Origin of the sequence: Pseudomonas sp. NFPP04 (assembly GCF_900113815.1) — a bacterium.
Classification (GTDB): Bacteria; Pseudomonadota; Gammaproteobacteria; order Pseudomonadales; family Pseudomonadaceae; genus Aquipseudomonas; species Aquipseudomonas extremorientalis.
Genome location: NZ_FOQS01000004.1, coordinates 173,015 through 227,665, shown reverse-complemented (window position 1 = coordinate 227,665; position 54,651 = coordinate 173,015). Strand labels below are relative to the sequence as shown.

59 protein-coding genes, 1 tRNA gene and 4 pseudogenes (2 of these 64 only partly in view) are annotated in these 54,651 nt (G+C 60.0%); 27 read left to right on the top strand and 37 right to left on the bottom strand.

Going from position 1 to position 54,651, the window contains the following annotated elements; genetic code table 11:
• The 5 genes and pseudogenes from BM017_RS10820 to BM017_RS10800 form a co-directional block, all read right to left on the bottom strand.
• On the bottom strand, positions 1-1,212 hold the 5' portion of the coding sequence (locus BM017_RS10820; protein ID WP_071488198.1) for an NAD(P)/FAD-dependent oxidoreductase. 27 nt of this gene lie to the left of the window's left edge; only the first 1,212 of its 1,239 coding nucleotides appear in the window; its start codon is at positions 1,210-1,212; its stop codon lies beyond the left edge, outside the window.
• Positions 1,213-1,215: 3 nt separating this feature from the next.
• Positions 1,216-2,787 (bottom strand): aldehyde dehydrogenase (NADP(+)), encoded by a 1,572-nt coding sequence (locus BM017_RS10815; protein WP_092243816.1) that lies wholly within the window; start codon positions 2,785-2,787, stop codon positions 1,216-1,218.
• Positions 2,788-2,847: 60 nt separating this feature from the next.
• A complete protein-coding gene (locus BM017_RS10810) occupies positions 2,848-3,795 on the bottom strand; it encodes a dihydrodipicolinate synthase family protein (RefSeq protein WP_092243813.1) in 948 nt (315 codons plus the stop codon).
• A 33-nt stretch (positions 3,796-3,828) separates the two neighbouring features.
• Positions 3,829-4,755 carry a 4-hydroxyproline epimerase gene (locus BM017_RS10805; protein ID WP_092243810.1) on the bottom strand — a complete coding sequence of 309 codons (927 nt, stop codon included), beginning with the start codon at positions 4,753-4,755 and terminating at the stop codon, positions 3,829-3,831.
• A 14-nt stretch (positions 4,756-4,769) separates the two neighbouring features.
• Positions 4,770-6,378, bottom strand: a pseudogene (locus tag BM017_RS10800) (APC family permease).
• 186 nt (positions 6,379-6,564) lie between these two features.
• Between BM017_RS10800 and BM017_RS10795 the strand changes: the two are divergent.
• The 3 genes from BM017_RS10795 (at position 6,565) to treS (ending at position 12,565) form a co-directional block, all read left to right on the top strand.
• Complete coding sequence (locus tag BM017_RS10795) at positions 6,565-7,356, top strand: AraC family transcriptional regulator (protein ID WP_092243806.1); 792 nt, start codon at positions 6,565-6,567, stop codon at positions 7,354-7,356.
• Between the two features lie 72 nt (positions 7,357-7,428).
• Positions 7,429-10,458, top strand: coding sequence for a YobI family P-loop NTPase (locus BM017_RS10790; RefSeq protein ID WP_092243803.1), 3,030 nt, complete (start codon positions 7,429-7,431; stop codon positions 10,456-10,458).
• A gap of 43 nt (positions 10,459-10,501) precedes the next feature.
• Positions 10,502-12,565 carry a maltose alpha-D-glucosyltransferase gene (treS, locus tag BM017_RS10785; RefSeq protein ID WP_092243799.1) on the top strand — a complete coding sequence of 688 codons (2,064 nt, stop codon included), beginning with the start codon at positions 10,502-10,504 and terminating at the stop codon, positions 12,563-12,565.
• Positions 12,566-12,608: 43 nt separating this feature from the next.
• Here the strand turns inward: treS and BM017_RS28815 are convergent.
• Positions 12,609-12,686 (bottom strand): annotated as a pseudogene (locus tag BM017_RS28815) (hypothetical protein); the annotation flags it as partial.
• 186 nt (positions 12,687-12,872) lie between these two features.
• Here BM017_RS28815 and pstS point away from each other — a divergent pair.
• The 6 genes from pstS (at position 12,873) to BM017_RS10750 (ending at position 17,990) form a co-directional block, all read left to right on the top strand.
• On the top strand, positions 12,873-13,901 hold the full coding sequence (pstS, locus tag BM017_RS10775) for a phosphate ABC transporter substrate-binding protein PstS (protein ID WP_092243793.1): 1,029 nt from the start codon (positions 12,873-12,875) through the stop codon (positions 13,899-13,901).
• 74 nt (positions 13,902-13,975) lie between these two features.
• Positions 13,976-14,941 (top strand): phosphate ABC transporter permease subunit PstC, encoded by a 966-nt coding sequence (pstC, locus tag BM017_RS10770; RefSeq protein WP_092243790.1) that lies wholly within the window; start codon positions 13,976-13,978, stop codon positions 14,939-14,941.
• Entirely contained in the window at positions 14,941-15,834 is an 894-nt protein-coding gene (pstA, locus tag BM017_RS10765) for a phosphate ABC transporter permease PstA (protein ID WP_058427836.1), read from the top strand. The genes pstC and pstA overlap by 1 nt, the downstream gene beginning before the upstream one ends.
• Positions 15,835-15,910: 76 nt before the next feature.
• Entirely contained in the window at positions 15,911-16,672 is a 762-nt protein-coding gene (pstB, locus tag BM017_RS10760; RefSeq protein WP_217649954.1) for a phosphate ABC transporter ATP-binding protein PstB, read from the top strand.
• A 29-nt stretch (positions 16,673-16,701) separates the two neighbouring features.
• Positions 16,702-17,400, top strand: a complete 699-nt coding sequence (locus tag BM017_RS10755) for a hypothetical protein (protein WP_092243787.1) — start codon at positions 16,702-16,704, stop codon at positions 17,398-17,400.
• On the top strand, positions 17,400-17,990 hold the full coding sequence (locus BM017_RS10750; protein WP_092243784.1) for a hypothetical protein: 591 nt from the start codon (positions 17,400-17,402) through the stop codon (positions 17,988-17,990). The genes BM017_RS10755 and BM017_RS10750 overlap by 1 nt, the downstream gene beginning before the upstream one ends.
• A 57-nt stretch (positions 17,991-18,047) precedes the next feature.
• On the opposite strand, the gene BM017_RS10745 is transcribed toward BM017_RS10750, so the two are convergent.
• The gene (locus BM017_RS10745; RefSeq protein WP_092243780.1) at positions 18,048-18,653 is read right to left on the bottom strand and encodes a cysteine hydrolase family protein; all 606 of its coding nucleotides are present in this window, start codon (positions 18,651-18,653) and stop codon (positions 18,048-18,050) included.
• A 197-nt stretch (positions 18,654-18,850) separates the two neighbouring features.
• Between BM017_RS10745 and BM017_RS10740 the strand changes: the two genes are divergently transcribed.
• The 3 genes and pseudogenes from BM017_RS10740 (at position 18,851) to BM017_RS10730 (ending at position 19,706) form a co-directional block, all read left to right on the top strand.
• A complete protein-coding gene (locus BM017_RS10740; RefSeq protein WP_071488211.1) occupies positions 18,851-19,048 on the top strand; it encodes a hypothetical protein in 198 nt (65 codons plus the stop codon).
• Positions 19,049-19,191: 143 nt separating this feature from the next.
• Positions 19,192-19,386 (top strand): annotated as a pseudogene (locus BM017_RS10735) (MFS transporter); the annotation flags it as partial.
• A complete protein-coding gene (locus BM017_RS10730; RefSeq protein ID WP_092243778.1) occupies positions 19,383-19,706 on the top strand; it encodes a hypothetical protein in 324 nt (107 codons plus the stop codon). The pseudogene BM017_RS10735 and the gene BM017_RS10730, both read left to right, overlap by 4 nt.
• Positions 19,707-19,756: 50 nt before the next feature.
• Here the strand turns inward: BM017_RS10730 and BM017_RS10725 are convergent, their stop codons facing one another.
• Positions 19,757-20,632 carry a hypothetical protein gene (locus BM017_RS10725; RefSeq protein WP_139212858.1) on the bottom strand — a complete coding sequence of 292 codons (876 nt, stop codon included), beginning with the start codon at positions 20,630-20,632 and terminating at the stop codon, positions 19,757-19,759.
• A gap of 82 nt (positions 20,633-20,714) precedes the next feature.
• Here BM017_RS10725 and BM017_RS10720 point away from each other — a divergent pair, with 82 nt between their 5' ends.
• Entirely contained in the window at positions 20,715-20,906 is a 192-nt protein-coding gene (locus tag BM017_RS10720) for a hypothetical protein (protein ID WP_092243772.1), read from the top strand.
• Between the two features lie 45 nt (positions 20,907-20,951).
• On the opposite strand, the gene BM017_RS10715 is transcribed toward BM017_RS10720, so the two are convergent.
• The 3 genes and pseudogenes from BM017_RS10715 to BM017_RS10705 all read right to left on the bottom strand — a co-directional run bounded on the left by BM017_RS10715 (position 20,952) and on the right by BM017_RS10705 (position 22,377).
• A complete protein-coding gene (locus BM017_RS10715; RefSeq protein ID WP_139212857.1) occupies positions 20,952-21,515 on the bottom strand; it encodes a hypothetical protein in 564 nt (187 codons plus the stop codon).
• A gap of 412 nt (positions 21,516-21,927) precedes the next feature.
• Positions 21,928-22,155, bottom strand: a pseudogene (locus tag BM017_RS10710) (transposase); the annotation flags it as partial.
• Between the two features lie 135 nt (positions 22,156-22,290).
• Positions 22,291-22,377, bottom strand: a tRNA-Leu gene (locus BM017_RS10705).
• Between the two features lie 271 nt (positions 22,378-22,648).
• On the opposite strand from BM017_RS10705, the gene BM017_RS10700 reads away from it, so the two are divergent.
• Complete coding sequence (locus BM017_RS10700) at positions 22,649-22,834, top strand: DUF2188 domain-containing protein (RefSeq protein WP_092243766.1); 186 nt, start codon at positions 22,649-22,651, stop codon at positions 22,832-22,834.
• Positions 22,835-22,854: 20 nt separating this feature from the next.
• On the opposite strand, the gene BM017_RS10695 is transcribed toward BM017_RS10700, so the two are convergent.
• Positions 22,855-23,382: a DinB family protein gene (locus tag BM017_RS10695; RefSeq protein WP_092243763.1), complete on the bottom strand. Its 528-nt coding sequence runs from the start codon at positions 23,380-23,382 to the stop codon at positions 22,855-22,857.
• A gap of 125 nt (positions 23,383-23,507) precedes the next feature.
• Between BM017_RS10695 and BM017_RS10690 the strand changes: the two genes are divergently transcribed.
• Positions 23,508-24,197, top strand: a complete 690-nt coding sequence (locus tag BM017_RS10690) for a tellurite resistance TerB family protein (protein WP_092243760.1) — start codon at positions 23,508-23,510, stop codon at positions 24,195-24,197.
• Here the strand turns inward: BM017_RS10690 and BM017_RS10685 are convergent.
• The 10 genes from BM017_RS10685 to BM017_RS10640 form a co-directional block, all read right to left on the bottom strand.
• Complete coding sequence (locus tag BM017_RS10685; protein ID WP_092243757.1) at positions 24,194-25,015, bottom strand: hypothetical protein; 822 nt, start codon at positions 25,013-25,015, stop codon at positions 24,194-24,196. The two genes, BM017_RS10690 and BM017_RS10685, sit on opposite strands and share 4 nt — an antisense overlap.
• Before the next feature lie 18 nt (positions 25,016-25,033).
• Positions 25,034-25,381 (bottom strand): DUF2493 domain-containing protein, encoded by a 348-nt coding sequence (locus tag BM017_RS10680; RefSeq protein WP_025999705.1) that lies wholly within the window; start codon positions 25,379-25,381, stop codon positions 25,034-25,036.
• A gap of 65 nt (positions 25,382-25,446) precedes the next feature.
• On the bottom strand, positions 25,447-28,161 hold the full coding sequence (mgtA, locus tag BM017_RS10675; RefSeq protein WP_092243754.1) for a magnesium-translocating P-type ATPase: 2,715 nt from the start codon (positions 28,159-28,161) through the stop codon (positions 25,447-25,449).
• A gap of 237 nt (positions 28,162-28,398) precedes the next feature.
• Positions 28,399-28,692, bottom strand: a complete 294-nt coding sequence (locus BM017_RS10670) for a hypothetical protein (RefSeq protein ID WP_071488216.1) — start codon at positions 28,690-28,692, stop codon at positions 28,399-28,401.
• Positions 28,693-29,207: 515 nt separating this feature from the next.
• Positions 29,208-29,819 carry a LysE family transporter gene (locus BM017_RS10665; RefSeq protein ID WP_071488219.1) on the bottom strand — a complete coding sequence of 204 codons (612 nt, stop codon included), beginning with the start codon at positions 29,817-29,819 and terminating at the stop codon, positions 29,208-29,210.
• A 75-nt stretch (positions 29,820-29,894) separates the two neighbouring features.
• Positions 29,895-30,686: a helix-turn-helix transcriptional regulator gene (locus BM017_RS10660; RefSeq protein WP_092243751.1), complete on the bottom strand. Its 792-nt coding sequence runs from the start codon at positions 30,684-30,686 to the stop codon at positions 29,895-29,897.
• Positions 30,687-30,735: 49 nt separating this feature from the next.
• Positions 30,736-31,422, bottom strand: a complete 687-nt coding sequence (arsH, locus tag BM017_RS10655; protein ID WP_092243748.1) for an arsenical resistance protein ArsH — start codon at positions 31,420-31,422, stop codon at positions 30,736-30,738.
• Between the two features lie 11 nt (positions 31,423-31,433).
• Positions 31,434-31,904: an arsenate reductase ArsC gene (locus BM017_RS10650; protein WP_071488222.1), complete on the bottom strand. Its 471-nt coding sequence runs from the start codon at positions 31,902-31,904 to the stop codon at positions 31,434-31,436.
• Between the two features lie 13 nt (positions 31,905-31,917).
• Complete coding sequence (locus BM017_RS10645; RefSeq protein ID WP_092243745.1) at positions 31,918-33,201, bottom strand: arsenic transporter; 1,284 nt, start codon at positions 33,199-33,201, stop codon at positions 31,918-31,920.
• A gap of 19 nt (positions 33,202-33,220) precedes the next feature.
• Positions 33,221-33,577 (bottom strand): metalloregulator ArsR/SmtB family transcription factor, encoded by a 357-nt coding sequence (locus BM017_RS10640; RefSeq protein ID WP_071488224.1) that lies wholly within the window; start codon positions 33,575-33,577, stop codon positions 33,221-33,223.
• 177 nt (positions 33,578-33,754) lie between these two features.
• On the opposite strand from BM017_RS10640, the gene BM017_RS10635 reads away from it, so the two are divergent.
• From BM017_RS10635 to BM017_RS10620, 4 genes are all read left to right on the top strand, one after another.
• Positions 33,755-33,970 (top strand): hypothetical protein, encoded by a 216-nt coding sequence (locus tag BM017_RS10635; protein WP_025856028.1) that lies wholly within the window; start codon positions 33,755-33,757, stop codon positions 33,968-33,970.
• Between the two features lie 71 nt (positions 33,971-34,041).
• Entirely contained in the window at positions 34,042-34,737 is a 696-nt protein-coding gene (locus BM017_RS10630) for an AzlC family ABC transporter permease (RefSeq protein ID WP_071488225.1), read from the top strand.
• Positions 34,734-35,045 carry an AzlD domain-containing protein gene (locus BM017_RS10625; protein ID WP_071488226.1) on the top strand — a complete coding sequence of 104 codons (312 nt, stop codon included), beginning with the start codon at positions 34,734-34,736 and terminating at the stop codon, positions 35,043-35,045. The genes BM017_RS10630 and BM017_RS10625 overlap by 4 nt, the downstream gene beginning before the upstream one ends.
• A gap of 176 nt (positions 35,046-35,221) precedes the next feature.
• Complete coding sequence (locus BM017_RS10620) at positions 35,222-35,575, top strand: hypothetical protein (RefSeq protein ID WP_058427861.1); 354 nt, start codon at positions 35,222-35,224, stop codon at positions 35,573-35,575.
• A gap of 144 nt (positions 35,576-35,719) precedes the next feature.
• Here BM017_RS10620 and BM017_RS10615 read toward each other — a convergent pair whose 3' ends face one another.
• The 8 genes from BM017_RS10615 to BM017_RS10580 all read right to left on the bottom strand — a co-directional run bounded on the left by BM017_RS10615 (position 35,720) and on the right by BM017_RS10580 (position 44,047).
• Positions 35,720-36,424 carry a YoaK family protein gene (locus BM017_RS10615; protein WP_092243742.1) on the bottom strand — a complete coding sequence of 235 codons (705 nt, stop codon included), beginning with the start codon at positions 36,422-36,424 and terminating at the stop codon, positions 35,720-35,722.
• Between the two features lie 69 nt (positions 36,425-36,493).
• Complete coding sequence (locus BM017_RS10610) at positions 36,494-38,116, bottom strand: ABC-F family ATP-binding cassette domain-containing protein (protein ID WP_092243740.1); 1,623 nt, start codon at positions 38,114-38,116, stop codon at positions 36,494-36,496.
• A 124-nt stretch (positions 38,117-38,240) separates the two neighbouring features.
• Entirely contained in the window at positions 38,241-39,278 is a 1,038-nt protein-coding gene (locus tag BM017_RS10605; protein WP_092243737.1) for a DNA topoisomerase IB, read from the bottom strand.
• A 78-nt stretch (positions 39,279-39,356) separates the two neighbouring features.
• Positions 39,357-40,436 carry a molybdenum ABC transporter ATP-binding protein gene (modC, locus tag BM017_RS10600; RefSeq protein ID WP_092244416.1) on the bottom strand — a complete coding sequence of 360 codons (1,080 nt, stop codon included), beginning with the start codon at positions 40,434-40,436 and terminating at the stop codon, positions 39,357-39,359.
• A gap of 5 nt (positions 40,437-40,441) precedes the next feature.
• Positions 40,442-41,122 (bottom strand): molybdate ABC transporter permease subunit, encoded by a 681-nt coding sequence (gene modB / locus BM017_RS10595; protein ID WP_092243734.1) that lies wholly within the window; start codon positions 41,120-41,122, stop codon positions 40,442-40,444.
• Positions 41,123-41,881 carry a molybdate ABC transporter substrate-binding protein gene (gene modA / locus BM017_RS10590; protein ID WP_092243731.1) on the bottom strand — a complete coding sequence of 253 codons (759 nt, stop codon included), beginning with the start codon at positions 41,879-41,881 and terminating at the stop codon, positions 41,123-41,125.
• A gap of 119 nt (positions 41,882-42,000) precedes the next feature.
• Positions 42,001-43,059, bottom strand: coding sequence for an NAD(P)H-dependent flavin oxidoreductase (locus BM017_RS10585; RefSeq protein ID WP_092243728.1), 1,059 nt, complete (start codon positions 43,057-43,059; stop codon positions 42,001-42,003).
• A gap of 109 nt (positions 43,060-43,168) precedes the next feature.
• Complete coding sequence (locus tag BM017_RS10580) at positions 43,169-44,047, bottom strand: alpha/beta fold hydrolase (RefSeq protein ID WP_092243725.1); 879 nt, start codon at positions 44,045-44,047, stop codon at positions 43,169-43,171.
• A gap of 174 nt (positions 44,048-44,221) precedes the next feature.
• Here BM017_RS10580 and BM017_RS10575 point away from each other — a divergent pair, with 174 nt between their 5' ends.
• On the top strand, positions 44,222-44,815 hold the full coding sequence (locus BM017_RS10575) for a CGNR zinc finger domain-containing protein (RefSeq protein ID WP_092243721.1): 594 nt from the start codon (positions 44,222-44,224) through the stop codon (positions 44,813-44,815).
• Positions 44,816-44,871: 56 nt separating this feature from the next.
• On the opposite strand, the gene ada is transcribed toward BM017_RS10575, so the two are convergent.
• From ada to BM017_RS10555, 4 genes are all read right to left on the bottom strand, one after another.
• Positions 44,872-45,924, bottom strand: a complete 1,053-nt coding sequence (gene ada, locus BM017_RS10570) for a bifunctional DNA-binding transcriptional regulator/O6-methylguanine-DNA methyltransferase Ada (protein ID WP_092243718.1) — start codon at positions 45,922-45,924, stop codon at positions 44,872-44,874.
• A gap of 75 nt (positions 45,925-45,999) precedes the next feature.
• Positions 46,000-46,665: a DNA oxidative demethylase AlkB gene (gene alkB / locus BM017_RS10565; protein WP_092243715.1), complete on the bottom strand. Its 666-nt coding sequence runs from the start codon at positions 46,663-46,665 to the stop codon at positions 46,000-46,002.
• Between the two features lie 4 nt (positions 46,666-46,669).
• Positions 46,670-46,837: a hypothetical protein gene (locus BM017_RS29090; RefSeq protein WP_012724160.1), complete on the bottom strand. Its 168-nt coding sequence runs from the start codon at positions 46,835-46,837 to the stop codon at positions 46,670-46,672.
• A gap of 35 nt (positions 46,838-46,872) precedes the next feature.
• On the bottom strand, positions 46,873-47,175 hold the full coding sequence (locus BM017_RS10555; protein WP_003191319.1) for a DUF1883 domain-containing protein: 303 nt from the start codon (positions 47,173-47,175) through the stop codon (positions 46,873-46,875).
• Positions 47,176-47,387: 212 nt separating this feature from the next.
• Between BM017_RS10555 and BM017_RS10550 the strand changes: the two genes are divergently transcribed.
• Both BM017_RS10550 and BM017_RS10545 read left to right on the top strand, forming a co-directional pair.
• A complete protein-coding gene (locus BM017_RS10550) occupies positions 47,388-47,741 on the top strand; it encodes a hypothetical protein (RefSeq protein WP_071488238.1) in 354 nt (117 codons plus the stop codon).
• A 115-nt stretch (positions 47,742-47,856) separates the two neighbouring features.
• Complete coding sequence (locus BM017_RS10545) at positions 47,857-48,087, top strand: hypothetical protein (protein ID WP_071488239.1); 231 nt, start codon at positions 47,857-47,859, stop codon at positions 48,085-48,087.
• A gap of 9 nt (positions 48,088-48,096) precedes the next feature.
• On the opposite strand, the gene BM017_RS10540 is transcribed toward BM017_RS10545, so the two are convergent.
• Positions 48,097-48,378: a hypothetical protein gene (locus tag BM017_RS10540; protein WP_071488240.1), complete on the bottom strand. Its 282-nt coding sequence runs from the start codon at positions 48,376-48,378 to the stop codon at positions 48,097-48,099.
• Positions 48,379-48,521: 143 nt separating this feature from the next.
• A complete protein-coding gene (locus tag BM017_RS10535; protein ID WP_012724166.1) occupies positions 48,522-48,707 on the bottom strand; it encodes a hypothetical protein in 186 nt (61 codons plus the stop codon).
• 309 nt (positions 48,708-49,016) lie between these two features.
• Between BM017_RS10535 and galU the strand changes: the two genes are divergently transcribed.
• Together galU and gorA are read left to right on the top strand one after the other, a co-directional pair.
• On the top strand, positions 49,017-49,856 hold the full coding sequence (galU, locus tag BM017_RS10530) for a UTP--glucose-1-phosphate uridylyltransferase GalU (protein WP_003173830.1): 840 nt from the start codon (positions 49,017-49,019) through the stop codon (positions 49,854-49,856).
• 105 nt (positions 49,857-49,961) lie between these two features.
• Positions 49,962-51,320 (top strand): glutathione-disulfide reductase, encoded by a 1,359-nt coding sequence (gene gorA / locus BM017_RS10525; RefSeq protein WP_092243712.1) that lies wholly within the window; start codon positions 49,962-49,964, stop codon positions 51,318-51,320.
• Between the two features lie 6 nt (positions 51,321-51,326).
• Here gorA and BM017_RS10520 read toward each other — a convergent pair whose 3' ends face one another.
• On the bottom strand, positions 51,327-52,328 hold the full coding sequence (locus tag BM017_RS10520) for a DNA-binding protein (protein WP_092243709.1): 1,002 nt from the start codon (positions 52,326-52,328) through the stop codon (positions 51,327-51,329).
• Positions 52,329-52,498: 170 nt separating this feature from the next.
• Here BM017_RS10520 and BM017_RS10515 point away from each other — a divergent pair, with 170 nt between their 5' ends.
• The 3 genes from BM017_RS10515 to ahpF form a co-directional block, all read left to right on the top strand.
• Complete coding sequence (locus tag BM017_RS10515) at positions 52,499-53,431, top strand: site-specific integrase (RefSeq protein ID WP_092243707.1); 933 nt, start codon at positions 52,499-52,501, stop codon at positions 53,429-53,431.
• Positions 53,432-53,575: 144 nt separating this feature from the next.
• Positions 53,576-54,139, top strand: coding sequence for an alkyl hydroperoxide reductase subunit C (gene ahpC, locus BM017_RS10510; protein WP_010210361.1), 564 nt, complete (start codon positions 53,576-53,578; stop codon positions 54,137-54,139).
• A 127-nt stretch (positions 54,140-54,266) separates the two neighbouring features.
• Positions 54,267-54,651, top strand: the 5' end (the start) of a protein-coding gene (gene ahpF, locus BM017_RS10505) for an alkyl hydroperoxide reductase subunit F (RefSeq protein WP_071488244.1). 1,181 nt of this gene lie beyond the right edge of the window; 385 of the gene's 1,566 nt are visible here — the first part of the coding sequence; its start codon is at positions 54,267-54,269; the stop codon falls past the right edge of the window.

Genomic DNA, 54,651 nt, shown 5'->3' with positions numbered 1-54,651 from the left:
GAATAACGGAGTTTGACCCTTGCTCGCCAACTCCCCAATCATCTCCGCCGTCACCGCCGCCTGCGTCAACCCCAGATGCTGGTGCCCGAACGCAAGCAGCACCTTCCCGTCACACACCCGGTCAATCACCGGCAACGAGTCCGGCAGCGACGGCCGAAACCCCATCCACGGTGTCGCACCCTCTGCGCTGAGGTCATCGTGAAACAACCCCTTGCTCAACCGATGCAACTGCCAGGCACGCTGCATATTCGCCGGGCGGTCAAGGCCGGCGAACTCCACTGTACCGGCCAGGCGCAGGCCGTCGGTCATGGGGGTCATGATGAATTTTCGTTCCAGGGAAGTGACGGCAAACGGCAGGCGATGAGGCTCGTGGGGCAGCATCAGGTGATAGCCGCGTTCCGTGTCCAGCGGGACTTTTTTGCCGGTCAGGGCAGCGGTCAATCTGGCTGAGTGGGCGCCGCAGGCAATCAGCACCTGGCGTGCGCTCAGGGGGCCCTGAGCGGTGGTGAGGGAGACGCCGTGTTGGTCAAGCCGCCCATCCAGTACCTGGCGCTTGAGGAACTGCACGCCACTGGCCTTGGCGGCGTCGACCAGTTCGCACACCACCTGGAACGGGTCGAGGAAGTGACCGGTGCCCGGAAAAAACAACCCGCCCTGGATGTGCTCGCTCAACTGCGGCGCAGCCTGGCGTATGGCATCGGCGGTCCAGAACGTCACGGGCACCTGCTGCGCTTGCATGCGCTGCTGCAAGGCCCGGAGGGCGTCGCGTGAGTCCGCTCGTTCGTACACCAACAATGACCCGTCTTCACGCAGCAGGTGCGCGCGTCCGATGCTGGTCAGCAGGCGCTGCCAGGCGCCCAGGCTGCCTTCGTTAAGCGCACGAATACCCGCGACGGTACGCTGATAGCGCGCCGGACGCAGGTTCAACAGCAGCCGCGCAAACCAGGGCAGGGCGCGCGGCAGGTATTTCCAATCCAGGCGCAGCGGGCCCATGGGGTCCAGCAGCATGCCGGGCAAGCGCTTGAGGATCGACACGTCGGCAATCGGGAACACCTGTTCGGTCGCCAGGTGCCCGGCGTTGCCATAGGACGCGCCCATGCCGGGTTCCTGTTGATCGACCACCACCACGTGCCGGCCCTGACGCGCCAGTTGCAGGGCGCAGGCGACGCCGATAATGCCGGCGCCGACTACGACGATATCGGGATCGGACATGGCCTATGCCTCTCTCTGGCCGTCAAGCAAACGCCGCAGCCGCAACGGATTGCCCTGTTGGAGCGCATCCGGCAACAACGCGTCGGGGAAGTCGTGATAGCACACGGGGCGCAAGAACCGCTGGATGGCCGCCGTGCCCACCGAAGTGCTGCGCGAATCCGAGGTGGCGGGGAAGGGGCCGCCGTGGACCATGGCGTCACACACCTCAACGCCAGTCGGCCAGCCATTGACCAGCAGGCGGCCAGCCTTGCGCTCCAGCACCGGCAGCAGGGCCCTGGCGCTTGGCACATCGTCGTCATCCATGTGCAGCGTGGCGGTGAGTTGGCCTTCCAGGTGTTCGGATACCCGGCGCACTTCTTCGTTATTCGCGCACACCACAACCAATGAAGCCGCACCGAAGACTTCGGCTTGCAGGTGTTCGTTGCTCAAGAACGCAGTTGCCTGGGTCACGAACAGGTGGGCCTGGCCCTGGTTGGGACCTTCAGTCGCCGAACCCTGTGCGACGACCTCGGCGTGTCCCGTCAGTGTGTCTATGCCTGACATGTAGGCACTGGCGATGCCGGGTGTCAGCATTGTTTGAGCCGCACAGTTCGGCAGTAACCCACTGGCGGTACTGATGAAGCGATCCAGGGCAGGCCCTTGTACTGCAATCACTAACCCTGGATTGGTGCAGAACTGCCCCGCGCCCTGGGTCAACGACGCCACAAAACCCTGGGCCAGTGCTTCAGCCCTGGCTGCCAACGCTGCCGGAAACAGGTACACCGGGTTGATCGAACTCATCTCCGCGTAGACCGGAATCGGCTCCGGCCGTGCCTGCGCTGCCTGGATCAACGCAAGGCCACCGCTGCGCGAGCCGGTAAATCCGACGGCCTTGATGCGCGGATCGGTCACCAACGCAATGCCCACCTCACGGCCCGAACCGTACAACAGTGAAAACACACCTTCCGGCAGACCGCACGCCTTGACCGCCTGCGCCACCGCACGCCCCACCAGTTCACTGGTGCCCGGGTGCGCGCCGTGGGCCTTGACGACGACCGGGCAACCGGCAGCCAGCGCAGAGGCGGTGTCCCCGCCGGCCACGGAAAATGCCAGTGGAAAGTTGCTGGCGCCAAACACCGCGACCGGGCCCACCGCGATATGGCGTTGGCGCAGGTCTGGGCGAGGCAGGGGTTGGCGTTGCGGTTGTGCGTGATCGACCCGCACATCCAGCCATTCCCCGGCACGCACGGTGCGGGCGAAGGTGCGCAGTTGCCCGCAGGTGCGCCCTCGTTCGCCCTGGATGCGTGGGCGAGGCAGGCCGGTTTCGGCGACGGCGCGGTCGATCAACTCATCGCCCAGGGCCTCGATGTGCGCGGCGATGGTCTCAAGGAACGTGGCGCGCACTTCCAAAGAGGTTTCGCGATAGACATCGAATGCCGCCCACGCCAAGGCGCAGGCCTGCGCGACATGCTCACCGTTGCCGCCGAGGTAGGCCGGTTCCAAGGTGGTATCGGTGGCGGGGTTGATCGCCTGGATTGCTTCGCGATTGCCGGCAGTGGCGTGCTGACCGATCAGCATCTTGCCCGTCAGAGTCATGGGGATTTCCTGGATAAAAGAAGGTTGGCCGCTGCGAGCGTCGCAGCGGCGCGCGAAGGGTCAGGCGACGTTCTGTTCCGCCGACCAGTTGGCGTACCACTGGTGGAACAGGGCGTACTGGTGCTCTGCGTAACGACGCTGGGCATCGCTGAGGGCGTCGGTTTCGTTGAAGTGCAGGGCGTAGCCTTGGTCACCGTTCAACACCATCAAGTGCTTGTAATACAGCACCAGGTCGCAGCCCTCGTCGAAGGACGACAGCACCGCCAGCGCGGCCTCCAGCTCACGCGCCTGGCGACGGGCCTTGGCATCGCCCTTGGCAGCTTTTTTACTCAGGGCCACCAGTTGCAGCACTTCCCGAGGCAGCGCGTTGCCGATGCCGGTGATGGCGCCGGTGGCATTGCAGTTGACGAAACCGTGCACCACCTGGGTGTCGACACCCACCATGAGGGTCACGTTGTCGTCCTGGGAGGTGATGTGTTCGGCGGCGTAGCGCAGGTCGGCACCGCCGCCGAATTCCTTGAAACCGATCAGGTTCGGGTGCTCGCGGCGCAGTTCGAAGAACAGCTCGGCGCGGGTCGCGAAGCCGTAGTAGGGGCTGTTGTAGATCACCGCGGGCAGGTTGGGCGCGGCCTTGAGGATCGCCGAGAAGTGCGCCTTTTGTGCAGTGGCGGAGGCACCCCGGGACAGCACACGCGGAATCACCATCAAGCCATGGGCACCGACCTTGGCGGCGTGGGCCGCATGGGCCACGGCTTCACGGCTGTTCACCGCGCCGGTGCCGACGATGGTCGGCACACCGGCCGCCACCAGCCGTGCCACGCCTTCCTGGCGTTCGGCTTCGGTGAGCAACGGCCAGTCACCCATGGAGCCGCAGTACACCACGGCGCTCATGCCGATATCGATCAGCTCGCGGCCCTTGGTGACCAGGGCGTCGAAGTCCGGCTTGCGTTCGGCGGTGCACGGGGTCATCAGGGCAGGGATGCAGCCGGTGAAGATGTTGTCACTCATTTTTATCACTCCAGTTTCCAGTCGGGGGAGGGCTCAGATGCCCCAGGCAAAAGGGTCTTGCGGGTCGATCAGCAAGGTGCTGTCGGCGGTCATGTGGGCACGGCCGGTGATGAAGGGGCGCACGCGTTCGCCGTCCCATTCGTAGCGACCTTCGAATTGGCTGCCGGTAATGCTGGCTTGCACCCAGGTTTCGCCGGGCGCGAGTTTTCCATCGGCGGCCAGGCAGGCCAGCTTGGCGCTGGTGCCGGTGCCGCAGGGCGAGCGGTCGTAGGCTTTGCCGGGGCACATCACGAAATTGCGGCTGTCGGCGTGGTCGTCGTCGGCGAACAGTTCGACGTGGTCGATCAGTGCACCGTCGGCGCCGTGGATGCCCTGGTCTTCAAGGGCCTTGAGCATTGCCCAGGTGTAGTCGGTGAGGGCGTCGACGTTGTCCATCTGCAGGCGCTGGCCATGCTCCGACACCAGGAAAAACCAGTTGCCGCCCCAGGCGATATCGCCATGGACTATGCCGTGACCGGGCACGAGCACTGCGATCTGCTCGCGATAGCGGTAGGCAGGAACATTGCGCAAGGTCACCGCGCCGTCTTCATGCAGGGTAGCCGCGACCGGCCCGACGGGGGTATCGATCGTGTGCACGCCTGGCGCGATGCGACCCAAGTGATGCAGGGACGCGACCAGGCCAATGGTGCCGTGACCACACATGCCCAGGTAGCCAGCGTTGTTGAAGAAGATCACTCCGCAGATGGCGCCCGGCGTGACCGGCGCGCAGTACAGCGCACCGACCAGCACATCATTGCCACGTGGCTCCAGGATGCAGGCGCGGCGCCATTGGTCGTGCTCGGTGCGCAGGTGGTGCAGCTGATCGGCAATCGTGACGCCCTCCAGCGCCGGAAAACCGCTCATGACCAGCCGCGTCGGTTCGCCGCCGGTGTGGGAGTCGATCACATGCAGTCGCTTCATAAAACGCTCCTGAATCAGTAGGTCGCGGGCATCAGCGGGGCGCGAGGCTCGTCAACCGCTTCGCTTTCATCGGCTTCGTGTTCCAGCCGAACCAAGTGAGCTGGCACGCCAGTGGCGGCGCCCCAGTAGTAAATGCCGAGTGCGCAAGCCGCGACCACAATGGTGTCGAGCGGATGGCCGATCGCACCGATGCCACCAAAACTGCCGAGCTTGGACAGCAGGATGGTCACTGCGTAGAAGCCGATCAGCCAGGCAGACGAGCGCACCTGTTGCTTGAGGTTGAGGTGCGCGGTCGGTACCCAGCGCGCGCACAGCAGGTACACCACGAACATCAGGATTTGCAGGCCGAGCAGCCAGGACACCGTGCCCCAGCCGGACCAGTACACGATCAGCGCAGCGATGATGAACGACAGCGGACCGAGCACGGCCATGCCCTTGACCCGGAACGGCCGCGCCACCTGCGGTGCGTTACGGCGCAGTGCGGCGACGGTCACCGGGGCCACCGCGTAGCTGAGGATCAACGCGGCGGACACCACATTGATCAACGCTTCCCAGGACGGGAATGGCAGGGTCCAGAACACCGACAAGCCAAACGTCAGCCACAGCGCCGGACGCGGAATACCGGACTTCTCGTCGATACGCGTGAAGATCTTGAAGAACGTGCCGGTCTGCGCCCAGCCATACACCACCCGCGGCGTGGCGTTCATGTAGATGTTGCCGCAGCCTCACCGCATCCGCCACCACCAGGTAGGCCAGCCAGCCCACGCCCAGTGCCAGGGCGATATCCCGGTAAGGCAGCGCCAGTTCCTTGCTGATCCCGGCCCAGCCGTTGGCGAGCATCTGCGTGGGTACGCCACCGAGGAATGCGGTTTGCAGCAACACGTAGATGGCAGTCGACAGCAACACCGAAAGAATCAACGCAATCGGAATCGTGCGCTGCGGGTTTTTTACTTCACTGGCCACCGAGATGATCGGAGTCAGCCCCAGGTAGGCAAAAATCACCCCGCCGGCCGACACCGCCATCTCGATCCCGGACAGGCCGAACGGCGCGAAGCCCTGCACCTGAAAGTTCGCCGGTTTGAAGAAGGTGAACAGCACACCGATCACCAGCAACGGCACGATGAACTTGAACACGCTGACCAGGTTATTGGCGATGGCGAAGGTTTTCACACTGCGGTAATTGAGCACGAAAAAAACACAGAGCAGGGCGAACTGCACCAGCCAACCGAGGGTGGTCGGGTCGCTGGAACCGACCTTGGTCAGCTCGGGAAACCAGGCCGCCGCGTATTGGCGCGAGGCGACCACTTCGATGGCGACCAGGCTGGAAAACGCGATGAGCGTGATAAAGCCCATCAGGTAGCCCAGCAACGGGCCATGGGAGTAGACCGGATAGCGCACCACGCCACCGGCGCGGGGGAGTGCGGCGCCCAACTCGCAGTACACAATGCCCAGCAGCAACACCGCGAACCCGCCAATGAGCCAGGAGATGATCCCTGCCGGGCCGGCAATGGCCGACACATGACTGGCTGCGAACAACCAACCCGAACCGAAGATGGCCCCCAGCCCGATAAAAGTGAGGTCCATCAATGAAAGTTGTTTCTTGAACTTGCCTTGACCTGACATAGCGTCGCCTTCTTGTGAGTTATTGGATAGGCATGCAGTGGCCATACAGTGAACTCACAGGCGGCGGCGCGATTGATGTTTTTTGCCGACATCGATGACGAAATCGGCACAGTTTTCGTGGCTCGACAGGGCGCCGGGCATCGGGCAATCTGCGTGCGTCGAGGCACTCAACGGGGATCGAAAGTCATGTTGCAGACTGCGTTTGCGGCCCTGTGCCAAGGGAATGAGGCGAATCGGCCCCACAGCATCGAGCAGCTCCTGGCCGGCGTGGTGCAGCTCTTGCCGATGCTGGATGTGATCCCCAATGCGGCGATTTTCATCAAGGACACCCAGGCCCGCTACGTCCTCGCCAACCGCACCCTGGTGCACCGCTGCGGCCTCAAGCAGCTGCAACCGCTGCTGGGCAAGACCAGCGCACAAGTGTTCCCCGCACAACTGGGGCCGGGTTACACCGAGCAGGACCGGCGCGTGCTGGAACAGGGCTTTGTGCTGGAAGACCAGCTCGAACTGCACCTGTATGGCACCCGGGAACCCGGCTGGTGCCTGACCCACAAGTGGCCGCTGTACAACCACATGGGCGCGATCATCGGCCTGGCCGGCATCTCGGTCGACCTGCAAACCGCCAGCGAAAGCCACCCCGCCTACCAACGCCTGGCCGCCGTGGACGCGCATATCCGCACGCACTTCAACCGCCGCGTCACCCTCGGTGAGTTGACGCGCATCGCCGGGATTTCCGTGGCGCAGCTGGAGCGTTACTGCAAGCGCGTGTTCCACCTCACCCCCCGGCAGATGATCCAGAAAGTGCGGCTGGAACACGCCCATCGGTTATTGCACAGCGACCTGCCGATCACCGAGGTCGCGCTGCAGTGCGGGTACACCGACCACAGCGCGTTCACTCGGCAGTTCAAGGCCTCGACGGGGTTTACGCCGAGGCAGTATCGGCAGGCGACGGCGCCCGCGGGCGAGCAATCCATCTAACGGCTCGCTATTTGGGATAGGTGCTTTGCGTTCAAGGAACAGGGCGGGACTGCTGGGTGGCAATAAGCTATTATGGCGCGCATTCGCACGGCACCGTTGATTGGAAAACAGGACGATTCAGTGACTCAAGGATTAGTTTGCAGGTTCAAACGCAGTTTCAATGCCTTTCTTAAATCCTGGAAAGCCGATAAGGCAATTCCCGAAAGTGAAGGCGCTTTTGAACCACTGACGCCTGCATTGCTTGAGGGCGGCCAGGCAGATCGCTATGAGAGTGTGTTTCTGCACGCGCTGCGAAATGACCAAGTTCGTAATATTGCGCTTACCGGCGGGTACGGTGCAGGCAAGAGTAGTGTCATCAGAACCTTTTTTGATCGCCACCCAGAGTACAAGCATGTTCTGGTTTCACTAGCGACCTTCACGAAGGAAAGTCCGGTAGGGGACAAAGCAGAAGCCGATCTGATGTCGCGCATTGAAGAAACAATCGTCCAGCAACTGTTGTATGCCGTCCCTGCGGGAAAACTGCCGAAAACGCGATTGAAACGCATCGTACAAGCCTCCAATTCCAGTATCACGCTGCACACGGTGTTCTTCGCATTGCTGATCGTCAGCGTTCTGCGGATATACCTTCCCTCTGTCAACATGCTCCCGAAAATCGACCCGGCTTGGCTTGTTCCAGCACTCATGCGCTTACCCGACTGGATCGCTCTGATTTTTGCGGGTGCGTCGAGCCTGTACATTCTTCATTCTGTGTTGAAGTACCTTTCGCTCTTCAGCATCGATGGGCTGACGCTCAAAGGCGGAAAGCTGGAAGCGACTCATCATGGGTCCGTACTGCACAAGTACGTCGACGAAATCATCTACTGTTTTGAACGCAGCGATATCGACGTGGTGGTGATTGAGGATCTCGATCGGTTCGGTATCCAGGATGTGTTTTTCCGGTTGCGGGAAATCAATTTCACGATCAGACAGTCCCCGCAAATCAGACGTCCCGTGCATTTCATCTATGCCATCCGCGATGAGTTGTTCTCAGTGGGTGAGAAGACTAAGTTCTTCGACCTGGTCATTCCTGTAATTCCCGTCGTCAGCTCGGAAAACTCCGGAGAAAAGATGATGGACTTGTTGAAAGCAGAGCGCTTTAAACCCGTGATAGGGCGCCTTGATCGCGGGTTGATCGAGACGGTGTGCGACTACATTGATGAGATGAGGTTAATCAAGAACATCGTCAATGAGTTTGACATCTTCTCCAGCCTGCTCGGCGGTCGTGGCGTGGTTCTTGACGCAAACAAGCTGTTTGCGATGGTGGTCGTGCGCAATTTGTACCCGGAAGCTTTTGCCGAACTGATCAAGCGCAGAGGGAATATCTACTCGATATTCACCGCGTTTCCTGCGTGGCGAGCTGAGCAAGTAGGTAGTATCGAATTCAATATCCGTTACCTCCAGGACCGCAACGCGGACATGGCACCAGAGGTTCTAGAGCGGGAAATCGAACCGCTCAGAACTAAGCATGTACTGACCAAGCGAATGACGTTCAAAGTTGCCGCAAGTCAAGCGTACGGCGATGTTGTAGCCCAGAAGCTGACTGGACTTGAAGCCGTGATTGATTTGATGCGTGATGGTTTTTTCGATACCGATTACCACGATTACCTGAGCTTCTTTTATGAAGGCGCGCTGACGCAAGATGACAAGAATCTGATCCTGGCCTTACGCCGAGGCGAGTCTCCGCAGGTAATGACTGTCGTCAACGATCCTGCGAGGGTGCTTGGCAAACTTGAGCATGATTCCCTGGAAGAAGGGCGCGGTCTGATCTCAGGATTGGTCGAGTACCTCTGCAGTCAACGCAGCGCTTCGGATGAAGGGCCCCACGCGGGAAAACTCGCTACGATCCTTAACGCGGCGCCTCAATGCATGGACCGTTTTGCCGAGATGGTCGATTCACTTTTGCCGAGCTCACATGCAACCGCCCTGATTCAGTCTATCTACGAGATAGATCCCACGCTTTTAGAACGACTGGTGATATCTGTGCAGAGCGGGCCAAGGCAGGCCTTGCTCTGCGCGATCTTCAGCAGCTTGACTCCTGAGCAGGTCGCTGTGCTGGAAGAAGGCGACAGGGGCGTTCTGCACAGTGTTCAAGGATTGCCGGAAGTTGCCGATTTGGTTCCGCTTCTCGCACAGGGCGAAGGTGCCTGGAAGTGGTTGCATGAACAACCTGTGCTGTTTCATAACCTCAGCGATACAACCCGCGCAGATGACCTCAAGCAGTTAGTGAGTCTGGGGTTTGTCGAACCTCGACTGAATATGCTTCGCCTGATTTGTTCAACGTTTGAAACAGCGTCAGGCAATGACGAACTGATCACCTACCGCCGACTATTGGCCCTGGAATTGGGCGGTATAGACAAGCTGTTGGATCACGCCCCGCATATACTCATTAAGGAGTTGCTCAGCCAGAGCGTTGTGTTGGATGAATCCGCTGAGTCGCTGACAAAATTGCTTACCGCAGGGGCAGACAAGCCTGATCAGGTTGCTTCATTGCTTGAATACACGAAGTGTCAATTGATAGCACTTGAAAGCACGCCCGAAGCTATCTGGTCGCTTTTATTAGATGCTGAAAGGATCAGTGACAAATCTCAGGCAGTCTGGACGTATTTTCGAGCTATCCCTCCATCCAGCAACTTTCGCCGAAGTATTTTCGCACCGCTCAATGATAAGTTCAGTAAAAAGCCCGAAAAGGGGATTTTGACCACTTTCCTTGAGCGTCATGCAGAAGTCCTGGCCGACACGCTATGGACTCTTCATCCCGAGCACCATCACGAACTACAACGATACTTGCTTCAGGACAAAGTACTACGCAATGACACGCTCAAGCTGTTGCTGTCTACCACTACCCTGAAATCGATTGATATCTTGAACAACGTCCCCGACGTGCGCTGGGGAATGCTTGTTGCTTCCACCTTCCTGCCTTACACGGAGGAAATTAGTAACATTGTCAAAATGAACGCCAGTCCGCCTGAAGCTGAACGTTTTGAGCGACGTAACCTTGAATTCGATGCAACGAATAGCGCCCATACGCCTCATATGACTACGACCGGTGTTATCGATACCTGATACCTCCGCGTCGGGCTCATTCACGACAACAGGTAACAGGCTTATGACCGCGGCTGAAAACAACCATGTGAACTGGCTGGTGGACCAATCGATGCTGCACGCGGCCCGCCAGCGCGCCAAGCTCTATTCGGGCCAGGGCCGGTTGTGGCAGCAGCCTTACGCGCAGACCCGGCCCCGGGACGCTTCGGCGCTGTCGTCGGTATGGTTTACCGCGTACCCGGCATCAATTGTGACCCGGGAAGGCGGCACGGTGCTGGAGGCGCTGGGGGATGAGGCGCTGTGGCATGCGCTGTCGAAGATTGGCATCCAGGGCATCCATAACGGCCCGTTGAAGAAGTCCGGTGGCCTGAATGGCATGCAGCACACGCCGACCATCGACGGCAACTTCGACCGCATCAGTTTCGAGATCGACCCGCAGCTGGGCACCGAGGCGCAGTTGCAGGCGTTGACACGCATGGCCGCAGCGCACAATGCGGTGATCATCGACGATGTGATCCCGTCCCACACCGGCAAGGGTGCGGACTTCCGCCTGGCCGAGATGGCCTACGAGGACTATCCCGGCCTGTACCACATGGTGGAAATCCGCGAAGAAGACTGGTCGTTGCTGCCCGACGTTGCCGAAGGGCGCGATGCGCAGAACCTCAGCCCGGCGCAGGTCGACGCCTTGCGCGACAAACACTACATCGTCGGCCAGTTGCAGCGGGTGATCTTCTTCGAGCCCGGCGTCAAGGAAACCGACTGGAGCGCCACGGACGTGGTGCTGGGCGTGGATGGCAAGCCGCGTCGCTGGGTGTACCTGCATTACTTCAAGGAAGGCCAGCCATCGCTGAACTGGCTGGACCCGACCTTTGCCGCGCAGCAGATGATCATCGGCGACGCTTTGCATGCCATCGATGTGATGGGCGCGAAGATCCTGCGCCTGGACGCCAACGGTTTCCTCGGCGTGGAGCGCAAGCTGGACGGTACGGCCTGGTCCGAAAGCCATCCGCTGTCGATCACCGGCAACCAGTTGCTGGGCGGGGCGATTCGCAAGGCGGGCGGTTTCAGTTTCCAGGAGTTGAACCTCACCGTGGATGACATTGCGTCCATGTCCCACGGCGGTGCCGACCTGTCCTATGACTTCATCACCCGTCCCGCTTACCAGCACGCGTTGCTGATGGGCGATGCCGAGTTTCTGCGCCTGATGCTGCGCGAAATGCACCGCCAGGGCATCGACCCCGGCTCACTGATCCACGCGTTGCAGAACCACGATGAGCTGACCCTGGAACTGGTGCACTTCTGGACTTTGCATGCCCATGACACGTTCCTGTACCAGGGCCAGACCTTTCCCGGGAATATCCTGCGCGAGCATATCCGTGAGCAGATGTATGAGCGATTGACGGGCGAACAGGCACCGTACAACCTCAAGTTCGTCACCAACGGTGTGTCCTGCACCACCGCCAGCATCATCACGGCGGCATTGGGCATCCGAGACCTGGACGCCATCACCCAAGCGGATATCCAGCAGATTCGCCAGATCCATTTGCTGCTGGTGATGTACAACGCCATGCAGCCGGGGGTGTTTGCCTTGTCGGGCTGGGACCTGGTGGGTGCGCTGCCGCTGGCGGCCGAAGAGGTCGAACACTTGATGCAGGACGGCGATACGCGCTGGATTCATCGCGGGGCTTATGACCTGGTGGATTTGAACCCGGACGCCGAATTGTCCGCAGGCCAGATGCCGCGCTCGAAAAGCCTGTATGGCAGCCTCAATAGCCAATTGCAGGACCCCGAGTCGTTTGCCTCGCAGCTGCAAAAAATCCTCGCGGTGCGCCGTGCCTACGACATCGCCGCCAGCCGCCAGATCCAGGTGCCGGAAGTGGAAAACCCAGGGCTGCTGGTGATGGTCCACGAGTTGCCCGCCGGCAAAGGCATCCAAATCACCGCGTTGAACTTCGGTGCCACGCCCATCACCGAAATCCTGCATTTACCGGATATTGGCGCGGGCATGGTGGTGGACATCATCAATGAGCGGGTCGAGGGTGACTTGACGGCGCAGGGCGAGTTTACGATTACGCTGGATGCCTATGAGGGCCTGGCGCTGCGGGTGGTGAGCAACTCGCCCGTGTAATGGCGGGAGCGAGCTGATTCAGGAGAGCTGCGACACGATCAGCTCCGGCGGCTGGCGGGTGTGAGACATAGCGCCGGAAGTACCACTGGGTCTGTTCGCGGTCATTCGGCGCGGGCAGGGCGCCTTCGATCGAGGACGTGGACCGTGGCAACGTCTTAGTCTCAAATTGTTACGAACCAATGACGTCAAACTGCCGGATTGCGGCGGGAGAGGGGGACAACCAGGCGTTTTGCCATTCCACATTCATAAAACCGTAACAAGATTGTTGCAGAGTTCCCCAGCCCGTAATTCACAAGGATTTTCCTGAATGAAACGTCTGATGAAGTCTGCTGCACTCGCCGTTGCGGTTTCTCTCAGTGCCACCTCGGTGTTTGCTGCCGAGAGCATCCGCCTGACCGGTTCCGGTGCGAGTTTCCCAGCGCCGATCTACCTCACCTGGTTCAAGGATTTCAGCAAGAAGAGCGAGGGCGTCACCGTTGACTACCAGTCCAAGGGTAGCGGTGCGGGTGTACAGGACTTCCTGAATAAAACCGTCGATTTCGCCGCCAGCGACTCGGCCATGAAAGACGAAGACATCGCCAAGGTGGCCGAAGGCGTGCAACTGCTGCCGATGACGGCGGGTGAAATCGTGCTGGCGTTCAACTTGCCGGGCAATCCTAAAGAGCTCAAGTTGCCGCGCGACGTCTACTCCAACATCTTCCTGGGCAAGATCACCAAGTGGAACGATCCGAAGATCGCTGCCGCCAACCCAGGCCTGAAACTGCCGGATCTGCCGATCACTGTGGTCGTGCGTGCAGACTCCAGCGGCACCACTGCGGTATTCACCAAGCACTTGGCAGCGATCAACCCTGAGTTCCAGAAAGACCTGGGCGAAGGCAACACCGTCAACTGGCCTGCCAGTGACAAGTTCATCAAATCGCCGAAGAACGATGGTGTGACCGCCACTGTGCGTCAGACCCCAGGCGCGATCGGCTACATCGAATACGGCTTCGCCAAACTGGCCAAGGTTGACTTTGCCCAGCTGCAGAACAAGGCCGGCAAATACGTGGTACCGAACGCCGAAAGCGGCGCCGAAGCCCTGGCTGCGGTGAAAATGCCGGAAAGCCTGGTGGCCTGGCTGCCGGATCCGGATGGCGCCAAGTCCTACCCGATCACTTCCTACACCTGGATGATCTTCCGCAAGGACAACGGCAACCCAGCCAAAGCCAAAGCCATGCGTGAAATGGTCGAGTACAGCCTGACCGAAGGTCAGAAAATCGCCGACTCGATGGGCTACATCCCACTGCCTCCATCGGTTGTCGATCAAGTGCGCAAAGCTTCCGCCAACATCCAGTAAGGCTCGCCACGCCACTCCCGGCATGGGCCGTCAGCCATGTCGGGAGCGATCCCCCCTTGTTCCGGAATCAACCAATGAACAAACCCTTTGTCGTACCGGTCAACCCGGATTCTGCGTGCCAGCCACCCTCTACGAAGGATTTCCTGGTTGACCGTACCTTCCGTGCGCTTGCACGCATAGGCGTGGTGTTGGTGCTGGCGCTGGTGTTCGCGCTGGTCTTCGAAGTAGGGCGCAAGGCACTTCCCGGCATGGAAAAGCACGGTTTCGACGTGCTGTTCGGCAGTGTCTGGGACGTTAACCAAGGCAAGTACGGCATTCTGCCAGCTATTTGGGGCACGCTTTACAGCGCCCTTATTGCGTTGCTGATCGCGGGTTTTTTCGGTGTCAGCATGGCGATTTTTCTCACCCAGGATTTCCTGCCGGCAAAACTGGCAGCGGTGTTTCGCACCATCGTCGAATTGCTCGCCGCCATCCCCAGCGTGGTCTACGGCCTGTGGGGCATTTATGTGGTTATCCCGGCCATCCGCCCGCTCACTGCGTGGCTCAACAGCGAACTCGGCTGGATTCCTTTTTTCGGCACGTCCCTCAGCGGGCCTGGCCTGTTACCGGCTGCATTGGTGCTGGCGATCATGATCCTGCCGACCATCGCCGCCGTTTCCCAGGACGCCCTCACCGCAGTGCCTATGAAAACCAAGCAAGCGGCCTACGGCATGGGCACTACCCACTGGGAAGCGATTCTCAAGGTGATGGTGCCGTCCGCTGCGACCGGTATTTTCGGTTCCCTGGTGCTCGGCCTGGGTCGTGCCCTGGGTGAAACCATGGCGCTGGCCATGCTGGTCGGTAACGCCAACAACATTTCGCTGTCGCTGTTTGCGCCGGCCAACACCCTGGCGGCCCTGTTGGCGCTGAACTTCCCCGAAGCCGGCCCCAACGAGATCGAAGTGTTGATGTACGCCGCACTGGTGCTGATGTTCATCACGCTGCTGGTGAACATCATCGGTTCGATGATCATGGTCTACGCCCAGCGGGGGACTAAATAATGACTGACCTTTCTACGCCTATGACGGCGATGCCGAGCCTGCAGCGCCGGTTCGAAGGCCGTGCCCTGCGCAGTCTGGTGCTGACCACCCTGGTGTGGTTCGGCGCGCTGCTGGCCAGCGTGCCGCTGATTTCCGTGCTCTACATGCTGATCACCCGTGGCGGTGCGCGCCTGAGCCTGGAAGTGTTCACCGAATTGCCACCTACCGGTTTCGAGACTGGCGGCGGTTTTGGCAATGCCATGGCCGGCACCTTCGTGATGGTCGGTATTGCCGCCGCCATCGCGGTGCCGGTCGGCATCCTGGCGGCGATTTTCCTCGCGGAGTTGGGGCCGGACAGCAAGCTGGCGAACGCCTCGCGCTTTGCCGCCAAGATGCTCACCGGCTTGCCATCGATCCTGGCGGGTGTGTTCGCCTACGCTCTGGTGGTGATGACTACCGGCACATACTCGGCCCCGGCCGGTGGCGTGGCGCTGGCCGTGCTGATGCTGCCGATCGTGGTACTCACGGCTGAAGAGTCGATGAAAATGGTGCCCAAGATCATGAAGGACGCCGCCTACGGCATGGGCTGCACCCGCTCGCAGGTGATCTGGAAAATCGTCTTGCCCACCGGCATGCCCGCGATCCTCACGGGCGTCATGCTCGCCGTGGCCCGCGCCGCCGGCGAAACCGCACCGCTGTTGTTCACCGCGCTGTTCAGCAACTACTGGATCTACCACGACGGCAGCCTGGCAGTGATGAATCCGACGGCGTCCCTGGCCGTGCTGATTTACAACTTCTCCGGCATGCCGTTCGACAACCAGCTCGAACTTGCCTGGGCGGCTTCGTTGGTGCTGGTGATGATCGTGCTGGTCGTGAATATCGTGAGCCGTATTTTCGGCAAGCCCAAGTACTAAGAACGGGAGCATCTGAATTTTGAACATGTCAACTGCGCAAGTAGCCGCTCCGTTTATCACCCAGTCGCCTGTGGTCATGGACTGCAAGCTGGACAAGATTTTCTACGGCAACTTCATGGCGGTGCGTGACAGCCATGTGCCGATCGAGAAAAACAAGATCACCGGCTTCATCGGCCCGTCCGGATGCGGCAAATCCACGGTGCTGCGTAGTCTCAACCGCATGAACGACCTGGTGAAGGGCTTCCGTTTCGAAGGCCACGTGCACTTCCTCGGCCAGGACGTGTACGGCAAGGGCGTTGACCCGGTAGTCGTGCGCCGTTACATCGGCATGGTGTTCCAGCAGCCGAACCCGTTTTCGATGAGCATTTTCGACAATGTGGCCTTTGGCCTGCGCCTGAACCGCTACAAAGGCGACCTTGGCGACCGCGTCAAACACGCCCTGCAAGGCGCTGCGCTGTGGGATGAGGTCAAGGACAAGCTCAAGGTCAGCGGCCTCTCGCTGTCCGGCGGCCAGCAGCAACGCCTGTGCATCGCCCGCGCCATCGCCACCGAGCCGGAAGTGCTGTTGCTGGACGAACCGTGCTCGGCACTCGACCCCATCGCCACACGCCGTGTCGAAGAACTGATGGTCGAGTTGAAAAAGGACTACACCATCGCGCTGGTCACCCACAACATGCAGCAGGCGATTCGTGTGGCCGATACCACTGCGTTTTTCTCGGTGGACATCTCCCAGGGCACCCGTACCGGTTACCTGGTGGAAATGGGCGCGACCACGCAGATCTTTGAAAACCCGCGCGAACAAATGACCGGGGACTACATCAGCGGCAAGTTCAGCTGACCCGCCATTCATCGTTTTCAGGATTGCCAATGACTGCAACACGTCGTCTTGATTTGCTCGCCATCGAACGCGCCCTGCGTAAAGTGCAGAGCCGTTTTGCCCAGCTCAGCCGGGACTTTACCGAGCCACGCGACCCCCTGACGGACGAAGTGCTGCAGAATGTGCTTGAAGGCTACGCCTTGATTGACGACTATGTTGCGCGCGGTGTGGATCTGTTCGACCTTCAGCAGTTGAACCTGATGCTGGAGGTCAACGCCACCGTGCTGTGCGGCACAGACCCGGGACGCCGGCGTGAATACGCCCAGCACCTGGCGGCCACCGAAGTGCACTTTTTCAATAATGTCGAAGGTGGCATCAAGGACTTGTACAACTGGTACTGCAAGCACCACAGCGAGTCGGTGTGGAAGCGGGCCGCCGGGGTGTATGTGCGAGTGCTCAGCAAGCCGCAGTTGTTCATTGAAGGCAACCACCGCAGTGGCTCGCTGATCGTCAGCTACCTGTTGATGCGCGAGGGGTTGCCACCGTTCGTGCTGACGCTGGACAACGCCGAGGGCTATTTCAACCCGTCCTCGGTCATACGTAACTCCGCCAAGCATGGCGTCATGGCTTTGTACGAATTGCCGAAGATCAAGAAAAAATATGCCGCGTTCCTGGAAGACAAGGCCCCTGATCCAATGGAGTTTTTCCTGAGCGACACACCTGTGCCTGTGTATCAGGGAAATCAATGATGGGAAGGTACCCCGTGCTCGACACAATCAAGCAGGTGTTCAAGCGTCAACGCGTCCGTATCTCATTCGATATCGATGACACGCTGGCCTGCCAGCTGCACCACAGCGCGACCGAACACAGCCGCTTGCCGGCGTGTGTGCACCGTTGGCTGGGTGAGCCGCTGCGCAGCGGCACCCGGTCCCTGACCCGCGAGCTGCGCCGCCAGGGCTGCAGTGTGTGGGTCTACACCTCGTCGGGTCGTACGCCGTCCTACATCCGTCGTTGGTTGCTGCTGTACGGCATTCATGTGGACGGCGTCGTCAACAGCGTGCGACACAACCAGGCTCTCACCGAGCGTGGGCTGACGAGCACACCGTCGAAATTCCCACCAGCCTTCGACATCGACTTGCACGTCGATGACTCCGAGGGTGTGCAGCTTGAAGGTGTCGACCATGGTTTTCGCGTGGTGGTCGTCGACCCGGAAGACGAGCAGTGGGCGCAACGCGTGTTGGATGCGGTCGCGCAGGTCCGGGCGCAGCTTGCACGGCAGCAACCGCAGCGGCACAAGGTGCCGGTGCAGGCTTATCCGGGGTTGACGCTGAACGGTTGAGCGCAATAACGGGCATCAAGCAAAAGGGGCAACTGATTGATCAGTCGCCCCTTTTTTCTACTTGGCGCTCAATGCGTCCAGGAACTCGGTATGCCGTAACGCCTGGGAAAACATCGGCAGGGTGAAGTTCTCGGCAGCCTTTTGCTGTTCTTCGGTGAATGTCGCCGTGCAATCGGTCAGGGTCACGACGTTGTAGCCTTTTTCATAGCCTGAGCGCACGGTGCCCTCGACACAGCAGTTGGTCAGGAACCCTGCCACTACCAGGTTGTGGATGCCGTTGTTGCGCAGCACCAAGTCCAGTCCCGTGGTTGCAAACCCATCCAGCCCGCGCTTGCCCTCCACGAGGATGTCGCTGGTTTCACGGGGAATCGCATCGGTGATTTCGGCTCCCCAACTGCCTGTGCGAAACGCGCTGCCGTCGGCAACGCCTTTGAGAATCCCATAGTCACGCGTGGTCAGTTCGGGATAGCCATCGGCGAACTGGATTGGCAGGTGAATGATCCTTACGCCCGACTTGCGTGCCTGTTGCACCGTGGTTGCGGTATTGGCCAGCATGTCGGACTGGTGCATGACGTCTTTGACGGCGTCATGAAACACGCCCCCTGGCGTGGTGAAGTCGTTCTGGAACTCGATCAGGACAAGGGCTGTGGCGTTTGGATTCATGTCGGGTCTCCGATAGGGTTGATGATAGAGGGGCGGCGTGTCGCTTCAGCATAGACACCTCTGGCGCGTTATCCCGCAACCACCGGTTTGACCCTGGTTTTATATTTCGCCATTCGTCTAATGCCGGGCACTCCAGACGCCGTGCCGTCTCTGAACAATAAGCGCGGATAACCCGAGCCTACAAATGGAGAACCCGTATGGACATCAATGAAAACGCCCCAGGGAATATTTCACAACAGGACGTGACCCGCGGCACAGACAACGAGACCGGGCATGATCCAAGGCATGACGAGGATAATATCCCGCTCCCGCCAGACGACGAGGCACCGCTTGAAGAGGATATGTCTGACGTGGATGCTGCCGATTCAGTCGCGCGGGAACACCCCGACAATTGATGAGCCTCCCGGCACAAAAAATCCCTACCTTTGCGTAGGGATTTTTGTTGGGCCGTTCGGCTGCTGATCAGTAGAGGGTGCGAGGCAGGCTACACATCTTTCCCGTCTGGAGATTGGCAAGCGTTGATTTGCACAGGGAAAGTATGGCCTGCTCGCTGTATCTGACGAGCATGGTCAGCGCCTACCTGAATGTCATCGAGCCAAAGATCGTCGCCGGGATTGGCTTTCTCCTGGGCACGTTCGGCGGTTCTCTCCTGGCAGCAATCAACCGAGCCATCAAAGCCGCTGATCTCTGGGCGCTCATTCGCAAGCGGTTCGGGGGAGGCAATCCACCATGAATCTTGAACTGATCAACTCCATCGCCTGCGGCCTTATCGCGCTGTGGGCTGCCTGGTGCGTACTGAGCGTCGGGAAGCTGATCTACTCGACGATCGCCATCAGCGGCTTCGTCGTAATGGCGCGCAGCCAGAACATCTTCTTCGGTCCGACAAGTGCTGGCCTGACGCTGCACGTCGCCCTGGCCCTGGCCGGTGCCCGCCACATCTTCATGGTCACGTACTGGCAGCGGGTGACGGTCTGGCTGTGCCGGACGCTGAACTGCGAGCACTGCCTGAACTGTGACAACCCGCCAGGTGGAATAGAGCGCAGGGACAAGTAATTCGCGCCACGTTTTCGAATGCGCCAAATCGTGTTGAACGATGGCTGAAGTCAGTGGCTTTTTCTCTCTATATTTTCGAAAAGTGACTTGAGATTGGAAGGGTCTAGGCAGTCAGGTGCTATCGTCTGCGACTGCTTGAAATAGCCCTGGACTTTCGGGTTCGCAAAATCGCCCTTAAGAGCCAACAGGTAATACCCGTCGGCGCGAAACTTTTCCAGGCTCAGAGAAACAGGTTCGAAGAAGTCCCTCATAGTGGTCAAGGGTAGTTGACGGTTGGCTTCCGTTTTCAGTGAATCTTTGAAGCAGTACGAGCGTATCGCCGGCAATGGATAGTGGTCAGAGTACAGATCTGGTCGCTCTAGGGCATTGGCTAGCTGGCTATACTTGCGAAGAAATTCGGGGTCATCGAACTTGAATCGCAGGAACGCCTCGTCACAGTCGCGCAACAGCATTATCGCTCCGGCAACCAGGCCTTGATCCGCAGCGCTCTGGTAAAGCGCGCAGGCTTCTACATGCATAGCTTTATGGCCATTTAAAAAGGTTGCCGCGCGACTCTCTTGCATATTCGCCAACATGAAAGTAGCTACACCGTGCCCCCCGGCGCTAGCTTTACGCAGTTCGTCCTCATAGGTCTCAAGTCCTTTCGTTGCCTCCTGTATTGATTGGCTCAGTGTGAGCTTGTCAGTTTTACCCTGCTGTTCGTTTTCAACCAGCTGATCAGCTCGTTGCTGTATGTCATCAGCTAACAGCATTGCGTGTTCAAAGACAGCTTCGGTTTCGGGGGATGGCGCAGCCTGTACCTCAGCACACAGAGCTATGCTGAAAAGCAGGACTGAAAGACGAAGTTTCAAAGGCGTTTCTTCCGTGATTGCAGTTGTTCGAGTCGCCATTACTGTAATGGATTCAATCAGGGTGGGGTAGCTCACGTGCTTGACCGTCACTCCGGTATGAGTCGGAGTTATGGTGAGGTTTCCGATTGGTGCAGAGTTTCATTGCAGAGGGTCATGCATGAGCAACGTCATCCGCCTGCGCCACGCGCTTCCGATGAGCCCGGAAATCAACAAGGCCCTGACTGATCTGGATAGCGCCATTGCCAAGGCGATCGAGGCTGCCAAGGCTTCCGGGCTGCCCCAGGGCTTGATCGTCGCAGATCTGCACGGCCATGCCCACGCACAGACACACCAAATGGTGACCGAATAACTGGCAAGTCGCAGTTGTTCAGGCCGAGACTTAACAGCCATCAGGTTAGGGTTTTACGCTGGGGGAAAGGCAAGATCTGAGCGATTGCTGATGCTTTTCAAGTTGAATCATGGCCTCTTCCCGGCGCTCGCCCTGCAAAGCATGTGTCCATGGCGGATTGACCGCCAGTTTTTCTTCAATGTCAGCAATTACACGCTGTATTGCCAAGCACGGGTCATTCGCTTTTACACGGTTGCCCAATTGAGAGTTGAGATTCTTGTACTCCCCAAGCAGATTCGTTAGCTGAGTCAACTGCTGGTTCGCGGCATTTAGGTCTGAGTCGGACCTGTTCAACTTAAGCTCTAGGTCATGCGCTTTGGCCTGCAGCTGATCGGATTTCTCCGAAAGGGTTTTCTTCTCAAGCTGCAGCTCAGCGATTAGCTTGGCTTGCACCTCGACGGTCGATTGAATCTTTCCAATGCCAACTAATTTTTCGGCGCCGTAACCGACAAGATGAAAAAGCGGTACAGCGGCTATCAGGCCTGCTCCGAAAGTAGCGATAGCTCTCAGGAGCATTCGAGGTTTTTTTTCAAGGTGATTGAGCTGTTGTGTCGGGGCTACTTTCTTCATCAGGTAATGCGAATCTCGCTAGTCCAACCCATTCATCACGCGACTAAATCACAAATATGGGCGGATCGTTGATCGGGAAAAAGTGCCGCAGGTGAGTGCGGCACAGCTGGCTCAGTTCACCTTCAGGGCCTCTTGAATCTGGTCAGCATATTCGCTGAGCTTATTCATCTCGTCTGCGACGATATTACAGTCAGCAGGGGTATTTGAAACCTTGGCTTGAATGAGAGCGAGAGCGGCAATTACGGCCAGGCTACGCTTGTCTTCAGCGGATTTTGAGCGAAGGTTGTAGTTGGATAGCTCCGTAAATAGTTGCGACATGTTTGATCTCTATATGATGTGAATTTGATCCCCACCAATACCGGCATCCAGCCACTATTTCAAGTCCTGCCCAAGCGAGGCACCAAAGTCTCAAGACCTGTTGGAAATAGCCGTAGAGGTAGAGTTTAAGCAGGTCGCCGGGATGGTACGACGGGCGTCCGGTTGCTTTTGGAACGGCTTTGTCGAACCCAAGTTGCTCAAGGTCCAGCAGAGAAATATAGGCTTCGATCACCCGAACCAGATGGTCTTCGGGAATGAGTTCGTCCAGTGAGACTGGAAACAGAGTGCCTTGAGTACGGTCTTCACCTTGGATATAGCGCATAAGAAAAATGCCCGTATCTTGCGATACGGGCATTTTTCTTAAACCGGGCGGCAGATTGCTAGGTTTTCACACAGCCTGCTGGGGCGGGTTTTAAAAGGCTTCATGGACGTTACTGGCTGCCCATGGAACAAGAGATGGTGCCCGAACCCGGAATCGAACCGGGACGCCCTTACGAGCGGGGGATTTTAAGTCCCATGCGTCTACCAGTTTCGCCATTCGGGCGGTAGCGCGGTGTAGCAGGGTTGGGAATATATAGATCCAGACGCTTGGATGCAAGGTCGCAGAGGGGCTTTATTGCATTCGTGGGTGGGCGAAAAAGCTTGCCAGATCAGTGATCTAGAAAGGTTTTCGGCAGCGGTCCGGAGGATGTCGTCGGCCCGCGCTGTTGACCCTGGCATCAAAAGCCGACACGACATGCGGTCGTCCATTGCGGTGTTCGGGGTGTAAGGTAAAGCCTGCAACGCTGGCAACATCTCAGGTAGACGAGGTGATTATGAGCACTCCAATGCTGAACAAGCTGCACATCAATGGATACGACGTGGTACGGGTAAACTATGGACCCTGGCGGGTGTGCACGCCCCAGGACCGGTTGGCGTCGTTCAATTCCCGTGAGCAGGCACTGGCGTATGCTGCCACGCTGCCCGGGTATCGTGCCCGCACCAGGCCGATGGCCAAGTAGATCGATGCTTGCTGCCGAACTCAGTCGATCAGCGCCAGTAAATCCGTAGTGCCCACATCCAGCCCCGCCTGGGACAGCAGCGTGGTGGCCTGGCCCCGGTGATGCGTCTGGTGGTTGAAGAAATGCACCAGCAGGCTGAAGAAGGGTTTGTCGGCTGTCACCCCGCGCATGTTGCTGTAGTGCAGGCGCTGATTCAGGTCGGGCTCGCGCACGGTGTGGGCCCAGTCGATGATCAGCTGGTCCAGCCAGGCGCGGTGGGTGGCCAGTTCGCGGATATCGGCAAATGCCAACTGCCTCAGGTCGACCGGTGCGACAATCGCCTCCAGCGGCGCCAGCGCCGTGTAGCCGGCTGGATGCCCGGCAAACCGCTTGAGCCACACAGTGTCGCCCAGCGCCACATGGTTGAGCGTGCCGAGGATCGAGCCGAAAAACGCCTGGCGATCCATCAATAACTCGGCGTCCGACAGCGTACTGGCCGCGTCGTAGAGCTTGCGGTTCATCCACTGGTTGTAGTTCGCCATCAATGCGATGTGTTCAATCCGGTTCACGTGGGTGTTCTCTCGAAGACGCGGTGACGGGATGATAAGCCGTGCCCGCCCGGCGGTCATGGTGTTCCGGCAAGGCCGGGCTATGGTTGTCAGACGCCAACACTGTGCCCTGGGAGGGTAGCACCATGAACACCAGCGACTTACTGGAACAACTCTTGCGCGCCGGGCAAGGTGGCAGTGCTTCCACTGGCGGCCTCGGCGGGCTGCTGGGCGGTTTACTGAAAGGCTCCAGCACCGGCAACGCTTCCACCGGTGGCGGCCTGGGTGATCTATTGGGCGGCCTTGGCGGCATGCTGGGCGGTACCACGGGCGCTCGTTCTGCCCAAGGGCGTTCCGGGGGAATGAATTACGCGGCACTCGCGTCCCTGGGCATGGCCGCATTCCAGGCCTATCAGGCCTGGCAACGCCAGCAGGCCAACGCGCCACAGCAAGCCTTCCAGACGGTGGACCAGCTCGACGGTCCCGCCGCCGAAGCCCACAGCCACGCGGTACTGCGTGCCTTGATCGCGGCGGCCAAGGCAGACGGGCGCATCGATGAGCAAGAGCAGCAGTTGATTTCCAATGAACTGGGCCGGCATACCGACGACCCGCAACTGCAACAATGGCTCGACGCTGAGGTGGCCAAGCCGCTGGATGCGGCGGATTTCGCCGAGTTTGCCAGCGACCCGGCGGTGGCAGCCGAGGTGTACCTGGCCAGTGTGATGCTGGTGGACGATCAGCAGGACGCCGAACGCAATTACCTGGACGACCTGGCAGGGCAGTTGCAAATCGACCCGCAATTGCAACTGCACCTGGAACAACAGGCCAAGGCCTAGAAGCGCAGTGTGGCGCCGGTAGTCAGCCATTGCGCCCGATCCCCGATCAGGCTGCGACCGACCACCAGGTCCACGTCGACGAATTCGCCCAAATGCAGCCGGGGCCCGGCCTGCCAGGCCTGGTCACCGCCTTCCTGGCCGTAGCGCTCGGCGATCAGCGTCAACAACGGTGCCACCTGATACTCGAAACCGGTGCCCCAGGTCAGGCGGTGTTGCTGGTCACCATCGTTGTAGGCATGGGACCAGCCGGCATTCAGGTTCAGCCGCAGGGGCGTCAGCGGTTGCCAGGTCAACGGGATATTGAAGTCTGCGCCATCAAACCCGTGTTGACGACCCATGGCCAAATGCACGCCGGTGGACAGGGCCAGCTCCAGGCCCAGATCCTCCCGCGACCATACCTGGGCCTTGAGCTGCGGGTTCACCTGGGTTTCGCCCTTGTCTGTGCTGGTTACACGCGACAGGGCAGCACCCCATTGCACCGACGGCAGCGCGGCGAAGGTACAGGCCGGTGACAGCGTTTCTGTATGCGTACTGCCGTCGTGGCGGTCAGCGGTGTACCAGGCGTCGACGTTGCATTCGCCCGGCGCGTTGATCGCGCCATCGTCGACCACATAGGAACCGCCGGCTGCGTTGGCTTTTGACAGCAAGGCAATCGTCAACAGGATGCCCAGTGTCAGGCCGATAAAGATCAAATTGCGCTGCAATGCGCGGCGTTTGGCCGGTGGCAGCAGCAGTAACGTGTGGCGTGCGCCGCGGTAGTGACGCGCACGGTATTTGGCAAACCCGTCCTGGCGGGCTGGGGTGTGTTTTTTGTGCATGATGCACCTCACATGAATTCAGCTTTCTACGGTCAGTACCGAAATGCCGCTGGCCTTGGCCTGGCACACCAGCTCGCTGGTGTCGTCCCCGCCGGGCAGGGCGATGACCACATCGGGGCGGCTGTCGGTCAGCATGAAATGGTTGCGCTGGCGTTCCGCCTGTTTGCCGTGGCGTTGCCAGTTGGGCGGGTAGCGCACCACGTCGATGCCCAGTTCCCGCGCCCATTCCTCGACGTCACTGCCAAGGAATTGGTTGCCGCCGTGGATCAATACCTGCACCGGACGCAGGCGGTGGTAAGCGTCCAGCACCTGGCGGGACATTTTGGTGTCGGCGTAATGACGACCTGCACAGATCAAGACGCGCATAGGGTGTTTCCTTGTAGTGCACGGTGGCGGCCGGGCGACCGCCACCGTTTAAACGGCGGGGAAGATCAGTACCACTGCTTGAAGCGGCGGATGTAGATCGTCTTCATCAGTTGGGCCACGCAGCAGTAGCTGAGCAGGGTGCCCACCAGCCATGGGAAGTAGGCCATCGGCAACGGTTGCAGGCCCACCAGGGTGCCCAGCGGCGAGAACGGCACGTAGATCCCCAGTACGATCACCACGCAGGTCATCATCAACACCGGCCACGCGGCGGTGCTCTGGAAGAAAGGGATCTTGCGGGTGCGCAACATGTGCACCACCAGGGTTTGCGAGAGCAGGCCCTCGATGAACCAGCCGGACTGGAACAGGGTCTGCATCTCGACGCTGTTGGCGGCGAACACGTACCACATCAGCGCAAAGGTGGTGATGTCGAAGATCGACGAAGTCGGCCCGATCCAGATCATGAAGCGGCCGATGTTTTTCGCATCCCACTTGCGCGGCTTGGCCAGGTATTCCTTGTCCATCTTGTCCCACGGCAGCGCCAGCTGGGAGATGTCGTACATCAGGTTCTGCAGCAGCAGGTGGATCGACAGCATCGGCAGGAACGGAATGAATGCACTGGCGACCAGCACCGAGAACACGTTGCCGAAGTTGGAGCTGGCGGTCATGTTCAGGTACTTCATGATATTGCCGAAGGTTTCGCGGCCCTTGAGCACACCTTCTTCCAGCACCATCAGGCTCTTTTCCAGCAGGATGATATCGGCTGATTCCTTGGCGATATCGGTGGCGGTGTCGACCGAGATCCCCACGTCGGCATCACGCAGCGCCGGTGCATCGTTGATCCCGTCACCGAGGAAGCCTACGGTGTGGCCGTTGGCTTGCAGCGCCTTGAGCACCCGGGATTTCTGCAGCGGTGTCAGCTTGGCAAACACGGTACGTTCTTCCACGCGGCGCAGCAGCGTCGCGTCGTCCATCGCTTCGATTTCGGTGCCCAGCAACGGCTGGCCTGGATCGAGGCCGACCTGGCGGCAGATCTTGCTGGTGACCACGGCGTTATCGCCGGTGAGCACTTTGATCGCCACGCCAATCTGTTGCAGCGCGGCAATCGCAGGGCCGGCGGTTTCCTTCGGTGGATCAAGGAAGGTCAGGAAGCCCTGGATCACCAGGTTGCGCTCATCGGCCGTGGTGTACTGCTGACGCGCCAGGGATTTAGGGATGTGACGGGTCGCCACTACCAGCACGCGGAAACCGTCCTCGTTGTAGTCGTTGGCGATCGCCAGCAGCTCCTCGCGGCGACGATCATCCAGTGGCACCGCAGCGCCGGCTTCCATCACATGCGTGGAAATGCTCAGCATCTCTTCCACGGCGCCTTTGCACACCAGCAGTTGATCGTCGGCGGCATCCTTGACCACGATCGACAGGCGACGGCGGACGAAGTCGAACGGCAACTCATCGACTTTGCTGTAGGCAAACGGCACCTGGAACTTCGGATTACGTTCCGAGAACTCCACCACCGCCTGGTCCATCAGGTTTTTCATGCCGCTCTGGTGATGGCTGTTGAGCCAGGCCAGGGACAGCACGGCGTCGTCACGTTGGCCGAAGGCGTTGACGTGGTGTTCGAGAATGATCTTGTCCTGGGTCAGGGTGCCGGTCTTGTCGGTGCACAGCACATCCATCGAACCGAAGTTCTGGATCGCGTTGAGGCGCTTGACCACCACTTTGCGCTTGGCCATGGCCGTGGCGCCCTTGGCCAGGTTGGCGCTGACGATCATCGGCAGCATTTCCGGGGTGAGGCCTACGGCAACTGCCAGGGCAAACAGGAACGCATCCCCCCAATCACCCTTGGAGAAACCATTGAGCAGGAACACGATCGGCACCATCACCAGCATGAAGCGGATCAGCAACCAACTGACGCTGTTCACGCCGCGGTCGAACGCGGTTTGCACCCGCGAGCCGACAATCGCCTTGGCCAGGGAGCCAAAGTAGGTGCGTGCCCCGGTGGCCACGACGACAGCTTGTGCCCGACCGCTGACCACGTTGGTGCCCATGAAGCAGATGTTGGGCAGGTCCAGCAGGTTGCCCTGGTCGGCGGCCATGGCGCTGGCGGATTTCTGTGTGACCTCGCCGAGGGTGTCGTACTTTTCCACCGGCAAGGCTTCGCCGGTCAGCACCGCCTGGCTGATGAACAGGTCACGGGACTCGATCAGGCGGATATCGGCCGGGATCATGTCGCCGGCCGACAGCTGCACGATATCGCCGGCCACCAGCTCGCGCATCGGCACTTCACGCAGGGTCGGTTGCGAGCCCACTTGCTCACGGCGCAGCACGGTGGCCGTGGTGCGGACCATGGCCTTGAGGGCTTCGGCGGATTTGGCCGAGCGATGTTCCTGCCAGAAACGCAGCAGGCTGCTGAGCAATACCATGGTCATGATGATGATGACTTTGGTCGGGTCGGCGTCTTCGCCTTCCTGCATCGGCAGCCAGCAGTCAGTGAAGAAGCTGATGCCGCCCAGGGTCAGCAGCACATAGATGAATGGGTTGTTCAGTGCCTGCAGGAACTGCACGATGGCGTGAGGCGGCTTGTCATGGGCGACTTCATTGTAGCCTTCGCGTTGCAGGCGCGCCTGGGCGTCCAGCTCGGTGAGGCCGTCCTTGGTGGCGCGGACGTTGGCCAAGGTGGCCGACAATCCGTTCTGGGCTTCGCGGGCGGCACGCATCGACAGTCTGGTGTCGGTGTGGCTGCTGCTCTTTTTGTTCAATGGGGCGTTTTTTACGGCGCTCATGGTGTGTGCTCCTGTCGCCAATTTTTCGACAAAACATACCCGTTACCGGCCTGATGACAGGCGAGCGAAAGCATGCCGAGTCGCTAACTTCGCGATCGGTTTAAATAGGGTGTTCACATAACTTCTACAGTGCCCGCTAACAGCGCGTTAATTAATTAGCGCGCAGCGGGCTACTACTGGACGTGTTCATAAAAGAACTCCAGAACAATAATCAGGAAGTTGCTGTTTCCAGCCAAGTCAGGCGGCGCGAGCGCTCACATACAGACCGAGCATCAAGCTGGCCTTTGCCAGGCTGGAAACCTTGGGTCTCTGTGGGTCTTGAGGGTCGGCGTGATCCCAGTGCTGGACCAGTTGGCCGCTGTCAGGGCAGATACGCCAATGCGCCAGCGGGTAGGCCGGGCGTACTTGGGGGGAGGGTGCAGCAAAGGTTGAGCGGGTAGGCGAAAAACCCACAGGCTCACGGCACAGCTTGGCACGCAGGGCGGCCGCTAGTGTGCGTACATCGGGCAAAGCAAGGGTTAGCAAGGTCATAACACACCTCGGGACCGGACAAGCGACCGGCGAGGCAGTTACGGTGGAGCATCAAGCTCTAGCGCAGCTTACCGGACCGGGGAGGCGAGTCCTGTCATGTTCTGGGTTTGGCGCCCGATGCCCGCCAAGGCGGTGCTCGGACAGCGACTAGATACTGTGTCCATTGGCTTCTTTTGTGAGGTTTAAAAAAGGCCCCAGTTGCAGGCACGGGCAATCTACTCAGGGCGATGCAGGATGTCAACGCTTAATGTATTAATTCATTACAAGTTCAGAGTCTGTTCAGATAGAAGGGCTGTTTCAGTTCTGCTTCGGCTGTATCGTTACTTGCACTTCTTCAGCGTTGTGAGCGGGAAGTAGTTGTTTTTGAAGGTGGAGATGAACGGGCTTGTCTATATCCCGTGGCGCACGAACACCACGACCTGCCCGCCGGCCATCCGCACCTGCTGCACCATCACGCCGGCGTGCATGGGCATGCCTGTGTGATCGATGACCTGCACCGCCGCTGGCCGGCCTGATCAGAGGCCTTGCCAGGCCAGCAGCGCCAGGTAGATCAGCACCAGCCCACAGGCGGCATAACTGATGCGCTGCCAAGTGGGCGAGGCGTTCTGCCGCAACAGGTTCACCAGAGCGGCAATCAGAAAGCATGACAAGATCGACGCGAGCATGAACCCGGCAAAGAACATCAGCGTCTGCCCGTGGCTGGGCGTGGTGCCGACGATCCCCGACAGCGCACTGCCCAGTGCGCCCCAGTAGACGATGTTCTTCGGGTTGGCCAGGGAAATTGCAGCGCCTACCGCCAGGGCATTTTGCCGGGTGCTGGCCGGCGCGCTGTCCGGTTGTGGCAGGTGCCAGGCATCGATCAGGCTGCGTACGCCCAGCCAGGCCAGGTACAACGCACACACCACCGTCAACGGCACACGCACCGTGTCATGCTGGATCAGCAGGGCGATCCCGGTCAGGCCGATCACCGCCCACACGGCATCGCCCACCAATGAGCCGAACTGCACCAGCAGGGCGGGTGTAAAGCCATGCAGCAAGCCACGGCGCAGGGTCTCCGCGAGCACGGCGCCGGGGGAGAGGCAAAACACAAAACCGAATATCAGTGCATAAAAAAAGATCGTCAGCATGCCCGCATTTCCTTCAAGTGAGGTGGGGCAGTGTGAGGATGTGCAGGTGCGGTGTCTTGGACCAGATTGCGCTGTTCAGCGCTTCACGGTGCTTTGATAGTGGCCAGGAGTGATGCCGTAGGCCGCCCGGAAATGCCGGTTCAGGTGACTCTGGTCGGCGAAGCCCAGGTCGTGGGCCGCCTCGCCGGCGGGAACCCCATTGCGCAACAGGCCTTTGGCGCGACGGGTACGCAACTGCATGGCCCACTCCCGGGGCGTCAGCCCGGTTTCTTTCTGGAAGGCACGCAGCAGGTGGAATTTGGACAACCCCAGTTCGCCGCCCAGGTGGTCCAGGGTCAGGGGTTGATGCAGGTGTTCGGCGAGTAATGCCTGGGCGCGGCCGATCAGGGGTTTGCCGGGGCTGGCGGTGCCGGGCAGACGTACGCCGCTGATGTTCACGACCTCTGCCAACAGCAGCACCAAGGCATCTTCATTCACGTCGCGAACCAGCGTGTCACCGTTTAGCGCACCCTTGATCGCGGCGGCCAGTCGCAGGGCAAGCTCGGGCTGAACACATAAGGCACGATCAAATTCCAGATGCACCAGCCCCAGGTCCGCCGCCAATTGATCCGCCGTGGCGTACAGGCTCACAAAGTGCCAGGGCGCACCATCGGCCGCACCGCCGCCTTGAATCTGACCGGGGTTGTACAGGGTGATGGAGCCTGGGCCGGCGTGGAACTCGCGACGATCCAGCCAGACCTTTTCCTCGCCTGCCAGGTTCACGCCGATCACACATTCATCATGGCTGTGGCGGGCAAAAGTCAGGCCGGTGCAGGTGGTGCTGCTGACTTCATAGTTGCCCAGCCAGGCGTGTTGCACGGCGCTCATCGATTTCACTCAGTCGGGGACAGACACGAGCATACGCTGGCAGGGGTAATCAAATCGACCGTTGATTGACCCGGCGCGACAGTTCATCGGCGCTTTCCTTGCGTTCCGAGTAACGGTCCACCAGGTCGGGACGGTCGCGCAGCAGCAGGGTGAAGCGCACCAGTTCTTCCATTACATCGACGACCCGATCATAAAGCGCCGAGGGCTTCATGCGGTCCTGTTCATCGAACTCCATGAAGGCCTTGGGTACCGAGGACTGGTTGGGGATGGTGAACATGCGCATCCAGCGCCCCAGCACCCGCAGCTGGTTGACGGTGTTGAAGGACTGGGAGCCGCCGGACACTTGCATCACCGCCAGGGTCTTGCCCTGGGTCGGGCGGACCGCGCCCAGGGTCAAGGGCACCCAGTCCAGTTGCGTCTTGAACACCGCCGACATCGAGCCATGCCGCTCGGGCGAGCACCACACCTGGCCTTCGGACCACTGCATCAGTTCCAGCAGTTCCTGCACCTTGGGGTGGTCGCTGGGCGCGTCATCCGGCAATGGCAGGCCGCTGGGGTTGAAGATGCGGGTATGCGCGCCGAAGTGCTGCAACAGCCGTGCGGCTTCTTCCACCAGCAGGCGGCTGAACGAGCGTTCGCGGGTCGAGCCGTAGAGCAGCAGGATGCGCGGCGGCTGGTCCGGGCTGGTCGGTTTTGAGTCGATCAGGGACAGGTCCAGATTGGGCAGCGTCGTCATAGGGCCTCCGATTACAACTGCGCAATGCGCGCGAGTTCCGCCTTGAGGTCGGCAGGGCTGAGTTCGCCGAAGGGCAGGACGAAGAACGCCCTGCAGCGTGTGGCGATGGTCTTCAGTGTGGCGTCGAATGCCGCTTGCACACTGGCGTCGTCACCCTGGACGTCCGACGGGTCTTCCAACCCCCAGTGCGCCTTCACGGCCGGCCCGAAGTACACCGGGCAGGCTTCGCCGGCGGCCTTGTCGCACACCGTAATCACCACATCCGGCGGGCTGCCTTCAAAGGCATCGTTGCCCTTGCTGTACAACCCTTCGGTACTGATCCCGGCCGCTTGCAACGTGCTCAAGCTACGTGGCAGCACCTGGCCCTTGGGAAAACTGCCGGAGCTGATCGCTTCGAAGCCTTCCGGCGCCAGGTGGTTGAACATGGCTTCGGACAAGATGCTGCGGCAGCTGTTGGCGGTACACATGAACAGGACTTTCATCGGGGTATCTCCGTTAGAAACTCAGGCGCAAGGCGAGGGCGGCGAGGGTGATCAACAGCACCGGCAGGGTCAGCACGATGCCGACCTTGAAGTAGTAGCCCCAGGTGATGCTGATGCCTTTGCGCGCCAGGATGTGCAGCCACAGCAAGGTGGCCAGGCTGCCGATAGGGGTGATCTTCGGGCCGAGGTCGCTGCCGATCACGTTGGCGTAGATCATCGCGTCCTTGACCACACCCACGGCATGGCTGGACTCGATGGACAGCGCGCCGATCAACACCGTCGGCAGATTGTTCATCGCCGACGACAGCAGCGCCGTCAGCACACCGGTGCCCATGGCAGCGCCCCACACGCCGTAAGTGGCAAACGTGTCGAGCCAGGTGGCCAGGTAGGTGGTCAGGCCGGCGTTGCGCAGACCGTAGACCACCAGGTACATGCCCAGGGAAAAGATCACGATCTGCCACGGTGCTTCCTTCAGCACTTTGCGCGTGGAAATCTTGTGCCCCTTGGCGGCGATCACCAGCAACAGCAGGGCACAGGCGGCGGAAATCGCACTGATCGGAATGCCCAGCGGTTCCAGGGCGAAGCACCCCACCAGCAGGATGCCCAGCACCCACCAGCCGGCGCGGAAGGTCGCGCGGTCGTGGATGGCGCTGGCGGGGTCGTCCAGGTCGGCCGGGTCATAGGTTTGTGGAATATCGCGGCGGAAGAACCACAGCAATACCGCCAGGGTGGCCGCGACGCTGACGAAGTTCACCGGCACCATCACGGCGGCGTATTCGTTGAAACCGATCTTGAAGTAGTCGGCCGAAACGATGTTCACCAGGTTCGACACCACCAGCGGCAGGCTGGCCGTGTCGGCGATGAATCCCGCGCCCATGACGAAAGCCAGGGTTGCCGCCGGGGAAAAGCGCAGGGCCAGCAGCATCGACATCACGATGGGCGTCAGGATCAGCGCTGCACCGTCATTGGCAAACAACGCCGACACCAGCGCGCCGAGCAGCACCATGTAGGCAAACAAACGCCGTCCGCGTCCACGTCCCCAGCGCGCCACATGCAAGGCGGTCCAGGCAAAAAAACCGGCCTCATCCAGCAGCAGGCTGATGATGATCAGCGCGACAAAAGTGCCGGTGGCATTCCAGATGATGTGCCATACCACCGGAATGTCGGCCAGGCTGATCACACCGAAGGCCAGGGCCAGGATCGCGCCCAGGGTTGCGCTCCAGCCGACGCCCAGGCCTTTGGGCTGCCAGATGACCAGAACAATGGTGAAGATAAAAATCGCGATGGCGACAAGCATGGATAAACGCTCCGGTGGCTCAGCAGCAGGTGCTGGCCCGTTGTGGTCGGTCGCCCATTGCATCCAGACGCAGTGCGTCGCTGTGCAACCAGGGCTGGTTGGCTTGCAAAGTGGTGTGCAGCACGGCAGTGACCCAGTCGGGTAATGCCGGATTGATGCGGTAATAGATCCATTGACCCTGACGACGATCCAGCAGCAAGCCGCAACTGCGCAGTTGCGCCAGGTGACGGGAGATTTTTGGCTGGCTGTCGTCCAAGGCATGGATCAGTTCGCACACGCAAAGTTCGCCTTCGCGCAGGATCAATAACGTCAGGCGTGCCCGGGTGGCATCGGCCAGGCATTTGAACAGGGTGGGCGGGGAGATGAGGTCCGACATGGTCAAGGCCTTCGTATATATGGTTATCCGAATATACGTATTCCCATATGTATTGGTCAAATCCTGTTTCAATTGACTTGGATCATATGTCTCGAAAATCACCACAAGTGTCTGAAATTAAAATGAAACACGAATGTCCTAAAGTGCCTGCCCATCGCTGATGAAGGAAGACCCCGCGTGACCCGTGCCACTCGCAACCTGCGCAAGACCCTGGATTCCGTCGCGGAAAATAACGAAACCGCGGCGTTCGACCTGATGCGCGCCGTCGAAAAGCTCGGCGATGAAGTGCTGCGCCAGCGCCTGCTCAATACTATTCACCGACTCAACCAGGATGCTCACGAACTGCGCGAAGCGCGTGATTCGGTGGAACAAGTGTCGGTCCGGCTCGCCTGAGCAAGATCGTTCAAGACAACTCCATTGTTGCGCTGGCATGCTTGTCGACTGTCTGTCGATGAGCCGTTTCCATGCCTACTGCCTTACCTCATTACGCCTTCGCTCGCGGCGCCATTGCCGTCATTCCCTTGTCCCTGGCCTGCGCGCCCTGGGGACTGTTGGCCGGCTCCATGGCCATCGATGCACAATTCAGCCCGTTGGAAGCCCAGGGCCTTTCTGCCATCGTATTCGCCGGTGCTGCGCAACTGGTTGCCATCGGCATGGTCAAGAGCGGCGCCAGTCTGATTTCCATCGTGCTGACCACCTTGCTGCTGACCTCCCAGCATTTGCTGTATGGCATGCACTTGCGGCCGGTCCTTTCTCCCCTCAAGACCCGCTGGCGCATGAGTCTGGGCTTTCTGCTGACCGACGAATTCTTTGCGCTGGTCAGTCACTATGACCGCGAGACCTTCAATCGCTGGTATGCCTTGGGTGTCGGCCTGACGTTCTATATCGCCTGGAACCTGTTCACCCTGGCCGGCATCGTGCTTGGTAAAAGCATTCCCGGCCTCGACCAACTGGGCCTGGAATTTTCCATCGCCGCCACCTTCATCGCCTTGATTACGCCGGTGGTGCGTGACGTTCCCACGGTGGTCTGTGTGGCGGTGTCATTGCTGTTCTCGGTATGGCTGAGCTTCCTGCATTGGGAATCGGCGGTGGTGGTGTCCGGCCTGCTGGGCATGAGCGCAGGGTATGCCTGCAAGCGACTGGGAGTAGGGCAGCAATGATCTACATCATGATTGTGGCCATGGGCCTGGTGGTGTTTCTCAACCGTTACCTGTTTATCGAGCCACGCCTGCCGGTGCGCCTCAACCGTGGCGCGCGGGAGTTTCTGGGATTCGCGGTGCCGGGGATGCTCACGGCGATTTGCGGGCCGATCATTTTCCTGGCTGACCACCAGCTCAACCTGAGCCCGGCCAACCCTTACCTGCTGGCGGGTATCAGCGCCGTGGCATTGATGTTCTGGACGCGCAATGTGTTGATGACGGTGCTGCTGAGCATGGCGTTGTTCTATCTGTTCCGCTGGCTGCTCTGAGTACAACCGGGGCGAAAAAAAGCCCGCGGGAGAGCGGGCGGAAGGAAGACTTCTAAAAATGAGCGTGACCACTATAGGTCGCACCTTGCCCCTTTACAGTGAAACAAAGTTCATGCGGCCGTCAGTCCGGCCTGTGGCAATGGTACAGTCGCGTTTTTTTCCAACGGAGCAATGGCATGCACAAGGTGGTAATTGGCGCACTGGTACTGGCGGCCCTGGCCGGTTGCGCGGGTTCGAAGATGAAAGAGGCGCGCGCAGGCACGCCTTACAAGACCCTGGCTTCGGACAAGGCCACCCTGGTCGTTGCCGAATGCGTGCAGTTCGGCTGGCAGGACGAAAGTGTGTTCGGCGTTGACGCCGGCGGCTTCAAGGAGCCAATCGGCGCGGGTGGCTTCACGGTGTACACCACCGCTGGCGATTACTTTGTCGATGTGCAGAGCGCGGGCAGCGGTTCCACCATCAAGTACTACGCCATCGAAGACAACATGCCGGCCAAGCGTCGTTTGGCCGCATTGGCGACCTGCCTGTAATCCCTTGCCTTAGTCGATTTAGGAAATGCCTGGCACGACAGCCGCGAGGCATTCGCTTATGATTCACCGGCTCGCCCGACATGATGGCTCTTTACCAGTACACGGACGTCGAGGCCTAAACGTCGGGCGAGCTCCTTTTAACCTTCAGCGGGGCATGAAGCCCAGGTGCCAGCGCCGAGGGATCTTCAGCGATACCAGCCCCAGCAGCCCCGCCAATACACCGCTGATGATCAGCGCCTTGAGCCCCAACTGCTGCTCCAGCAGCGCACCGATCACCGCCCCCACAAACATCCCGGCCCAAGGGATCAACTGTACGCGCCAGCCATTGCGGCGCTCGCCGAGCAGCCAGCGCCCCAGCCCACGGCCAAAGCGTGACAGTGCGCCGGTGACGTAAGTCAGTCCCACCGGCAGCCCGTTGACCTCTTCCACCGCAGCATTGAGCATGCCCATCGCGATGATCGCCGCCAGTAGCGCGGGCAAGGTATCGGCGAAGGGCAGGAGTGCACCGCCGCACAGCAAGGCGGCAATACACAGCAGCAAGGGCAGGGCATGGCGACGGCTGAGTCGGCCGACCACCACGCCCAGCGCGTTACCCACCACAAAAGTTGCCACCAGCAACAGCAGCCGCCCGGTCAGGCCCAGGTCACCCGCGCTTATCGCCACCGCCAGGCGCGTAGTGTTCCCGCTCATGAACGAAACAAAGTCACCGCTCGCCATGAAGCCGATGGCATCGGTCATGCCCGCCAGCACCGACAGGCTGGCCACCAGCATCAGTCCGACGCGGCCACGCCAACGCTGTCGATGGGCCAGTGCGGCATTGACGTAGGGCTTTCGTGGCGAAGGCAACATAGGGTCGGGTTCCTCGGTGAGATTATCCGGCCACTACCGTAGGACGCTTTAAGCGCGCATGCAATGACCTCAGGCAGGCGTCAGGGTCCAACCCGCAGGATGCCAATCCAGAAAGTGCGTCGGCCTGATCGCCTGCACAAACGCCGCGTCATGGGACACCACCAGCATTGCCCCGGCAAAACCTTGCATGGCTTGCTCAAACGCCATCACCGATTCCAGGTCCAAATGGTTGGTCGGCTCGTCCAGCAACAGCAATTGCGCCGGCATTGCGCGCCACAAGGCAACCGCCATCGCAGCCTTCAGGCGTTCGCCGCCGCTGAGTTGCCCGGCGGGTTGGGTCACACGCAGGGCATCCAGTTGCAGCAGGGCCAGGCGCGTGCGCAACTCGCCTTCCGCCAGCGGGGTGTCCAGCAGGCTCAGTTGTTCGACGATGGAACGGTGGTCGTCGAGCAGCGCGAGGTGCTGATCGATATAGGCGCTGGGCACGTGCACGTGGCATTCGCCGCTTTCTGCACGCCATTCTCCCGCCAGCACTTTGAGCAGCGTGGACTTGCCGCAACCGTTGGGTCCATGCACCGCCACACGCACCGGGCCGGTGAGGTGCACGTTGAGGCAGGTCGACGGCAGCCAGGGTAATTGCGCGTTGATCAACGACAGCACCTGTCGGCCGTTGGGTACCGCTGATGCAGGCAATGCCAACAGCGTCGGTGTTTCATCCTCGACCCGTGCATAGGCTTGGCGCACCTGGGCATCCAGCTCCTGTTTGTGTTGCTCATGGGCGCTGCGCAGGGTGCTGACGATCTGCGAGGCAGCGCCTTTCCAGCGCGCTTTGGTGAAGCGATCGACGTTGGCCGTTTCCGCATGCTTGCGTGAGCGGGCGGCATGGCGTTGCAGGTTGTCGTGGCCTTTTTGCAGGCGCCGCTTTTCGCGGCTGCGTTCCAGGCGGGCGTGTTCCAGTGCGGCGACGGCGGCGTGCTGTTCAGCGTCGCGCTGTTGTCGATAGGCGTCGTAGTTCCCGCCATATAGGTTTACGCCGAGCGGCGACAGTTCAATGATGCGCCCCATGGCGTTGAGTAATTGCCGGTCATGGCTGACCACCACCAGGCCGCCACGCCATTCGTCGAGGACACGCAGCAGCCAGGCGCGGCCATCGCTATCGAGGTGGTTGGTGGGTTCATCGAGCACCAGCAACTGTGGCGCGGCCAGCAGCGCGCCGATGATCGCAACCCTGGCTAACTGGCCGCCGCTGAGTTGACGGGCTGGGGTATCAACAGAAAGCCGCGACAACCCTGCGGCATTCAAGCTACTGCGCAAACGCTCGGCCAAGTCCCAACGATCATCGATCAACTCGAGGTCATCGATCTGTGGGGCGCCTCGGGCCATGCGCTCAAGGGCGGTCAATATCGCTGCGGTGCCGGTAAGATCGGCGACGGTATCGCCTGGCGCTACCACGACGTTCTGCGCTACATAGATCACGCTGCGTGGGCAATTCAACGAGCCGGAGGAGGGCGACAACAGCCCCGCGATCAATTTGGCGAGTACACTTTTTCCTCGACCATTGCGCCCCACGATACCGGTGGGGGTGTAATCGATGGACAGGTTGAGGTCATCCAGCAGCGTCTCGCCATTGGCGAACCGGAAGGATAAATGTTGCAGGGAAACAAGCACAGGCAGCCGGTTGACGTCAGTCATCAGCACCTCCAAAAAAATGTCGGACAGGCCAACAAGCGCACCAGGCGGCTCGTTGCGGGTACATTTTGGAAGGCTTAGTGGTTCACGTCGGCGGTCGTCCTGCGCATCAGAAGGGAGGCAAAGCCTAACCCGCCTTGGCTTTTTTCGGCAAGTCTTGCGCCAGTTGCTCCAGGAACATCGCCAAGGCCACTTCTTCGGCCTTGAGCCCTTTGCGCAGTCTTGGTTTGGGCAATTTGGAGAGTTCGCCGAGGCTGAAATGCTCCAGCACGGCCGGGTGGATATAGCATTTGCGGCACACCGCCGGCGTGTTGCCCAACTGCCTGGCGACATCCTTGACCATCGCCACCACATGCCGCTTGGCATCCGACTCAGGCTGCCATTCCAGCTCGCGCAACACCGCCAGCGCCATGGCGGTGCCGGCCCAGGTGCGGTAGTCCTTGGCGGTGAAGTCGGCGCCGGTGAGACGGTGCAGGTAGTCATTGACGTCCTGGGAACTGACGGTGTGCCGTACACCGTCTTCGTCCAGGTACTGGAACAGGTTCTGCCCCGGCAGCTCCATGCAGCGTTTGACCACCGTGGCCAGGCGCCGGTCCTTGACGCTGATCTGGTGCTCTACGCCGCTCTTTCCACGAAACTGGAACTGGATCTCGCTGCCTTTGATATCCACATGACGGGTGCGCAGGGTGGTCAGCCCGTAGGACTTGTTGTCCCGCGCATACTGAGTATTGCCGACCCGGATCAGCGTCGCGTCCAGCAGCATGACGACCGTGGCCAGGACTTTTTCGCGGGTAAAGCCGGGTTCGGCGATTTGCGCTTCCAACTGTTTGCGCAGCTTCGGCAAGGCGTTGCCAAATTCCTGCAGGCGCGAGTATTTGTCGCTGTCGCGCACCTCACGCCAGCGCGCGTGATAGCGATACTGCTTGCGCCCGCGCGCGTCGCGGCCGGTCGCTTGCAGATGGCCTTGCGGGTCGGCGCAGATCCACACATCGGTGTAGGCCGGCGGTACGGCGAGGGCGTTGAGGCGCTTGATCTCATCCGCATCGCGGATACGCTCTCCCTTGGAATCGAAATACTGGAACTTGCCCCGCAGCGTCTTGCGACGGATGCCGGGCTGGGTGTCGTCAACGTAATGCAGGTCGCGGGGCAGCGCAGAGTCAGACATGGGGCGGGTTCCTTGGCAACACATCAGGCCGGTATGTCTGATTGACCGCAGCCGTATGCGGTCGTGCCAAAAGATTGCTCAAGCCAGCACGGCGACCGCCTTGATCTGCGCCCACAACGTCTGGCCGGGGTGCAGTTGCAACTGGTCGCGGGAGAATCGCGTGATGCGCGCCAACAGCGGCGAGCCTCCCGCGTCCAGGCGTACCAGCACGTGAGCGCTGTTGTCCGCGGCAATTTCCTGGGTGACGGTGACCGGCAGGCGATTGAGGATACTGCTGTGCTCCTCGGCTTGCAGACTGAGGCTCACGTCGCGCGCCTGCACCTTGATGCGCAGCGCCTTGCCCAGCGCCAGCGGTGCATGGGCCACGCGCATGTGCAGGGCGCTGGCGGGCAGTTGCAGCGTGAGCAATTGGTAGTGGTCGTCGTAGGCACTGACCGTACCATTGATGACCACACCGGCATCGTCACCCCGCGCCAGGGGCAGGTCGAGACGTGCCAGGGTTTCACCGATGGGGCCGCTGGCCAGGGCCTTGCCGTCGCTGAGCAGCACGATGTGATCGGCCAGGCGTGCCACTTCATCCTGGGCATGGCTGACGTACAGCACCGGGATATCCAGTTCATCGTGCAGGCGTTCGAGGTACGGCAGGATTTCCCCCTTGCGCTGACTGTCGAGGGCAGCCAGCGGCTCGTCCATCAGCAGCAGGCTCGGGCTGGTGAGCAAGGCGCGGGCGATACCGATGCGCTGGCGCTCGCCGCCGGAGAGGTGTTGGGGAAGGCGCTCGAGCAGATGACCGATGCCCAGCAACTCAGTAGCCTGGGCCATGTCCACACGACGCTGTTGACGGGCAATCCGCTTGAGGCCGAACTCCAGGTTGGCGCGCACCGACAGGTGCGGAAACAGGCTGGCCTCCTGAAACACGTAGCCCAGTGCACGTTTATGCGGCGGCACGAACAGCCCGTTACGGCTGTCTTGCCAGACGTCATCATTGATCTGGATGAAGCCGTCTTCGGCGCGTTCCAGCCCGGCGATGCAGCGCAGGCAGGTGGTCTTGCCGGAACCGGAATGCCCGAACAGCGCGGTCACGCCTCGGCCGGGCAGGTGCAGGTCCACATCGAGGGCAAAGCTTGTGTACTTGAGGTTCAGGCGTACATTGATCATCGACATCAGCTCCAGCCCATCCTGGTTTTACGGCTGGAGTAGAGCGCCAGCAACACAAGGAACGCGAACACCACCATGGAGCCGGCCAGCCAATGGGCCTGGGCGTATTCCATGGCTTCCACATGGTCGTAGATCTGCACGGAGACCACGCGGGTCTTGTCCGGGATATTGCCGCCGATCATCAGCACCACGCCGAATTCGCCGACGGTGTGCGCAAAGCCCAGGATCGAGGCGGTGATAAAGCCGGGGCGGGCCAGGGGCAGAATCACCGTGAAAAAAGTGTCCCACGGGTTGGCACGCAAAGTTGCGGCCACTTCCAGTGGGCGTGTGCCGATGGCGGAGAAGGCGTTTTGCAACGGCTGCACCACAAACGGCATGGAATAGATCACTGAGCCGATCACCAGCCCGGCGAAGCTGAAGGTGAGGGTGCCCAGGCCCAACCACTGAGTGAACTGGCCGAAATAGCCATTGGGCCCCATGGTCAACAACAGGTAGAAACCGATCACCGTCGGCGGCAACACCAAGGGCAAGGCGACGATCGCACCAATGGGGCCGCGCCACCAGGAACGGGTGCGCGACAGCCACAAGGCAATCGGAGTGCCGACGACCAGCAGGATCACGGTGGTCAGTGAGGCCAGTTTGAGGGTCAACCAGATAGCGGAGAAATCGGCACTCGATAACGGCATTTACTTGGCCAGCTCGTAACCAAAGGACTTGATGACGGCAGCGGCTTTAGGCCCCTTGAGGTATTCGACCAGTGCCTTGGCAGCGGCGCTGTCTTTGCCCTTGTTGAGGATCACTGCGTCCTGTTTGATCGGGTCGTGCATGGACGCCGGGACGATCCACGCCGAACCGCTGGTGACGTTGCCGTCTTTATAAATCTGCGACAACGCCACAAAGCCCAGCTCGGCGTTGCCGGTGGACACGAACTGATAAGCCTGGGTGATGTTCTGGCCTTCGACAATCTTGTCCTTGACCTTGTCGGTCAGACCTTCCTTGGCCAACACCTGAGTGGCAGCCAGGCCATAGGGCGCGGCTTTCGGGTTGGCAATCGACAGGTGCTTGAACTCGTTTTTCTTCAATACGTCGCCTTTGGCGTCGACGTAACCGTCCTTCGCCGACCATAGCGCCAGGGTGCCGACGGCGTAGGTGAAGCGCGAACCCTTGACGGTATCGCCTTCGCTTTCAAGCTTTTGCGGGGTGGTGTCGTCGGCGCTCAGGAATACTTCGAACGGCGCGCCATTCTTGATCTGGGTGTAGAACTGGCCGGTGGCACCGTAGGCCGCGACCAGTTTGTGCCCGGTATCTTTCTCGAAGTCGGTGGCGATCGCCTGGATCGGTGCAGTGAAGTTGGCGGCGACGGCCACCTGGACTTCATCGGCGTGGGCCGAACCGAATGCCAGTGCGGCGGCCAGGATGGCCAGGCGTGAGGCATGACTCTTCATGAAACAGCTCCTTTGAGGGTGTACGGCTTGTTATAGGTAGAAGGCTTAACCGTTATGTATGGGAATATATAGCGGTTGGCCTTTGCCGGTACAGTGCAAAGTTGCCACACAGCCGAGTGCTAGTTGAGCTTGGCCAGCGCCTGCTCCGCCAATTCACGGGTCAGTTCATAAGTCGTGGTGTCTTTGCCCAGGCGCAGTGCCTGGCCGGACCACAGGTTGCTGAAGCCCGCTTCATCCTTGGCCTTGAGCGGTATCAACGCGCCACCGGAAGTGGGAAACGCCGGTGCGGCCGGGTTGATCGCGCCCAACTCGCGCATTACCCGGTTGACGATGCCCCGTGCCGGGCGACCGGTGAACAGGTTGGTCAGCGCGGTTTCGCTGGCCTGGGCATGGCGCAAAGCATAGTGATGTGAAGCCGTGACGTTGGCTTCGGGAGTAAACAGGTACGCCGTGCCAATCTGCACCGCCGAGGCGCCGAGGGCGAACGCTGCGACAATCCCGCGCGCATCACCGATGCCGCCGGCGGCAATCACTGGCACGCTGACGGCGTCGACGACTTGCGGCAACAGGGCGAACAGGCCGATCTGGGTATTGAGGTCGTCGCTGAGGAACAATCCACGGTGCCCGCCGGCCTCACTGCCCATGGCGATGATTGCATCGCAGCCATGCTGTTCCAGCCAGATCGCTTCTTCCACGGTGGTGGCCGAAGACAGCACTTTGGCACCAGTGGCTTTCACCCGGTCCAGCAGGGACTTTTCCGGCAAACCGAAGTGAAAGCTGACCACCTCGGGGCGGAATTCTTCGACGACCTGGCACGCGGCGTCATTGAACGGTTCACGGTTGGAGACCGGGGTGGGCGCATCAAAGTCGGCGCCCAGTTCGCGGTAGTAGGGTTCCAGCAGTGCCTTCCAGCGGCGATCACGCTCGGGGTCTGGCGTGGGCGGTTGGTGGCAGAAGAAATTGACGTTGATCGGACGTGGGCTGGCCTGGCGGATGGCGGTCAGCGCTTCGCGCAGCTGCTCGATGCTCAGTGCTGCAGCCGGCAGCGAACCCAACGCACCGGCCTGATTGGCGGCGATAACCATGGCGGTGGTCGTGCCCACCGCCATGGGGGCCTGGATGATGGGCAACTGAATGCCCAGCAGGTCTAGAAGGCGGGTGTCTGGCCAGGTGTTCATGGGGTGCGTCTCCAGCGTTAGTGAGGCTTTTCGCTGTTTTAACAGGGCCCATGGCCCCCGGCCACTCTGTTTTATTCACTGGACGATCGCGGCGTTTCGTGGTGCGTCATCAATCAATGGCGTTGCCGAGTACGGCGTGAATCCGCTCGGCGATATGGGCGGCATGGGTTTCCAGGGCGAAGTGACCGGTGTCGAGCAGTTCCACCACGGCGTTCGGGTTGTCGGTTTTATAGGCGTGGGCGCCTGGCGGGATAAAGAACGGGTCGTTCTGGCCCCAGATCACCAGGGTGGGCACGTGTGTGGCCTTGAAGAACGCCTGGAACGCCGGGTACAGCGTCAGGTTGTTGCGGTAGTCGAGGAACAGGTCCAGTTGGATCTCGTCATTGCCGGGGCGCTGCATGAGCAGTACATCGAGCATGTATGATTCCGGGGCTACCCGCTCGGGCTGCTTTACGCCATGCAGGTATTGGTAGCGCGTGCCTTCCAGGCTGATCACTGCGTTGCGAATCACCTCGCGGTTGGCCTGGGACGGCTCGTTCCAATAGCTGCGAACCGGTGCCCAGGCATCCCCCAGGCCCTCCAGATAGGCGTTACCGTTCTGCGACACCAGTGCGCTGACCCGTTCCGGATGCGCCACCGCCAGCCGCAGGCCCACCGGCGCGCCATAGTCGAAGACATACAGGGCGTAACGGCTCAACGCCAGCGAATCGACAAAATGCCCGACCGTGATTGCCAGGTTGTCGAAGCTGTAGTGGTAATCGCGCTCAGCCGGCACCTCGGTGAAGCCGAAGCCCGGCAGGTCCGGCGCAATGACCCGGAAGCGCTTGGCAAGCAAGGGGATCAGGTCGCGGTACATGTGCGATGAACTGGGAAAACCGTGCAGCAGCAACATGACCGGTGCGGATGCAGCACCGGCCTCGCGGTAGAACATGCGCACGCCGTCGGCATCGACGTGACGGTAGTGAACGACAGGGGTTGGAGTGGTCATGATGGAATGTCCTTTGTAACTAGATTGAGTTGATTTACGGGTTACCTTTTTAAAAAGCTGCGCTGATTAATGTAACCTGTCAAATCATTTATGAGGGTTAGAATTATTGTTTTTGTAACTATCCTGATGTCGTAATAGCGGTTACGATATGGGCGTTCACAAGAGGATTGCCCCATGACCCTTTCCCCATCCACTGCCGCCCCCTCGGAACCCTACGTCCTGGCCGATGATCCGGTGTTGGACATGCTCAATACCCTGGCGAACATCGACGGCGTGCCGTGGGATTTCTGGCAGGCCGATGCCGACGTGGCCGCCTGGTTGGTGCGCCTGCAATGGGTTGAACAACACGGTATTGCGCAGTTTGAACCAGGGGCCTTGCTCAGCGCCGCGCGGGAGTTGCGCGAAGTGATTCGTGAGTTGGTGGCTGCGCGCAAAGCGCGACAACCTGGCAATCCGGCTGCGCTCAACGGCTTTTTACGCAAGGCGGTGAGCCACTCGCAGTTGGTGTGGCCGGCGTCCGAGGCGCCAAAGCTTGAGCGCCAGCGCAAGCAGCAGACGGCGCAACAGTTCCTGGCCCCGATTGCCGAAGCGGCCGCCACGTTGCTGGTGGAAGGAGATTTCAATTTGATCCGGCGCTGCGAGCATCCGGAATGCATCTTGTGGTTTTATGACCGCACCAAGGCCCACAAGCGCCGCTGGTGCAGCATGGCGTTGTGTGGCAATCGGCATAAAGTCGCTGAATTTCGTAAACGCAAACTGAAGCTTTGAAGGAGATGGCCTTGCACACCATCCAGGAGCAGCACGTCGCGACAGTCAGGGATCCGCTAGGTCTTAGACGACTGTTCTCTGGCGAGCAATTGCTGCTTGCGCTCCACCCCCCAGCGGTAGCCCGATAGCTCACCATTGCTACGCACTACGCGGTGGCAAGGAATGGCCACCGCCAGGCTGTTGGCGCCACACGCCTGGGCCACCGCACGGAACGACTTTGGTGCGCCGATGCGCTCGGCGATCTGCGCGTAGCTGGCGGTGCTGCCCGGTGGAATCTCACGCAAGGCTTGCCACACCCGTTCCTGGAATGCGGTGCCGCGCAGGTCCAGTGGCAAGTCCAGGCCGAGCGCGGGCGCTTCGATAAACCCCACGACCTGCGCAATCAGTTGCTCGAAACCCGGGTCGGCGCCCACCAGTTCCGCGTTGGGAAATTGATCCTGTAGATCGCGCACCAGTTGGTCCGGGTCATCCCCCAGCAGAATCGCACAGACACCGCGAGCGCTCTGCGCCACCAGGATCGCTCCCAGTGAGCACTGCCCGACGGCGAACAGTATCGCAGTGTTGGTGCCCCCGGCCTTGTAGTCGCCGGGCTTCATGCCAAGTAGTTGGTCGGCGGATTCATAAAAGCGGCTGTTGGAGTTGAAGCCCGCGTCATACAGTGCATCCGTCACTGAGTGCGCGCTCTTGAGACCGTCGCGCACCTTGCGCGAACGATGGGCGCTGGCATAGCCCTTGGGTGTCAGGCCAGTAACGGCTTTGAACACACGGTGAAAATGAAAGGGGCTGAGATTGGCGTGCAGTGCCAGCGTATTCAGGCTGGGTGGAGTGTCGGCCTGTTCGATATGACGACAGGCATCGGCCACCAGTTGTGCATGCTGCGCCGCGAGCTGGGTCTGGTCGCCGACCGCGCGTCTGCTGGCGCGATAGCCGGCGGCTTCGGCCTGCGCCGGGGTGTCGAAGAACTCGATGTTTTCCGGGCGCGGCAAGCGTGAAGCGCTACTGGCGCGGCAGTACACGCCGGTGGTCTTCACGCCATAGACGAACAGCGCATCGGCCTTGGGGTCACGGGCAAGTACGGCGGCCCAGCGCGGGTCTTGTTCGGTAGTCATGTTCGGCACTCTTGACGGATCCCGGCCAGATTAGCCGGGTCGCGAACGCCTGGCACTCTGAAGCTTGCGGTCAAATCAGCCGGCGGTGCGAAAGGTCAGGTTGATGCGTTGCGCACCCATCACCGGGTGCACGCCTTCCTTGATCGGCATCACGCCATGAAAGCGCAGGCGGTCCACGCCGCCCCAGACCACCACGTCGCCATGGAATAGCGAGACTTTGCGGGGCTTGTCGCTGCGCGCATGCCCACCAAACAGGAAAATCGCCGGCAGTCCGAGCGAGACAGACACCACGGGTTCGCTGTAACGACGCTCATTCTTGTCTTGATGCAGCGACATTTTTGCGCCGGGTACATAGCGGTTGATCAGGCAGGCGTCCGGGGCAAAGTCATGGAACCCGGCGTCAGCGGCCGCCAGCACCGCCAATTCACGCAGGGCGTCCGGCATGGGCGGCCAGGGTTGCTGGCTACGTGGGTCCACGGATGAGTAACGGTAACCAGAGGTGTCGGTAGTCCAGCCCAGATCGCCGCAACTGCTCAATGCCGCCGACATGGTAAAACCACCCGGTGTGACCATTTGCCGAAACGGTGATTGAGCCAGCACCTGCCGTAGTTCCGGTAGAAGGCGCTCAATCCAGGGCAGGGCGTAGCCTTTTAATACGCAGGACTGTTCGCCAATTTGCTCGCGCCCTGCGGGTTGCTGCAAGGCGTCTTCGGCGAACAGATCTTCGGTGGGGCCGGGCATTCGCCTACAGCGCCTTGCTCACATTGATGTCGGTGATTTCATCACTGGCATCGTGAATTTTCGCCAAGGCTTGCTTGGCTTCTTCGACGCTGTTGGTCTGCAGTTGAGCGAACTCAAAGCGGCGTTCGCCGTTGAGCTTGTACTTGATCACGTATTTGGTAGTAGCGGTCACGATCGTTTCCTGTGGGAGGGGCGGGTCAGCTCAGCTCAGCTCAGCTTGGAGCTGGTGCGACGCACAATGCGGATCTTGTGAGACAGCGCGGGTTTGCGGGTCACGCTGATGGCGCGGCGTGTGACCACGTCCAGGGTGATATTCCAGAACCCGGTGCTCGGTGCGGTGATCTTGGCGGGGAACTTGTCGAATGCGCCGCCGTGGTAGGTGTGTCGGCCGCCATTCTTGAAGCTGCGAAAGTTCGCATCGCTCATTAGCCGGATATTACAAGTCTGCGAGCATTCGATGACAACAATGTCTCCCTCGTTGAGGTGCTCGCGCTGGTGGATGAATTTCATGAGGGTGTCTCCAGAAGGGCTTTTTCTGAAAAATCAGAACGATACGTAGGTTAAGATGGAGTTTATCAGCCCCAGCGCGTTTATTATCGGCCCGTGTTCAACGACGTCGACAATTTAAAACAGTTATTTACCGAGTTTTCAGGGATAAATCCTACGTTGGCGGGAGAAAAATACCATCCCCGCTGTCGTAGGGTCTTTATCGGAGGTTTTGTATGAAGTGGAGTGTGTTGGTTCTGGCCCTGGCGATTGGTGGGTGTGCTTCGGTTGCAGATATCAAGCAGACCCCGCCGACCCTGGCGGTCATTTCCGGGAAGAAACCGCAGGAATATGCTGCCTGTGTAGTGCGCAAACTGTCCACCACGCGCCGCCCGCCGCAGATCGAGCCACATAAGGACGGTGTGCAGGTGATTGTGCCGCAGAAATTCTCGGCTGACCCGTCGGCGATTTTCGAGATCGAAGACCGCTCCAGTGGCAGCAGTATCAAGCTCTACGAGAGCATGTCCAATGTGCCGATCCGTCCCGGTGATGTGAAGAAGGCCGGCGAAGAGTGCATTTCCGGTTCATAAGCGCCGTTTCACCCACTGATCGGGCAGGGCATCCGTTAAACTCTCGCCCATTCAATGCAAAAATGCCGTGCAAACCCCCGGTTTGTGCGGCATTTGTTTTTTCGGGAAGTCTTTTATGAAGCGTGAACACGTCAGGGCTCGCCAGGCCGAAGGCCAGATATCGGCCACTCACATCATCCAGAACCCCGCTGACTTGGGGGAGTGGATTGTATTTTTCAAGAAAAGCGGTGGCCGCAGCTTTTTCCTGGTGGACGATCAGGATGAAGTCGAGTCGTTCTCGCGGCTGGATGACCTGGTGGAAACCATTCGTGGCCTGGGTATCAAGTTCGCCGATATCCAGTTGTAGGCGCTAAGCTTACTTGCACACGACTACGACACTGCGGCTTTTGAAGTTGCCGACGTCCTGGCCCAGGGTCTTTTCACTTTCCTTGAGCGAAGGCGTGCCTTCGGTGCCGACGATACGGTAGCCGGTGCCTGCGCAAGAAGCGTCGGCCTTTTCATAGCAGCTGGCCCAGGAATTGGCTTCGCCCGAGCAGTCGATGGTCAGGCCTTGCTCACCGTTTTTCAGGTAGACGTCAGAGGTGGTGGTGCATCCGGCGAGCGCCAGTCCTGCAGTCAGTGCCAGAATCTTGTTCATGTAGGTTCATCATCGAGGGTGTTGGAGGGCACGCTGACACTGTCGTGGGGCGTTTTGGCGAGATTATAGCGAACTGCCATCTACGTACAGACAAACACAAAAAAGCCCCGTTCACCGGGGCCTTCTGCACAGGGCGTTGACGCTTACTTGCCCTTGGGCCGTTTGCTCGAAGCGTGGCCTGCTTCATCCACAAACACTTCGGCTACGGCAATAGCCTGGCTTTCGCTGGCAAATGCGCCGGCGACGCTGTCGCCGTGGAAGTTGATCAGGTGCCAACCGTCTGCTCGCTTGGTGATCAGGTAGCCGTTCACGCCTTTTGGTTCTGACATCTATCAAGTATCTCGTGGTCTGGTTCAAGGGCCTAATGATAGCGCCAAATGTCGCGGGCACGCGCAAGTTATTCTAGGTCAGTGTTACCGCTGTAAAAGCATGCTAAAAAGGTCACAGCCCTTGGAAATACCCAGTGCAGGCTCATTTGGCCGTGCCGATGCAGATGCGCTTCGTAAGATACGCGGAACTTACGCCGAGATTTTTTCTCTATGATGACATCGCAACGCCAGCAGGACCCATTGTAAGGTGACTGCGGCCTGATTAGACTGCGCCGAATTCCGTACGCACAGCCCTTTGTAAGGACCCATATGATCAAGAAATGCTTGTTCCCAGCAGCCGGTTACGGCACTCGCTTCTTGCCAGCGACCAAGGCCATGCCCAAAGAGATGCTGCCGGTGGTGAACAAGCCACTGATTCAGTACGGCGTCGAAGAGGCACTGGATGCCGGCCTGAACGAAATCTCTATCGTGACCGGCCGTGGTAAGCGCGCGCTGGAAGACCACTTCGACATCAGCTACGAGCTGGAAAACCAGATCAAGGGCACCGACAAGGAAAAATACCTGGTCGGCATCCGCAAACTGCTGGACGAATGCTCGTTCTCCTACACCCGTCAGACTCAGATGAAAGGCCTCGGCCACGCCATCCTGACCGGCCGCCCGTTGATCGGTGACGAACCGTTCGCCGTGGTCCTGGCGGATGACCTGTGTGTGAACCTGGAAGGCGATGGCGTACTGACCCAGATGGTCAAGCTGTATCAAAAGTACCGCTGCACTATCGTTGCAGTGATGGAAGTGAACCCCACCGAAACCAACAAGTACGGCGTTATTGCCGGTGACGACATTGGCGATGGCCTGATCCGCGTGCGTGACATGGTCGAGAAACCAGCGCCGGAAGACGCACCTTCCAACCTGGCGATCATCGGTCGTTACATCCTGACTCCGGACATCTTCAAGCTGATCGAGGAAACCGAGCCAGGCAAGGGTGGCGAGATCCAGATCACCGATGCCCTGCTCAAGCAGGCCAAAGACGGTTGCGTGATTGCCTACAAATTCAAGGGCCAGCGTTTCGACTGCGGTGGCGCCGAGGGCTACATCGAAGCGACCAACTTCTGCTACGAGCACTTCTACAAGACTGGCAAGGCTTACTGATTCACGGTGTAGGCAGCCTGTTCCAAAAAAGCCACCTTCGGGTGGCTTTTTCATTTTTCAGCCCCATGTAAGTCGGTATGCTGATGTCCTGCCGAGGAGAGTGAAATGGCCTACGATTTTGACCTGTATGTAATTGGCGCCGGTTCCGGCGGTGTGCGTGCGGCACGTTTTGCCGCAGGCTTTGGTGCCAAGGTGGCCGTAGCGGAAAGCCGCTACCTGGGCGGCACCTGTGTCAACGTCGGTTGCGTGCCGAAAAAACTGTTGGTGTACGGCGCTCATTTTGCCGAGGATTTCGAGCAGGCCAGCGGTTTTGGCTGGTCGTTGGGCGAGGCGAATTTTGATTGGGCCACCTTGATCGCCAACAAGGACCGCGAGATCAATCGCCTCAATGGCATCTATCGCAACCTGCTGGTCAACAGCGGCGTAACCCTGCATGAAGGGCATGCGCGCCTGGTGGATCCGCATCAGGTCGAAATCAATGGCCAGCGCTTTACCGCCAGGCACATTCTGATCGCAACGGGTGGTTGGCCGCAGATTCCGGAGATTCCTGGGCGCGAACACGCCATTGGCTCCAATGAAGCGTTTTTCCTCAAGGAATTGCCCAAGCGTGTGCTGGTGGTCGGCGGTGGTTACATCGCTGTCGAGTTTGCCGGTATTTTCCACGGCCTGGGCGCCCAGACCTCGTTGCTGTACCGCGGCGACCTGTTCCTGCGCGGCTTCGACGGTTCGGTACGCACGCACTTGAAGGAAGAGCTGACCAAGCGCGGTCTGGACCTGCAATTCAATGCCGATATCGAGCGCATCGACAAACAGGCCGATGGCAGCCTCAAGGCCACGCTGAAAGACGGCCGGGTGCTGGAAGCTGATTGCGTGTTCTACGCCACGGGGCGGCGCCCGATGCTGGATAACCTGGGCTTGGAGAACACCGGCGTCAAACTCGACAAGCGTGGTTTCGTTGAGGTGGATGACCTGTACCAGACCGCCGAGTCCTCGATCCTGGCCATCGGCGATGTGATCGGTCGTGTGCAATTGACGCCGGTTGCCCTGGCCGAAGGCATGGCCGTGGCGCGTCGCCTGTTCAAGCCTGAGCAGTATCGTGCGGTGGATTACAAGATGATCCCGACGGCGGTATTCAGCCTGCCGAACATTGGCACCGTGGGGCTCTGCGAAGAAGAGGCGAGGGAGAAGGGCCACAAGGTGCAGGTCTTCGAAAGCCGTTTCCGACCGATGAAGCTGACCCTCACCGAGTGCCAGGAAAAGACCTTGATGAAGCTGGTGGTCGACGTCGACACCGACAAAGTGCTGGGTTGCCACATGGTCGGCCCGGATGCGGGTGAAATCGTGCAGGGCCTGGCGATCGCGCTCAAGGCAGGCGCGACCAAGCAGCACTTCGATGAAACCATCGGCGTGCACCCGACGGCGGCGGAAGAGTTCGTCACCATGCGCACGCCCGTAGCGGGCTGATCAGGCCTAGGGCGTTGCCTCTGGCGCCGCTGCAACGGCGGCGGCCAGGCGCAGCGCCTCGACACTGGCCTGGGCCTTGATCAGCTCCAGTTCCAGGGTTTTATTGGCTTGCTGCTGTTCGCCCAGCGCTTCCTGGCGTGACTGGTTCTCCACCGCTGCTACTCGCAGGCGCTCCTGCAGCAGGGTGCGTTCGCTGTCAATCAGGCTCACCTGTTCAGTCAGCTTGAGCAGCCGGGCCTGATCCTTGCGGGATTGCTCTTGCAGTGCAGTCAATTCCCTCGCCGTTACCCGGTGCTCAATCAACAGGCGCTCATTGTCGCGATGCAGTTGGGTGATTTCATCCTGGCGCACCATGGCGCTCTGTTGGGCCTGGCGCAGTTCTGCCTGTACCTGTTGCAACTGGCCTTCATGGCGGCGCTGTTCCTGTTCGCGCTGCTCTTTTATGGCATTGCGGTAATGCTCCAGGGCGTCCCGGGCATGCAGATGCTTTTCTTCCAGCGAGCGAATCTGCTCGTCCTTGTCGCTGATCCTTAGCTCGTAATCACTGCACGCCTGGCTCAGCCCGGCGTTGCGGGTTTGCTCGGTCTGCAGGCTGGTGCTGGCGGTTTGCAGGGCTGCGCTTTCTTCTGCCAGGGCGGCCGCCTGGATATCGAACCGCTGCTGGAGTTGGTCATGGGCCTCCTGAAGGGCTTGCACCTGGGCGAGCAGGGCGGCCTTCTGCTGTTCGAACTGTGCCAGGGCCAGGTCGATTGGCTCTTGGGCTTTCTCTTTCAGGCGCTGGGCCAGTCGCGCCACCAGTTCGCCAAGCTCGTCGTCGATCGGCGCTTGGGTGATGGTGGTGCGCGTTTCGCTTTCATCCAGCTCTTTCAAATAACGATGAATGGTGGTTTTCGAGCCCGTATTGCCCATCTCGATACGTACTGCGTCGATGCTGGGGTTCTCGCCGCGGGCGAGGATTGCCAAGCGGGCTGTTTGAACTACTGCTTTGTTGATGCCGCCGCGAGCCATGGGGTCTCCGTCGATTTCGTAATGTGGTACGTGGTATGTATATACGTACCATATCATAAATAAAAAGTTGTTGTGACTCATCGTTTAACAGATGGGATATTGGCGTATTATCCCGTGTCATGCGTGTTTGATTCGCGAAAGTTCCCGCCAGTAGTACAAATAGGCTTCCCATGAGCGATCTGGATCGTTACCTCAACGCCGCCACCCGCGATAACACGCGGCGCAGTTATCGCGCGGCCATCGAGCACTTCGAAGTGAGTTGGGGCGGGTTCCTGCCGGCAACCAGCGACAGCGTGGCGCGCTATCTGGTCGCATATGCAGGTGTGCTGGCAGTCAACACGCTGAAGCTGCGGTTGTCGGCACTGGCGCAGTGGCATGCCAGCCAGGGGTTTCCTGACCCGACCAAGGCGCCCGTGGTGCGCAAGGTACTCAAGGGCATTCGTGCTGTGCACCCGGCGCAGGAGAAGCAAGCCGAACCGTTGCAGCTCAAGCAACTGGAACAAGTGGTTGCTTCTCTTGACGCTGAAGCGATAGAGGCGGCGCAGGCACAGGACCAGCCCCGGTTGCTGCGTGCCAAGCGTGATACTGCGTTGATCCTGCTGGGCTTCTGGCGTGGCTTTCGCAGCGATGAGTTGTGTCGCCTTTCCATCGAGCATGTGCAAGCCACGCCTGGAGCGGGGATCAGCCTCTATCTACCCCGCAGCAAAAGCGACCGCGACAACCACGGCAAGACCTATCACACCCCGGCACTGTTGCGGCTGTGTCCGGTGCAGGCCTATAGCGAGTGGCTCAGTGCCGCGGCTTTGGTACGTGGCCCGGTGTTTCGCGGTATTGATCGCTGGGGCAACCTGGGGGAAGAGGGCTTGCACCCCAACAGTGTGATCCCGCTGCTGCGCCAGGCCCTGGAGCGCGCCGGCATTCCCGCCGAGCACTACACCAGCCACTCGCTGCGCCGGGGCTTTGCCACCTGGGCTCATCGCAGCGGCTGGGATTTGAAGTCGTTGATGAGTTACGTCGGCTGGAGCGACATGAAATCCGCCATGCGCTATGTTGAAGCCACGCCCTTTCTCGGCATGACCCTGGCGACCCGACCGCTGCTTTGAGATTTCTTCTATTAATACAGTCACCTGATAGGGAAAACCAATCGTCAGCATCAGGTTTGCCAATGAGCCATCGGCGTAGAGAGTGGGTAGGATTCACCTCATCAACTTGCTAAGCCCTTCTACAAACCTGACGGAGAGTCAACGATGCCTATCATCAACAGCCAAGTAAAACCGTTCAAAGCTACCGCCTACAAAAACGGCAACTTCGTAGATGTGTCCGACGCTGACCTGAAAGGCAAGTGGTCCGTTGTGTTCTTCTACCCAGCCGACTTCACCTTCGTTTGCCCAACCGAGCTGGAAGACCTGGCTGACAACTATGCCGAGTTCCAGAAACTGGGCGTCGAGATCTACAGCGTTTCCACCGACACCCACTTTGCCCACGCTGCCTGGCACAACACTTCGCCAGCCATTGGCAAGATCCAGTACACCATGATCGGCGACCCGACCCTGACCATCTCTCGCAACTTCGACGTGCTGATCGAAGAAGCTGGCCTGGCAGACCGCGGTACTTTCGTGATCAACCCGGAAGGTCAGATCAAGATCGTTGAACTGAACGACGGTGGCGTTGGCCGTGATGCTTCCGAGCTGCTGCGTAAAATCAAGGCCGCTCAGTACGTTGCTGCCCACCCAGGCGAAGTGTGCCCAGCCAAGTGGAAAGAAGGCGAGGCTACCCTGGCTCCGTCCCTGGACCTGGTCGGCAAGATCTAAGTCTGTGAAGTCTCAAGGGCGGGAATCCGCACTTAAGTAAGCTGCATCCGCCCCCAAAACGCCCGGGCGAGATTCGCTCGGGCGTTTTTTTGTCTGCAATAAACCGAATGAACAGGAAATCGCCCGTATGTTGGACGCCAATCTTAAAGCTCAGTTGAAGTCATACCTGGAACGGGTCACCCAGCCGATCGAGATCGTCGCCTCCCTCGACGACGGCGCGAAATCCCAGGAAATGCTTGCCCTTTTGCAGGACGTGGTCAGCCTCACCACGCTGATTACCCTGAAAACCGATGGCAATGATGCGCGTAAGCCGTCGTTCTCCATCAACCGCCCGGGTGCCGAGATCAGCCTGCGTTTTGCCGGCATCCCCATGGGCCATGAATTCACTTCGCTGGTGCTGGCCCTGCTGCAAGTCGGTGGCCACCCGTCGAAGGCCAGTGTCGAAGTGATCGAACAGATCCGCGCCCTCAAAGGCGAGTTCAGCTTCGAGACTTACTTCTCGCTGTCCTGCC

Bases quoted from the DNA above. Each gene is read 5' to 3' on its own strand.
- BM017_RS10815 (WP_092243816.1), bottom strand. From the start codon at position 2,787: ATGACTCTGACGGGCAAGATGCTGATCGGTCAGCACGCCACTGCCGGC.
- BM017_RS10810 (WP_092243813.1), bottom strand. From the start codon at position 3,795: ATGAGTGACAACATCTTCACCGGCTGCATCCCTGCCCTGATGACCCCG.
- BM017_RS10805 (WP_092243810.1), bottom strand. From the start codon at position 4,755: ATGAAGCGACTGCATGTGATCGACTCCCACACCGGCGGCGAACCGACG.
- BM017_RS10795 (WP_092243806.1), top strand. From the start codon at position 6,565: ATGTTGCAGACTGCGTTTGCGGCCCTGTGCCAAGGGAATGAGGCGAAT.
- BM017_RS10790 (WP_092243803.1), top strand. From the start codon at position 7,429: ATGGCGCGCATTCGCACGGCACCGTTGATTGGAAAACAGGACGATTCA.
- treS (WP_092243799.1), top strand. From the start codon at position 10,502: ATGACCGCGGCTGAAAACAACCATGTGAACTGGCTGGTGGACCAATCG.
- pstS (WP_092243793.1), top strand. From the start codon at position 12,873: ATGAAACGTCTGATGAAGTCTGCTGCACTCGCCGTTGCGGTTTCTCTC.
- pstC (WP_092243790.1), top strand. From the start codon at position 13,976: ATGAACAAACCCTTTGTCGTACCGGTCAACCCGGATTCTGCGTGCCAG.
- pstA (WP_058427836.1), top strand. From the start codon at position 14,941: ATGACTGACCTTTCTACGCCTATGACGGCGATGCCGAGCCTGCAGCGC.
- pstB (WP_217649954.1), top strand. From the start codon at position 15,911: ATGGACTGCAAGCTGGACAAGATTTTCTACGGCAACTTCATGGCGGTG.
- BM017_RS10755 (WP_092243787.1), top strand. From the start codon at position 16,702: ATGACTGCAACACGTCGTCTTGATTTGCTCGCCATCGAACGCGCCCTG.
- BM017_RS10750 (WP_092243784.1), top strand. From the start codon at position 17,400: ATGGGAAGGTACCCCGTGCTCGACACAATCAAGCAGGTGTTCAAGCGT.
- BM017_RS10745 (WP_092243780.1), bottom strand. From the start codon at position 18,653: ATGAATCCAAACGCCACAGCCCTTGTCCTGATCGAGTTCCAGAACGAC.
- BM017_RS10740 (WP_071488211.1), top strand. From the start codon at position 18,851: ATGGACATCAATGAAAACGCCCCAGGGAATATTTCACAACAGGACGTG.
- BM017_RS10730 (WP_092243778.1), top strand. From the start codon at position 19,383: ATGAATCTTGAACTGATCAACTCCATCGCCTGCGGCCTTATCGCGCTG.
- BM017_RS10720 (WP_092243772.1), top strand. From the start codon at position 20,715: ATGAGCAACGTCATCCGCCTGCGCCACGCGCTTCCGATGAGCCCGGAA.
- BM017_RS10715 (WP_139212857.1), bottom strand. From the start codon at position 21,515: ATGAAGAAAGTAGCCCCGACACAACAGCTCAATCACCTTGAAAAAAAA.
- BM017_RS10700 (WP_092243766.1), top strand. From the start codon at position 22,649: ATGAGCACTCCAATGCTGAACAAGCTGCACATCAATGGATACGACGTG.
- BM017_RS10690 (WP_092243760.1), top strand. From the start codon at position 23,508: ATGAACACCAGCGACTTACTGGAACAACTCTTGCGCGCCGGGCAAGGT.
- BM017_RS10685 (WP_092243757.1), bottom strand. From the start codon at position 25,015: ATGCACAAAAAACACACCCCAGCCCGCCAGGACGGGTTTGCCAAATAC.
- BM017_RS10680 (WP_025999705.1), bottom strand. From the start codon at position 25,381: ATGCGCGTCTTGATCTGTGCAGGTCGTCATTACGCCGACACCAAAATG.
- mgtA (WP_092243754.1), bottom strand. From the start codon at position 28,161: ATGAGCGCCGTAAAAAACGCCCCATTGAACAAAAAGAGCAGCAGCCAC.
- BM017_RS10670 (WP_071488216.1), bottom strand. From the start codon at position 28,692: ATGACCTTGCTAACCCTTGCTTTGCCCGATGTACGCACACTAGCGGCC.
- BM017_RS10665 (WP_071488219.1), bottom strand. From the start codon at position 29,819: ATGCTGACGATCTTTTTTTATGCACTGATATTCGGTTTTGTGTTTTGC.
- BM017_RS10660 (WP_092243751.1), bottom strand. From the start codon at position 30,686: ATGAGCGCCGTGCAACACGCCTGGCTGGGCAACTATGAAGTCAGCAGC.
- arsH (WP_092243748.1), bottom strand. From the start codon at position 31,422: ATGACGACGCTGCCCAATCTGGACCTGTCCCTGATCGACTCAAAACCG.
- BM017_RS10650 (WP_071488222.1), bottom strand. From the start codon at position 31,904: ATGAAAGTCCTGTTCATGTGTACCGCCAACAGCTGCCGCAGCATCTTG.
- BM017_RS10645 (WP_092243745.1), bottom strand. From the start codon at position 33,201: ATGCTTGTCGCCATCGCGATTTTTATCTTCACCATTGTTCTGGTCATC.
- BM017_RS10640 (WP_071488224.1), bottom strand. From the start codon at position 33,577: ATGTCGGACCTCATCTCCCCGCCCACCCTGTTCAAATGCCTGGCCGAT.
- BM017_RS10630 (WP_071488225.1), top strand. From the start codon at position 34,042: ATGCCTACTGCCTTACCTCATTACGCCTTCGCTCGCGGCGCCATTGCC.
- BM017_RS10625 (WP_071488226.1), top strand. From the start codon at position 34,734: ATGATCTACATCATGATTGTGGCCATGGGCCTGGTGGTGTTTCTCAAC.
- BM017_RS10620 (WP_058427861.1), top strand. From the start codon at position 35,222: ATGCACAAGGTGGTAATTGGCGCACTGGTACTGGCGGCCCTGGCCGGT.
- BM017_RS10615 (WP_092243742.1), bottom strand. From the start codon at position 36,424: ATGTTGCCTTCGCCACGAAAGCCCTACGTCAATGCCGCACTGGCCCAT.
- BM017_RS10610 (WP_092243740.1), bottom strand. From the start codon at position 38,116: ATGACTGACGTCAACCGGCTGCCTGTGCTTGTTTCCCTGCAACATTTA.
- BM017_RS10605 (WP_092243737.1), bottom strand. From the start codon at position 39,278: ATGTCTGACTCTGCGCTGCCCCGCGACCTGCATTACGTTGACGACACC.
- modC (WP_092244416.1), bottom strand. From the start codon at position 40,436: ATGATCAATGTACGCCTGAACCTCAAGTACACAAGCTTTGCCCTCGAT.
- modB (WP_092243734.1), bottom strand. From the start codon at position 41,122: ATGCCGTTATCGAGTGCCGATTTCTCCGCTATCTGGTTGACCCTCAAA.
- modA (WP_092243731.1), bottom strand. From the start codon at position 41,881: ATGAAGAGTCATGCCTCACGCCTGGCCATCCTGGCCGCCGCACTGGCA.
- BM017_RS10585 (WP_092243728.1), bottom strand. From the start codon at position 43,059: ATGAACACCTGGCCAGACACCCGCCTTCTAGACCTGCTGGGCATTCAG.
- BM017_RS10580 (WP_092243725.1), bottom strand. From the start codon at position 44,047: ATGACCACTCCAACCCCTGTCGTTCACTACCGTCACGTCGATGCCGAC.
- BM017_RS10575 (WP_092243721.1), top strand. From the start codon at position 44,222: ATGACCCTTTCCCCATCCACTGCCGCCCCCTCGGAACCCTACGTCCTG.
- ada (WP_092243718.1), bottom strand. From the start codon at position 45,924: ATGACTACCGAACAAGACCCGCGCTGGGCCGCCGTACTTGCCCGTGAC.
- alkB (WP_092243715.1), bottom strand. From the start codon at position 46,665: ATGCCCGGCCCCACCGAAGATCTGTTCGCCGAAGACGCCTTGCAGCAA.
- BM017_RS10555 (WP_003191319.1), bottom strand. From the start codon at position 47,175: ATGAAATTCATCCACCAGCGCGAGCACCTCAACGAGGGAGACATTGTT.
- BM017_RS10550 (WP_071488238.1), top strand. From the start codon at position 47,388: ATGAAGTGGAGTGTGTTGGTTCTGGCCCTGGCGATTGGTGGGTGTGCT.
- BM017_RS10545 (WP_071488239.1), top strand. From the start codon at position 47,857: ATGAAGCGTGAACACGTCAGGGCTCGCCAGGCCGAAGGCCAGATATCG.
- BM017_RS10540 (WP_071488240.1), bottom strand. From the start codon at position 48,378: ATGAACAAGATTCTGGCACTGACTGCAGGACTGGCGCTCGCCGGATGC.
- BM017_RS10535 (WP_012724166.1), bottom strand. From the start codon at position 48,707: ATGTCAGAACCAAAAGGCGTGAACGGCTACCTGATCACCAAGCGAGCA.
- galU (WP_003173830.1), top strand. From the start codon at position 49,017: ATGATCAAGAAATGCTTGTTCCCAGCAGCCGGTTACGGCACTCGCTTC.
- gorA (WP_092243712.1), top strand. From the start codon at position 49,962: ATGGCCTACGATTTTGACCTGTATGTAATTGGCGCCGGTTCCGGCGGT.
- BM017_RS10520 (WP_092243709.1), bottom strand. From the start codon at position 52,328: ATGGCTCGCGGCGGCATCAACAAAGCAGTAGTTCAAACAGCCCGCTTG.
- BM017_RS10515 (WP_092243707.1), top strand. From the start codon at position 52,499: ATGAGCGATCTGGATCGTTACCTCAACGCCGCCACCCGCGATAACACG.
- ahpC (WP_010210361.1), top strand. From the start codon at position 53,576: ATGCCTATCATCAACAGCCAAGTAAAACCGTTCAAAGCTACCGCCTAC.